This window comes from Streptococcus sp. 27098_8_66, from assembly GCF_041431945.1.
In the GTDB taxonomy this organism is placed as follows: Bacteria; Bacillota; Bacilli; order Lactobacillales; family Streptococcaceae; genus Streptococcus; species Streptococcus dentalis.
This window is the reverse complement of sequence record NZ_JAPVYS010000011.1, coordinates 1-57,671: the sequence shown is the minus strand read 5'-3', so window position 1 is coordinate 57,671 and position 57,671 is coordinate 1. Positions and strand designations below refer to the sequence as shown.

Genomic DNA, 57,671 nt, shown 5'->3' with positions numbered 1-57,671 from the left:
TCGACTAAAGCCGTCGTTGAAGCTAGATCCTGAAAGGCACCGTCTGGCAAATGAAGATAGCCAACCTCACAGGCTGAATTGCTAAAGCCATGAAAGACCTGACCATCGAGCAAGAGGCAACCGCCGATCCCTGTCCCAATTGTCAAGCAAACAGCATTGTTCGATCCTTTTGCATGGCCTGTAGTGACTTCTGCGAGACCGGCACAGTTGACATCATTTTCAATCTCGCAAGGGATCTGAAAGGTCTCTTCGATTTCCTTTTTGAATTGGGTGCCTGCATAGTTGGGAATTTGTGGGCCAGCATAAAAGATTTCTCCCTTATCAGGATCTACCATTCCAGCCGAAGAAATCGCAACCCCTGCCAAAGGATGCTTCTTCAAATAACGGGCTACGATTTCCTTTGTTGTGCTAAGAATGTGAGGTCCTCCTTTTTGGGCCTCCGTTGGCATTTCATGGGTCTCCAGGAGTTGCCCTTTTGCATCGGCTAGACCATACTTGATACTGGTCCCTCCGATATCAATTACAACATATGGATTCATCTAGACCTCCTTTGATCAAAGGAATCTGGCTTTTGTGTCCTGAATGAGTTGAGCAGCACATTGAATCACTTCTTGATCCGCTTCTACTACTGGCGTCAAAGGGGAGCGAACAGATCCCAAGTCCAAACCTTCATTGATGCGCAAAACCGCTTTGATGACCGCATACATATTGCCATGAGCAGACGTCAAGACTCCGATAATGTCATTGATAGCAAACTGCAAGGCACGCGCAGTCTCCAAGTCTTTCTCAGCAATCAGCTGATTGAGCTTCAAGAAGAGTTCTGGCATCGCACCATAGGTACCACCGATCCCTGCATGCGCTCCCATGAGACGGCCACCTAAGAATTGTTCATCTGGGCCATTAAAGACAATGTGCCCGTCGCCTCCTAAAGAAGCAAAGGTTTGAATGTCCTGAACAGGCATCGAAGAATTCTTGACCCCAATCACCCGTGGGTTTTTCAACATTTCCTTGTAAAGGCTCGGTGTCAAAGCAACCCCTGCCAATTGCGGGATATTATAGATGACAAAGTCTGTATTGGGTGCGGCTGCACTGATTTCATTCCAGTAGTGGGCCACACTGTATTCTGGCAAGCGGAAATAGATCGGCGGAATGGCCGCAATGGCATCCACTCCTAGTTCTTCTGCATGTCGTGCCAATTCCACGCTATCCTTGGTGTTGTTGCAGGCTACGTGAGCAATGATGGTCAATTTCCCTTTAGCTACTGCCATCACTTCTTCTAGAATCAGCTTGCGATCGGCCACGCTCTGGTAAATACATTCGCCAGAGGATCCGTTGACATACAAGCCCTGCACACCTTTCGCGATAAAATATTCTACCAGCGCACGTACCCGCTCCGGGCTAATTTCTCCTTGGTCATCATAGCAGGCGTAAAAAGCGGGAATGACTCCTTCATATTTCTTTAAATCTGACATTTTTTCTCCTTTTGTCACTAATAAATTCAATTCATTCTCGGTACTGGGCGAAAATCTTTTCCATTAATCCAACTTGTGCAAAAGCCAAGCTTGAAAAGCCGAACAAGAAAAAGATCATGAGCCCCAATAGGAAAGCTAAAACTGAGCTTGCAAGAGCCATACATAGAAGCAAGAGAGCACTTCCCATGACAAAGAACCAAGGAAAATGTAAGCCTGTCACAATCATGGCTTTTTGCAAACACTCTTTCCAATCCAATTGGTAGCGGGCCGCAATCGGATAAGCAGCCAATAAGATCAACACAAGAAATAGAAAGAGGCCTAAACAAATGGTTTTCAAAGCTTGGAAAGCTAGGGAAGTTTGCCCCCAAAATAAGAATAAATCAAAGAGACAAATACCTGCAACAATCAGTTCTAAACTTCCTAGTTGCAAGCCTATTTTCCAATTGTCCCGAAAAGCCTTCGCATAACTACGAATCACCGGAACTCGACGCTGGTGCTTAATGGCAAATAAGGTCTGATACAAACTAATTTTCGCAATTCCAATCGTGAGAACTGGTAAACAACTTAGCACAAATAAAAGATTAACGGTTACCAAGTCGAGAACCTTCTCACTGATACGCATCACTACATTGTCCGTGTTAAAAACGGTTTTGATCAATCCTGCCCCCTTAGATGACATAGGCACTCCTTTCTAACGTGATTAATCGATCGCAATTTTAAATAGATATTTTTTCACGATATCTTCTTGCCCTGCATAGCCATTGGGTTGGTGAGGCTCCCCTGGAAAGAAAATCGCAAAATTATGATAGCCTAGATGAAGCGGATAAGACTCCTGGCAATGGACAAAACCGATGTCCGATGCTTCGTCAAATGCGAGCGCCTCACCTGTCACACGAGATCCATAACTCGAAAACTCATGCCCTTCTATCAATAAATGCAAATCGGCATATCTTTTGTGGTGTTCAAAGCGATCATTTTTTGCTTTGTTGAGGGTATTTTCTTGAACGACGAGGAAGACCTTATCCCCATCAATATCGTATCTCCCCAATTCAAAAGAATCCTTCCGATGCTCATAGAGAAAGTCAATGGCCTGATCCAGATTGGGGTGGATTCCTTTGTAAAAGGTGATGTTTTTTAAATCATCAAATATCATATTCTCATCCTTTCGATACGTCTCAGCCTAGCAAACCGATCTGTACACAACTATCGTTTGTCCAAGCAGACGGCTTATCCTTTGACCGCTCCCATGGTAATCCCTTGTGTGAAGGATTTTTGGAAGACCAGGAAGACCGTAACGATTGGCACTGCAGCTAGGGCTGCCCCAGCCATGATCAAGCCATAGTTGGTGGCCATTTCGGCCTGCATGGTCGCAACCCCTAGTGAAATGGTCAGATTTTGACGAGAAGTCAGCATTACCAATTGCATAAAGTAGTCGTTCCAGGTGTTGATAAAGGTAAAGATGGCAAGGGCTGCAAATCCCGGCTTGACAATTGGGAAGGCAACGCTCCAGAAAGTCCGCAACTCTCCACAACCATCGATCTTAGCAGACTCTAAGAGTTCTGTTGGGATGTTTTCACTAAATTGCTTCATCAAGAAGACCCCGAATGGCCATCCAACCAATGGTAGAATAACCGCTGCAAGGGTATCATGGATTCCCATAAAGTTAATAATCCGTACCAATGGAACTAAGACAACTTGTTTCGGAAGGGCCATAGCTGCAATGAAGATGGCAAAGAGAATTCGTTGCCCATAGAAGCGTTTCTTAGCCAAGACATAACCTGCCAAGGAAGAGGTCATACACACCAAAAGCATGGTTGCAAGGGAGATGAAGACACTATTCCACAACCATTGTAGGGCTGGGTTTTGTACCATCAACTGCTGGAAGTTTTCCATGGTTGGTGTCTTTGGCCACCATTGAGGTGGGATCATAATGGTGTCTGGCTGAGATTTAAAGGCCCCTGTCAAAATCCAATAAAATGGGAAAATGAACAAGACTGTTAAAAGGAGCAAAATGATCGTTGAAATCACTGTAAAGGCAGTGATGGGTTTCTTTTGTGTTGGTTTCATCTGAGGCTCCTTTCTTTAGTATTCTACGTCGTTTCCAAGGATCTTGAATTGCGCAAAACTGATAATGGCAATCATCACCGCAAGGAAGACACCCATGGTGTTGGCATAACCGTATTCAGAGAGTTTAAAGGCTTTTTCATAGAGGTAGTACATGAGGGTACTCGTTGAGTAGTTAGGACCTCCTGATGTCAACAATTGGATCAAGGCGAAACATTGGAAAGAGTTAATGGTCGTAATGATCGCAATGTACAAGGTTGTTGGCAATAGGCTTGGCCATTTGATTTTCCAGAAAACTTGCAGTTCTGTTGCACCATCCACACGCGCGGCTTCTACAAGTGAATTATCAATATTTCCCATAGCAGCGATGTAGAGGATGATCGGTTGACCAACTGAAGTGGTCAACAAAATAATGATGATGGCCATCAAAGCCCAGTGTTTGTCCCCCAACCAAGAAATGTTTTGGTTGATGACATGTCCAGATTTCAATACAAAGTTCAAAATCCCTGATAGTGGATCATAGATCCATTTCCACACAACCGTTACCGCTACACTCCCTGTAACAACTGGAAGGAAGAAAACGAAACGGTAGAAGGAACGCGCAATCGCATTTTGATGATAGGTCTGAGAAGCTACAAATAAGGAGAACAATACGACGATTGGAACGGATCCAATAACGATGATGACGGTATTGATCAAGGACTTCACAAAGACCTTATCCGCAAACATGCGGGAATAATTTTCTAAACCGACAAACTTAAAGGATGTCATAGAATAGTTGAAGAAACTTGTCACAAAGCCCATAATCATGGGTGCTAGGACAAAGACCGTAAAGAAGATTAAAATGGGTGCTAGGAATGCGTAGGAAACGAGTGTCTCCCTCATTCGGATTTTGTTTACCTTCACAGCAAGGCACCTCCTAGTGTTCTTTTTCTATTTTTTCCTTGATTCCTATGTGGAACGGATGGCACTGCCCCTTCCTACATATGATAATTAGGAGAGCGAAAACACGAAGGCCCCCTCTTTCAATCTACACATGGAGATAAGAAATCGAGGGGGCCTATGCTTTCTTATTTCTATGAAAGGATCATTTGAGTTTCATAGATGATCTATTTTTTCTTGATCGTTTCGTTTGCTTTTTCAGTAAAGGTCTTCAAAGCTGGTTCTGCTTTTTCATCCCCGTTTGAAACAGATTGCAACATTGGGAACCATAGGGTCCGCATTTCTGCAAAACCGTCGATCGTGTTGTAGTATGGTGAGTAGTATTTTGTCCATGTGCTGATGGTTTCCATCCGTTTGTCATCGTACAACTTACCAAATGAACTACGAACTGGGAAGGCACCTGTACGCACAACATCTTTTGGACCCCATTCTTTGTCGTCTGCGATGAACTGTACAAATTTCTTAGCAGCAGCAATTTTCTTTTCATCTTTATTATTGAAGACTGCAAATCCATTGACAAGGTATTCCAATTTTGGCTTACCTGAGTCAGATGGGAATGGCACTTCTACTACTTCGACCTTACTTGCATCCAACAATTTAGCTTGGATACCGTTTTGTGAAGGCGCCCACAAGATAGTGTAAGAAGTTTGACCATTCGCAAAGTTTTGGATGTCTGCTCCACCGTCGAATTGAGATCCGTTCATCATCAAACCGTCTTTAATCCATTTAGACGCCTTGTCCAAACCTTTGACGAATTTAGGATCATCTGTTGTATATTTAGTTACTTTTTCATCTGTAACAGAACCACCGTAAAGGTTGGCAATGAAGGCACGAGTTCCTTGGTCTCCACCTTGACCATTACTGAAGAGGGATCCTGGTGTGTAACCTTTATCTTTTAAGGCTTTCAAGACTTTTTCAAAATCATCAGTTGTCCAGCCTTCTTTGACAAGGTCTAGAACTCCTGCATCTTCCAACATCTTCTTGTTCATCGCCATGTAGAATGGTGCTGAACTGATTGGGTACATGTAGGCAGTGTCGCCAGCTTTACTAGCTTGGATGATATTGTCGTTGTTGACATCTTTTACAAAATCTTCTGTAAAGAGGTCGTTCAAGTCAGCCAATTTACCATTTTTACCGTATTGAATAATCCGGCCTGGAGCGTCAAAGAGCACATCTGGAGCAGTTCCTGCTTCAATAGCCGTTGTGATCTTTTCAGGGCCAGACTTGAAGTCGATGGTTTCTAGTTTAACTTTGATATCTGGATTGGCTTTTTCGAAGGCTTCGATAATAGTTTTTTCATAGGTTCCTACGCCATCATCAGCTTTCTCTTGAGTAAAGACTGGGAAGGCCCACCAAGTGATTTCTGTTTTACCTGAATTTCCACTAGAAGATTCTGTTTTTGAACCTCCGCCAGATCCACAAGCTGCGAGTGCTAGAAGAGCTGCACCAGCTACCAACGAGCACAATACTTTTTTCATTTTCATGTGATTTCTCCTCACAATTTACGGTAAGATTACTCTTACAGGGGGTTATCCTCAATGAGGACGCCTATTCTTGTTCATGTTTCAGATTCGACTACTCTCTATTCGGTCTCCTCCTCCTTCAATCTACTGTTTTGTTTACTCATTTTAAGGCTGCGACGAAGCGCTCTGTAATCTCTTTTGGTCGAGTAATGGCACCACCTACAACGATGCCGCGAACCCCGAGATCATGGATTTTCTTGGCTTGATCCGGATAGTGGATCTTGCCTTCTGCGATGACATCTACTCCTGCTTGGCAGAGACGATGAATCAGTTCAAAATCTGGACCATCAACCTTTGGACTGTAGTCCGTATAGCCCGAAAGGGTCGTTCCGACAAAGTCCACTCCCGCTTCGACAGCTGTCAATCCTTCTTCCAGAGTAGAGATATCAGCCATCAAGAGTTGGTCAGGATATTTCTCTTTGACTTGATGGATAAAGTCACTAATCGAAAGGCCATCATGACGCAGCCGTTTGGTACAATCAAGCGCAATGACTGCGATATCCAAAGCTGCCAGCTCATCGACTTCTTTCATAGTCGCCGTGATAAAGGGTTCTTCAGGTGGGTAATCACGTTTGATAATCCCAATGATCGGTAACTTGGTCACTTCCTTGATTTCCTTGATATCCCGGACACTATTGGCTCGGATTCCGACAGCTCCACCCTGCTCAGCCGCTTTTACTAAGAGAGGAATGACTCCTCCTGCTTCTGTATAGAGCGGTTCATGAGGGAGAGCTTGACAAGAAACAATGATGCCGTCTTTGATTTGTTCAATCAGTTCATCTTTTGTAATCTTTGACATAACTCCTACTCCTTTGATAATAAGGCAACTCGAGTACTTGTAAATTGATTATAATCTATTTTTAAAGCGCTTACAATATTAATCGTGCAATTGGATTATAGTTTCACATTTAGGGGAAAATAAAAAGATCTCTGAAACTAGTTTCAGAGATCTAGGACATGGTGATTCCCTAGGTCATCTTTTGAGTCGCTTTTTCCTTTACGACAAATACAAAGCCGATAGAGCCGACGACGGCTCCAAGCAAGATCCAATAGACCATATCCGATGAAGCCATTGGGCCTGCCAAGAGACCTGCTAGTAAAGAGAGATCGATATACAGTCGGGTATCGCGATAGAAGGTCCAATTGAAATGGTAGCTACCTTCTGGATACTGACGTGTCGATACAGCCGGTTGAAAGACCTGAAGAAGGATCAAAATCCCAACAAAAGCAAGATAAGCCAGGCTAACTACCGAAAGCGGAGCCCGCATCGTCAACGCCACAGCCGCTAAAAGCAAGACCAAGATCCAGAAATGGAAGTCCATCCAGAATTCACGATGATAACAAAACCGTTTCATAAGATCACACCTTTCTCTTTATGTAATCGTTTTCTGTACTTCTATTATAAGACAACAAATTTATTTTGCAAGGAATCATTGGCTTTTGGGGGTTGAAAATAGGACCAGAATATCTCTGGTCCGTCTAAAAAAACTATGAACAAATATTAGTTGCCACTTCATTCACTGATATCATTTTCGATAATCACCTTGAGAGCATGGTTTTCACCCGCATGTTTAAAGACATCATAGGCTTTTTCAACTTCTGAGAGTTTGAAGTGGTGGGTGATGAGCTTAGTCGCATCGATCTTGCCTGATTTCAAGACATTGAGTAACATTTCAGTAGTATTGGCATTGACAAGACCGGTGTTGAGGGTAATGTTCTTGATCCACAAATCATCCAAATTGAAGCTAACCGGTTTTCCGTGGACACCGACATTAGCGATGTGTCCACCGACAGAGATGACGTTTTGGCAGACATCAAAGGTAGCAGGATAGCCCACACATTCCATGGAGATATCGACACCACGACCTTCGGTCACTTCATTGATAAAGGCCTTGATTTCAGCGATATCGCTGGAGCAGATGGTGTGAGTTGCTCCAAATTTCTTAGCCGCTTCAAGACGAGATTCAGACAAGTCCACCATGATAATCGTAGCTGGTGAGAAGAACTGCACAGTCAAGAGAGCTGCAAGACCGATCGGACCAGCTCCAACGATACAGACATTGTCCCCAGGTTTTACATGAGATGGGAGGACCCCGATTTCATAAGAGGTTGGGAGAATATCTGAGAGCATGACCAAGGCTTCGTCATCCACAGTTTCAGGCGCATGATAAAGACTACCATCCGCATGTGGAATGTGGACATACTCTGCTTGGGTTCCGTTGATCAAGTGACCCAAAATCCAACCACCATCTTCACAGTGAGAAGGCAAACTACGTTTACAGTAGTAGCAGGTATTACAAGCTGTGACACAAGAGATGATGACCTTGTCGCCTACCTTGAAGTTATTCACTGCATCGCCGACTTCTTCGACGATCCCGATTCCTTCGTGGCCTAAAATCGTGCCTTCTTTACAAGCTGGCACATCTCCTCCTAGGATGTGAAGGTCTGTCCCACAGATGGTTGTCTTCAAGACACGCACAATGGCATCCGTTGGATTTTTGATCACTGGTTTTGGTTGATCCAGCAGTTGCAGATTGCCTGCAGATACATAAGTTGCAGCTTTCATAAGCGACTCCTTTTTTGTTGGTTTGATAAAACCATTTTATTTTCGTTTCTTTGTGAATATTATAACATACTAAGTAAGCGCTTGCAAGAATTTATGAGCACATTTTTAAAAGTTTTTGAGCAAACAAAAACATTCCTCTTATCTCTACCAGAGGAATGTTTCAATCACCTTGTTCTAATTGTTGGCGCTGCTTGTAGTACTCTTGCTGCTCGCGCTCACGCTCTTCTTCTAAACGCTCTTCATAGCGCTTGAGTTCTGCCTCAAACTCTTCTTGCAAGGCAAATAAACGCTCCAAGCCACTTTGGGCCTCCGCACTTGGCGCTTGAAAATGAAGGGCACTTAGCCAGTCCACTAAATTTTCTGTATGTTGGCGGACATCCATACGCATATCCGCATAATCCCACTCCAACTCGCTAAGTTTCTGGTTGAAGCGGTAATGTCGATCTTCTAGTTGTTCTAATTCACTATTTCCTGAATGGTACATCACATACCTCCTTTAATCGGACTCAATAAAATCGGCTTCTTCACTGATTTCAGTGCTGTTTCTACCGCGTCCGCTGCTCCTCCTGTAAATCCATCTTTCAAATCACTAACGAGGGTCGTTGTAGCAAAAGAGCGCATCTTTTCGGATTGACCGCCCAAGGTTACCTGCAAACTCATCCCTTCCAACATCATCAAGGCTTTTTGCGTTGCAATCAAACTTCTGATCGCAATCCGCTCTTGCTCCTTTTTAATCTCTCGATGGAGCTCCTCAATTCGTTCTCTGTCCTCTCCCAGGATCTCTAACATCTTTTTCTCCTACTTATGAAAAATCAAAGGCCGTCGCTTGTCCCTTGTCCAAGTCCACCAATTGAGCTGAAGCAGCCTCCAGCTGACCTGCCAAATCTGACAAGCGAGTAGAGTAGGCCTTTGCTTGGGCGAGGTTCTCCGCCTCTACCGCTTGGTCCCAACAAGTATCCATGGAGAACTCTCCTAATAGTTGCTCCACTTCTGCATCTGTTAAAAATTGGGCCATGCTGTGGGCCATTTGTGACACCTCAGCGACCTTATGAGAAACCGTCTCCTTGGCCTCTTCCAGCTTATCCTTGACCTCTGCCTCAAAGGCAGTTGCTTGCGCTGAAGCATTCTGCGCTACCGCCAGCACCAATTCCTCGCGCAATTGAATGGTCTGGGTCCCAGACGTGCTCGCTAGTTGCTGATGGAGGCTAGAAATGCTTGGCTTTTCCTGCCCATACATGGAGACCACTGAAGCAGATGATGGCTGATTTTCTGAAGTGGAAGTTTCCCGATCTCGTTGGGGCATTTCAATAATTTTCTGTGCCTGATCTTGTCTTCCTTGCACGTCACCTTCTAACTCCATTTGAGATGGCCTCCTTTCTTGGATTTATTTTTTCGTTTCCTATAACTGAAAAAGGATCATAACCCTTCAGCTACAGGCAGATTCACACACTATAGGGTAACATAAAATAGCTCGGAATGCTATAAAAATAACACAATTTCTGAAAAAAAGTCTAATTTTTTATGAAAAAACGAGTTTTGGACCAAAATAGCAAAAATCCCCCGCTCTTTCGAGTGGGGGTAGCTGATAAACATCAGTTGTTCCTTGGCGTCTTATTTACGACGTCCTGGACGTTCCTTGTAACCATAGTAAGCATCTTCGATGATTTCTTGCATATGGTCTACCATTGGAAGACGTGGGTTAGCTGGTGAACATTGATCTTCATAAGCAAGGAAGGCCAATTCACGAGAATGTTTCTTCCATTCTTTTTCATCGATGCCTTGTGCTTTGAAGTTCATTTCGATACCACAGCGTTCACCGAGTTCGTATACAGCTTTTGCGTAAGCTTCAACGGCTTCTTCTGGAGTAGAGCATGGAAGTCCTAGCATACGAGCGATATCTTGGTATTTTTCATCTGCACGGTAGTAGTTGTACTTAGGCCATGTAGCTGTCTTGGCTGGGCGTGTACCGTTGTAGCGGATAACGTATGGAAGCAAGATGGCATTGGTCCGTCCGTGGATGGTGTGGAATTGCGCACCGATCTTGTGGGCCATTGAGTGAGAAATACCGAGGAAGGCATTGGCGAAGGCCATACCTGCGATGGTTGACGCATTGTGCATCTTTTCGCGTGAATGGAAGTCCGCATTCTTGACTGAGCTTTCCAAGTTTTCAAAGACAAGTTTAATAGCTTGAAGAGCAAGACCATCTGTGAAATCGCTAGCCATTTGTGATACGTAAGCTTCTGTCGCGTGCGTCAAGACGTCCATACCAGTGTCTGCTGCAACAGATCCTGGAACTGTCAATACCAAGGCAGGGTCTACGATGGCAACTGTTGGAGTCAATGAGTAGTCTGCGATTGGGTATTTACGATTGTTGGCTTTATCAGAGATAACGGCAAATGGAGTTACTTCAGATCCTGTACCAGATGTTGTTGGGATCGCAATAAATTTAGTCTTCTTACCAAGCAATGGGAACTTGAAGGCACGTTTACGGATATCCATGAATTTTTGTACCAAGTCACGGAAGTCCACTTCTGGTTGTTCGTAGAAGAGCCACATTACTTTGGCCGCATCCATTGGTGATCCACCACCGAGAGCAATGATCGTATCTGGTTTGAAGGCACGCATGATCTCTGTACCACGTTCAACAGTTGTGATATCTGGATCTGGTTCTACGTCTGCAAAGATTTGGTAAACCACCTTGTTGCGACGAAGGTCAAGCTGTTCGATGATACGATCAAGGAAACCAAGCTCTACCATAGCGTGGTCTGTAACGATCATGACACGTTCAACGTCACGACATTTTTGTAGGTATTCAATTGAATCACGTTCAAAGTATGTTTTTGAAGGAAGTTTCATCCATTGCATGTTATTTCTCCGGCGTCCGACTTTTTTGATATTCAAGAGGTTGATGGCACTAACGTTGTCCCCAACAGAGTTGCGTCCGTAAGAACCACATCCAAGTGTCAATGATGGCAAGAAGGCATTGTAAACATCCCCGATACCACCGAAAGTCGAAGGAGAGTTGCAGATCACACGAATAGCTTTGACCGCTTTACCAAATTCTTTGGTCAATTCTTCATCAGCAGTATGGATGGCTGCTGAGTGACCAAGACCGTTGAATTCAACCATTTGGCGAGCTTTGTTAATTCCGTCTTCACGGCTTTCAGATTTCAAAACAGCGATGACTGGTGACAATTTTTCACGAGTCAACGGTTCTTTTTCACCAACTTCTTTACATTCTGCCGCAAGGATATTGGTTCCTTCTGGTACAGTGAAGCCAGCTTGTTCAGCGATCCATGCTGCTGGTTTCCCAACGATGTCCGCATTCAATTTCGCACCCGCGCAGTTCTTGCTGTTGGCTTTTACGCCGAAGCAGAACTCTTCAAGAAGGGCTTTTTCTTTTTTGTTAACAAAGTAAGTGTGGTAAGATTTGAATTCTTCAACAAACTCATCGTAGATTTCTTTATCGATGATGACCGCTTGTTCAGACGCACAGACCATACCGTTGTCAAATGATTTAGACATGACGATATCGTGTGCTGCTTGGCGGATGTTGGCTGATTTTTCAACGTAAGCAGGCACGTTTCCGGCACCAACCCCAAGAGCTGGTTTTCCACAAGAATAAGCAGCTTTCACCATGGCGTTACCACCGGTCGCAAGGATCGTAGCAACTCCTTCATGGTTCATAAGGGCACTGGTTGCTTCCATAGAAGGTTGCGTGATCCATTGCACACAGTTTTCAGGAGCTCCTGCTTTAATCGCTGCATCGCGGACGATTTGTGCCGCATGAGCAGATGATTCTTGAGCGGATGGGTGGAAGGCAAAGACGATAGGGTTCCGTGTCTTCAAGGAAATCAATGCTTTAAAGATTGCTGTTGAAGTTGGGTTGGTTGTAGGAGTGATCCCGCAGACAACTCCGACAGGCTCAGCAATAAGGGTCAAACCAGTGACGTCATCTTCTGAAATGACACCAACTGTCTTGGTGTGACGCATGTTGTTCACAACGTGTTCACAAGCGAATAAGTTCTTCGTCGCCTTGTCTTCAAAGACCCCACGACCAGTTTCTTCATATGCATGAAGAGCGAGCTCACCGTGTGCGTCAAGAGCAGCTACAGATGCTTTCGCTACAATGTAGTCGACTTGCTCCTGGTTCAATTTGCGCATTTCTTCAAGCGCCACTAGCGCTTTTTGCACCAACTCGTCTACGTGTTTTTCAGCAGCGAGTTTCTTTTCTTCAGGTGAGAGAGTTTTTTTATCAGCCATTTGATGCTTTCCTCCAATGTTTGAAACCCTTATCCTTTTCTAGAACTTTTTCATGCTTTCGGAAATTTTCAAGAATAGTGTAAGAAATTTCGATTTGTTAATTATTTCACAATATAATTGTACTCTATTTTGAGATTTTTGTAAACACTTCCAAGCAACTTTCACAAAGAATTTTTTGAAGTTTGTGAAAGTTTTATCAATTCTATTGCTGCGAAAGCAATTATCTAGCAAAATTGTGAAAAAATAATTAAAAAAATTTTTTCTTCACAAAGAGATGTTTTCAATCGATTTTTGTAAGCGTTTTCTTAATCTTACTAAAAAAAGCAGCTTTTTACAAGTAAAAAGTTGCTTTTTGTTTTATTTTGTTAGAATTTGTTTTGTTTCAGTTTCAGAGAAGCGTTTTTACTTCTTGACTGGACCTTTTTCGGCCTTGTCAAGAGCTTCTTTGACGGTTTGAGCATAGAGTTCTCCACCATTGGTTTCCATATTGAAGTGAACAGAGTCTGTTCCCACCCAAATATTTGGATTTTCAATTGCTACTTGGTACCAGTCCGCAATGGTGATAAAGTCGTATTTCTTGGCTAGTTCCAACTCATAAAGACGCGTTTGAACCGATTCACTGGACTGATCGTTGGCATATCGACCATCATATGGAGTCACAAGGATCAAGCGGCGGCCTTTTGGAAGTTTTTCAACATACTGATCCAGCAACTCTTTGTAGTTGCTCACGGTATTGGTTCCTAGGGCAATGACCACATTTTTTAGGAGAACTTTATTGGAGATATCGGTCTCGAAGACCTTCATTCCATTTTCCAACTGACGGCTCACCACCGCATCGATCTGGATACCAGGGATCGCTTTAGTCAAGTAGTCCTGCGCTCGCAAGTTAACGGAATCACCGATCATGGTCACACCATTTGAGACATTATAGTCTGTTGCAGTAGCATTTTCCACCTGCGTCCGTGTGACTTGCATTTTGCTATCTGCTTGATTGAGGCCACTCACTACCAAACTCTCATCAAAAGCTCCGACGGTTGGTGCAAAGGCAGAGATCCCGATCATCAAGAGAGCCAGAGGAATCATGAGGTAAAAGATTGGCTTGGTCAAAAAGCTGAGATCCATCTTCATGCCAAAGACACGAGGCTCCTTGCCTGCAATGGTTGGCTCCAAAATATAGAAGGAGAGAGCCGTTAAAATCAAGGAAACAATCGTCGTCACAAATGCTGCCATCACATTTCCCAAATGTTGAGAGAAGATGATAAAGAAAGGCCAGTGGAAAAGGTAAACGCCATAACTGGTATCCGCAAGAAAATTGAGGATGACCGGCTCTTTTTTATTCGGAGTCTTCTCATGGAGAATGCGGGCCGAAAGTATCATGGCACCAGCTGCGATTGTCGCCGCTAGAAAGCCGAATAGATAGGTCCACAAGCTATCAAATGGTAAGAAAAGGCTGAGTACAAACAAGAAGGCAAAGCTTCCCCCCAAGACCGATAATGTCTTTTTCATGCTCCACGACTGCACCAGCTTTGTAAAGTTCGGGCTGACATCAGCAATCCCTGTCACCGTTGCTAGACACGATCCCGCAAAGAAGGGGAAGATGTGAGTGAAACTAGAGAAATAGATGGTAGAGAAATTAGCTGTCAGAAAGGCGCGGATGAACATAGACAAGAAGGTAAAGAGAAAGAGCCCGCTGGATGCGAAAAAGAGCATACCTCGGTATTGTCCAACCGTCTTAGCCCACTTAGCTAAGAACCACGCCAAAAGTGCCCAGAGCACATAATAATGCACTTCTAGGGCCAAGCTCCACGTATGAAGGAAGAGATGCGGAATGAAGTTACTTTCGTAACTACCACCCGTTGCCATCTCAAAGAAATTAGTCACAAAACCAAAGACCGCCGCAATCTGAGTCCCAATACCAGCCATATAGTCACGTTGGACCATAAAGGTAAAGGGCATCACGATCAAAACCATAAAGACAAGTGGCGGTACAATCCTATAAAAACGTCGCTTTAAGAAAGCCAGGTAGTCGATTCCTTGCTTACGCGCAAATTCATCAATCAAGAGCGCTGTAATCAAGAATCCTGAGAAGGTGAAGAAAATATCTACTCCAATGAAGCCTCCAGGAAAGGACTTCTGGAAGAAATGGTAGAGCAATACCAATAAAAGTCCTGTGACGCGGACGAGTGAAAACCATTTAATGCGCATTTTGATAAATCCCCTGCTTGAATGTTCCTTTGTATATGACGTTAGCTTCTGTCGTTAAGGTTCCTTTGCCCTCCGGCTGACCATTGACAAACTGTCCTTCATAGGTCCAACCAGCCTTGGACTTAAACTTACCATAACCACTAAAGGAGCCATTGACGAGGTTGCCTGTATAGGTGTCGCCGTTTTTAAAGGTGACGGTTCCCTTGCCATTCATCTTGCCACGGACTAAACTTCCGTCGTAACGGATCGCCCCCTTGTCCAAGGTCAAGACACCCTGGCCTGGAATGGCCGAAAAGAAAACCATCAAAGCAGATAAGACAATCACTACCAAAGCTACTATTTCTAAATTTTTTCGTGTCAGATAGACCTTATAGGTCTCATAAAATTCTTTCATATTCTGTATTCTCTCACATCTCAAACTCTTAGGAGGTGGCTAGCTGGTCTAACCAAATCTTACAGCCAGTCAGGACCCTGCGATAGGTCTCCTCAAAATCACCAGTATACCATGGATCTGGCACACTTTCAGCAGCAAAGAGCTGGATCTTGTGCTCTGTCCCTGCAGGAGCCATTTGCTTCAAATCTGCCACATTGTTTTCGTCCATCCCTAGGATCAAATCAAAGTTGTAAAAATCTTCTTCTTTGATCTGTATGGAAGTCTTAGCTGGGTCATATGGGACCTGGTGTTGTTGAAAGATTTTCTGGGTTCCCCGATGGATGGGATTGCCATGTTCCCAGCTAGAAGTGGCCCGACTTTCAACCTCATACTGATCGGTCAAGTCCTTCATGACGAACTCCGCCATGGGGCTCCGACAAATATTTCCTAAGCAGACAAAGACGATTTTTTTCATGACACCACCTAACTCCTTGTTCGGACTACCCAATCTCCATGAGCCCTTCGCTTTCCACTATGGAAAACCAGCATACTATTACTATTATAACAAAAATGTGACAGAAAAATGACAAAGGGGCTCTATCATTTTAATGAAAAATCAGATTCCTTTTCAAATCTGATCTTTTTCTCTATTTTGGCAAACGAACCTCTAATTGAGGCCATTTGGTCTGCCAATTCTTCTTTTTCATCCGCTCTATATAAACCGCCAAACGCTCTGGGCTGGCTAAAAAATATGGAGTCGGCTCAACGATGAAGTCTTCGATATCCCTTGTCCCATAAGGGAGAAAGAGCTCCAACCGACCATCTTTCCTTAAGCGAACTGCAAGTGCCGTACACTGCTCGGGGTATTTGGAAACCGCATCACAAGCACTGCGATAAGGAGCCGTCCCCGGACTATGCTGGTGCATATAGACTTGATTTTTCACTTCCCAAGCGTACTGGGGATAGGTCTTCTTTAATTCCTGCTCGATCTGCAGAGTATCCTCATAGCTGATCTCAGGGTCATAAAAGACCAGATCCATATCGGTCGTCGCATCAAACCCTGGTTTTCCAGAGAGCCGGTTCCAGATGAAATTTCGCACCGCGCCCGCTGCTAACCAGGCATCTGCTAAGTTGAGATCTCGAATAATGTCCAAGACTTTCATCATCTCCTGATCCGCTTGGATTTGTTCTACTATTGCTTTTCCCGTCAGCATCTTTTTCTAGTCTCCATTGTAGGGATAACCCAGGTGTTCATAGGCCTTGCGGGTCGCCACGCGCCCTGTCCGGGTCCGCATGATAAAGCCTTTTTGAATCAAGTAAGGCTCATACATGTCCTCAACGGTCTCTCGCTCTTCAGCAATATTGACCGATAGAGTCCCAAGCCCGACCGGGCCACCGCCGTACATTTCAATCATGGTACGCAGGATCTTTTGATCGACATAGTCCAATCCTTCATGGTCCACATCCAGCATGGAGAGAGCCTTGTCGGTAATGGTATCGTCAATCAAGCCGTCACCCATAATTTGGGCAAAATCGCGCACCCGTTTCAGCAAGCGGTTGGCAATCCGAGGGGTCCCACGACTACGAAGAGAAAGCTCTTCGGCAGCTTCGTGGGTAATTTCCATCTCAAAGATCTCGGCGGTCCGCTCGACAATCTCTGTCAAATCATCCTGCTCATAGTATTCCATGTGCCCCGTAATCCCAAAGCGAGCGCGCAAGGGATTGGACAGCATACCAGCTCGAGTTGTCGCCCCAATCAAAGTGAAGGGAGGAAGGTCCAGATGGACACTCCGGCTGGTCTCACCAGCACCAATCATGATATCGATGTAAAAATCTTCCATGGCGCTATAGAGCACTTCTTCAACCGACATAGGCAGACGGTGGATCTCATCGATAAAGAGGACATCGCCCGGCTCTAGATCATTAAGAATCGCTACCAAATCACCGGCCTTTTCAATGACAGGACCGGAAGTCTGCTTGAGATTGACGCCCAGTTCATTGGCAATGACAAAAGCCATGGTGGTTTTCCCCAGTCCTGGAGGGCCAAAAAGAAGGACATGATCCAGCGCTTCATCCCGAAGCTTAGCCGCCTCAATAAAGATTTTTAGCTGGTCCTTGACCTTATCTTGACCGATATATTCATGTAAATATTGCGGGCGCAGCGTCCGTTCAACAGCCTCTTCATCACCCATGATTTCATTGTCTAAAATTCTACTCATACAGTCTATTATAGCAAAAAATGCTAATAGAGCCGAGGATAAGCTGACAAATATTTCAAATAAAAACAGAAATAATTTTCCAATAGAAAACGTGCTATTTTGTAGACCGTAGTTTTCACTGCCGTTCGTTAGAAAAAGTTGAACGGTTGCACTCATTGCCAACCTTTCTTTTTATTATACTTCCTTTCTTCTTCCTAATCTCTCCCTCTAAATTTCACTTTATGTTTATTCCATTTAATGATAAAATAAAAGCAACAACTATTTCGGAGGTAAATTTATGTTTACTAAAACAAAGAAGATTCTTTTCGGATTCTTGGCATTCTTTGCAGTGCTCGTTATTGCGGGATGTCAGTCTTCTCCATCGCAGTCTTCTCAAACAAATAAGCCTACTCAAACAAAAGCACCACAAGATCTTACAAAGGATCAACAAGGAACTTGGAAATGGACTGACCAACAAATGACCATTCAAAAAGTATTCCTAGCTTCTAATATCAAAAAGCTTGCCGCTGGACTGATGCTTGATGACTTCGATAAGGTTAAGATGACGATGACCATTAAAGGAAAAACCGTTGAATTGAAGTACCATTTTGATTACAGAGAACTGTATGAGGATCAAGCATTTGCAACAGGAGAGAACAAAACAAATTATGAATCGTATTTAAAAAATAAAACTGCTGAATTTAAGAACTATATTCCAAATTTGAAACATACAAAGATTACTCTTGACGAACCTAATTATGCCTATGATTACTCTCTGACTGGCGAAATCGATACACAGAAACATACTATTACGTTCCCTGAAACACCTGCATTTTTAAGTAGAATTGTAATGGGAACCACGTATAATTCACTTGTCCCCATTACTTATACTTACACCATTGAAGGTAAGCAAATAACACTTTATGCTGAAGGTAAAGACGAACAAAGTCATTTTAGAGTAATGCGTCTTCGTTTCAACTACGCAGGAGACAATCATTAGAAGGAGTGATCAATCATGAACAATATGAAAAAAAGTTCCCTATGGATGTTTTCCCTTCTTGCTCTTCTATTGGTATCAGGATGTGGGCAAAAACAACAGAAACAACAGCAACAACAAACAACCGCTGAGACTACAACAGTTGCAGAAACTACCACAGTAGCACCCACCCCAGTCTCACTCGAAGGAGACTGGAAAGCTGTAGATTTTAGAGATACCGTGGAACGTACTTTCTTATTTTATTATAATGATGCTAATAGTCGATTAAAGGTTACTGAAGCCTTCCAAGATATCGTTCCGACTCTAAAAATTACAGGAACAGATGTAACTTATTCTTATAGTGCTGATATGAATAAGTATATTGATTTTTATGCTGAACAGAATAAAGATAAATATCCTACAAAAGAAGAAGCTACTGCCATCCTTCTAGGCGTAAGAGAAAAGAGATTTGGAAGTTTTAAACATCAAACTGGAACGTTTGATAACGATACAAAAGTGTTAACTGCAACGTTAAATGATGGGGTTTTAAACGAGAAAGCAAAAACGATCGTATTCCCTGAAGTTCCAAACATCTTTGGAGTTCTACCTCTTTATATTAATTCTACAGACGTACCAATTACTTATCACTACGAATTGAATGGTGACATCCTTACAATTTATGCTGAAAAAACATTCGAAGAAACAGGAGCACATCTCGTTTATCCGATGAAATTCAAGAAAATTCAAAACTAATCTACTGCCCCTTTGAGATTTTCTCAAGGGGCTTTTGTGTGCAAAAAAATAAAGAGCTTACACTCTATTAAAATACTTCAGATATCGAAGCATTTAAATAGACTTAAGGAATTTTATCTCACACAATTCTTCTTGAGAATCTCAAATATTGCTCCATATGAACTGAAGATTTTTGCTCATCTCATTTTGAATAATCAGTGAAATTACAGAGCAAAATTGCGATTCACTTGGAAGCCCTTGCAAAACAATAATATTACACGTATAATATAATCGTAAGGTAACAATCTATTTTAAGGAGGTCTAGCGATGATTAGACATTATAAAAAATTATTTTTAGCATTAGTTGCTCTATTCTCAGTCGTCGCACTGGCTTCTTGTTCTCAAAAACAAAGCAAGTCTCAACGTGCCACTCAAACAGAAACACCAAAAGTAGAAACCATTGATGGTGAATGGGAATTAGTCGATACAATCGATGCGTTATCTCAATCTATCGGTGCCTATACCCTCCATGGAATCCACTTTGGACACTTGCTTGAATCTGTTAAAGACTTCAAAATGGACATGAAGATTGAAAACAATACGGCAACTCTCAAATACGACTTTAACATTGACAACTTTATTAAAGCTTTCTACACTGTCACAACAGACGCTAGAGGCAAGACTGAAGAAGAATTCAAAAAAATCGTATATGACGATCATGAAAAGTATGCAAAAAGCTTTGAGAAATACAAAGTCAGCATGAATAAAGATACAGGTGTATTTAGTTACGAAGCAACGGGTTCTATTGATCAAGATGCCAAAACAATGACCTTTGATGAAGGACTTTCAGTAGCAAACTCACTCTTCTTCTCATTTGGTGAAAACCGCGCTTCGCAAAACACATATCACTACGAACTAAAAGATGACATGCTTTACGTAACGATTGACGGAAAAGCGAAAAAGAAGGATCTTCCAGTTCACTATGAACTACACTTCAAACGTAAAGGAAGCACTACTCAAAAAGACCCCGTTCCAATTGAAGGGAAATGGCAAGCCATCGACTTCAGACCAGCTCTTGAACGTAGCTTAGCTTATAAGGACTTTGAAAATGATGATTCGGCTATCAAGCTGATTTATCCTGAAGCATGGAAAAGTTTAAAACCAACGTTGAACATTACAGGTACATCTGTTGAATTCGACTATACTGTATCTCTAGCAGATGGTTTTGGAATGTTCTACGATTACTTAAAACAAAAAGATGCATCTAAAGTGACTCAAACGAAAGACGAATATATAAAAAATCAATTTGCAGGATTATCGACAACTTTAAAAGGAGCTGCTAAAGACTTCCCAAATACAACTTATGAATTTGATAGTGATAATGCTACGATTCATTCTGTATTGAAAAATGGTAAATTAGATACAGCAAACCAAACGATTGTCTTCCCAGAAGCTCCAAATATTCTTCATCTTGCGATTATGTCCATTGGACCTGTCGCTAAAGAAACTACATATAAATACTCTATTGATGGAGATATTTTAACGTTGACGATTGAACAACGGGATGGACAGAATAATCTAAATACGATTATTTCAGCAAAATTCAAAAAAGTGTCTGATACAACGAGCAAGTAGTCATTCCACTGCTCCTTGAGAATTTCTCAAGGAGCTTTTTTTGTGTGCAAAAAAATTAATTTAGGATCTTACGCTCTGTTAAAATACTTCGTTACCTTTGGTTCGGTCAGGAAGGAACGTAGTTCCCCATCTTAATCTTTATTATGGAACGCAGTTTTCGCTCCGCTCAAACTGCATCAATATCTCTAAATTTGGTTGAACTCTCTGAGTTCACCTCATTCAATTTTTTAAAGATCCTAGTTCTCACTAGCGTTCGAACTGCGTCAACGTACCTAAGCTCACTAACGTTTGCTAAGGTACGTAGAAAAAGCCACCGGTTTTGGTGGCTCTTATAGGGAGATTATTATGAAAAAGTTTTAGGAGTTTTATCATTCAAAGTTAGGAGGTCTTTGATGATGGTATTAGTATACGATAGGAAGCTTAAACTTTCCTTATAGTTTTTCTAAAAATTTTTTCGAGAAAAAGAGGAGGTCTCAGGCAAGGATTTCACATCCTTGTTTGGCCACTCCCCTTTCCTCCTTATTTCTTAGCGATAGCATGGTAGCTAGTCTTACTGGTAAAGACTTGACCTGCTTTCAGGACGACTTTCTCAGCTTGGTTACTGTGAATGGCATCTGGCACTGTTTGGAATTCTAGAGCCAATCCATTGTGCTGAACCATTGGTTGTCCTTGCAGACGAACGGTTTCATCTACGAAATTGGCTGAATAAACCACCAAGGCTGGAGCTTCTGACTTGAAGGTCAAGAAACGTCCAGATGGCTGGTGGTAAAGAAAGCCTGCATTTTCATGTCCATCTGGTAGAGCGAAAGGATGGTCTAATCCTTCTACCAGGTGGATTTGCGGATCCGAATCTTTAAAGAGATCCTCCAAGAGCATAGCTTGGTAAAGATGCTGAACAATTGGACTTTCTCTATCCACGGTCTGAAGAGGAACGCCATCTGGATGGATGGGGTAAAGCCCCTGATGATTGATCTGAAAAACATGGTCATTTATCGGCTGAGTGAAGTTGCCTGATAGGTTGAAATAGCTGTGGTTGGTCGGGTTGACCAAGGTGTCTTGATCCGTTTCTACCCGATAGGCAATCTCAAGTTCACCATCTTCCGTTAAACCATAGGTCACCCAGATCTTGAGATTCCCAGGGAAACCGCCGGTCCCATCCGCCCGTTCTGTATAGAGAGTTATTCCTTGATCCGTTACCGACTCCACGCTAAACAAGGCGCTGTCCCAACCAGTCGATCCACTGTGGTTGCAGTTGGCACCGTTATTTGCTTCCAAGTGGTAGGTCTCGCCATTGAGTTCAAAACTGGCCCCCGCAATCCGGCCCGCTACTGGACCAATACTAGCTCCATATTTAGGGCTGTTGCCTACATAGTCCTCAAAGCGATAAAAGCCTAGGATAATATTAGAAAACCGGTCTTCTTTATCAGGTGTCACATATTCTAAAATCGTCGCACCATAGGTCATGACAGACAATTGGTAGCCCTTGTCATTTTCGAGGCGATAAGCACGAACCTCTTGATTCTGCCATTCCCCAAACACGCTTTCTTGATACTGTTTCACAAATCTTCTCCTCTCACTGTTTTTCTCCATTGTATCAGTTTCACAAGAAGAAACACTCCACTTTTTATAGAAAATTAGTGGCTATTCTTTATGAAAAGGATGAATGATCACCCCTTGAACAACCCGATTGACGGTACCAGTCGGTGAAGGTGTGTCTGGGCGATTTTGCACCTTGAGCGAAGTCAAGAGAGAAATCAATTGACCGTAGATAATGTATGGGAAGGCACGGTAGATATCTAGGGAGTCTGCTGATGCTTCCACCAACACTTCCCGTACATGCTCAATCCCTGCAGCTTGATCGGTCAAGAGGACAACTTGACGGGCAATTTGATCTCCGGCTACTTCTCGAACCAAGTCCAGATCATACTGACGGGTGTATGGATCAAGGGATCCAAAGACCAAGACGAGGGTCTGGTCATTGATGAGGGATTTCGGTCCATGACGGAAGCCGACAGGACTCTCATACATGGTTGCGATTTTACCTGCTGTTAATTCCAAAATCTTGAGTTGGGCTTCATGAGCTAGACCAAAGAAAGGTCCTGCCCCCAGATAGATCACGCGCTCGAAGTCTAGATCGACCACTTCCTTGACCTCATGATCTTTCTCCAAGATCTGCTCTGACAGATGAATCAATTCTTCTACCCGTTTTTCTTTGGTTTTTTCCTCACTTGGATCAAAGACCAAGAGAGCTGTCAGGAGCATCGAGGTAAAGCTCGAAGTCATGGCAAAGCCAGCATCATTGGTTTCTTTAGGTTGGAGAAGCAAAAGGTTGCGCTCATCTCCGTGGGCCTGCTGGGCCAGTTTTCCTTCTTCCGCACAAGTAATGGTGATCTGATAGAGTTCATCGACCAAGTCTTGAGCTAACTCAACTGTCGCAACACTTTCAGGCGAGTTGCCGCTTCGTGCAAAGGAAACTAAGACCGTCGGCACTTCTTTTTGGAGATAGGTTTGTGGATGCGCCACGATATCGGTCGTCGCAATGGATTGGAAATTCCAATGCCGTTCATCGTGCACTTCCTGCAAGTAAGGAACCAAAGTATCCCCCACATAGGCTGAGGTCCCAGCCCCTGTCAGGATGACCTTGATATAGGCATGCTCTTGGCCAATCTTATCTAAGAAAGCTTGGATTTCTGCTTTTCTTTCTTGGTACAAGCAAGCCGTTTCTTTCCAAACACTTGGTTGTTGGTAGATCTCACGTGTTGTGATCTCTGCTCCTATCTCCTGCAAGTCTTCTTTTGTATAGTCTAACATAGAACCTGTTGTTCCTTTCTACAATCTAACGTTGATAAATGGGAAAGGAGCCTGAGATGATACTCCCAGACTCCCCTACCAACCTACTCATCTTCATCATCATCAAGGTTTGACAAGAGGTCATTGACCTTGACAATACTTTCTTTTGCACGTTCAGGGTAGTCCCCTTCATTGCCAGTCAGACTGCTATTGATGAATTCGATAACCATCGGAAGATTCATCCCTGCGTATAAGTCAATCGCACGTCCTTCAAGGATCAAGCGGCTCACAGTGTTGCAAGGAGTCCCTCCTAAAAGATCGGCAAATACAATATAGTCTTCTAGACCTTGGACTGTTGCTTCTAATTTAGCAGTAAAGTCTTCTGGTCCTTCTTCTGGTAAGAGTGCAACCGTATGGATGGATTCTTGTGGTCCCATAATCATCTCTGTGCTCGCTTTGAGCTCTTCACAAAAGCGACCATGGCTGACCAATACTAACTCTTTTGCCATACCTTACTCCATTATGCCATTCCAAAGAAGAAGTGGCCAAATGCTGAGAATGCGATTGCTGCAAGGATGATGAGCAAGATAGCTTTTGTAGAGTTCATACCCTTACGTCCAAGCAACCAGTAGATTACACCTGTGATGATAGCTGGTACCAAACGTGGGAAGATAAGGTTGAGCATATCTTGAATTTCAATCGCTTTGTCCCCAATGTGTGGAGTCCAAGAAACTTCAACACCAATCATGCTGGCAATCAAGGCACCAACCATGAAGATACCCAGAACGGCAGCTGCGTCGATCAAAGCTGTCAAGGTACTTTGCATATTGTTGATGAGGTTAACCCCTTCTTTATAGGCAAATTCCAACTGTTTCCAACGGAAAATGTCATAAGCAACTGCCACAGCGATCCACAAGAAGATACCGGCTGGGTTTCCTGCAATAGCCAAAGTTGCTGCGATTGAACCCATAATAGCTGGTACCAATGATCCAAAGATTGAGTCCCCAAGAGGAGCGAATGGTCCCATGAGACCTGTCTTGATCCCGTTCACCGCATCTTTTGATTTGACACCATCTTTTTCTTCCAGAGCAAGGTCAAAACCAGTGATAATGGTGTGGAAGAATGGTGAAGTATTGAAGAATTGCGTATGCAATTTCATCATTTCTTTCAATTCTGGAGTGCCATCACCATACATTTTACGCAACTGAGGTAAAAGCATATAAAGGTAACCAGAAGCCTGCATCCGTTCGTAGTTCCAACCCAATTGGAAGGTGAAGAGGCTACGTTTGTTGATTTGTTTAAAATCTTCTTTTGTTAGTTTGTAATTAGAATTCGTCATCTTCAATTTCCCCGCTTTCTACATTGCTTGCTGGAGCAGCTACGACTGTACGTTGACTGTTTTTGAAGTGTTGTACTGCAAGGAAGATACCGATAATGGCAATACCAATCATAGATACACTCTTGAAGTTGTTAACAAAAGTAATAGCTTGTTCTTTTGGAAGTTTAGCGAACACATCAGAACCAACAATGCTAGACACTGCAGCACCAAGGCTTTGAACATTGCTATAAAGCACTGTCAACATTGCTGTTAAGCCAAAGCCAAGTGCTAAGTAGTGAAGGTTACGACGAACAGGAAGGTAACGAAGCAAGATCGCAAATCCAAGACCTGGAAGCATTTGACCTGCAAGTTTCAGACCGTTTGCCAACCATTGTACATTAGCAAGACCTGTAACAACAGTTTCTACGAAAGAACCACCAAAGGCAAGCGCGAAGAAGACTGGAAGGGCACGAGAAAGAGCCCAAGGAACAGCACCAAGAAGGTAGTTGCGTTCAATTCCTTTATAGTCGTAACGTTCGATCGCAGCATCTACACGGTGAGCGAAGTAAGTTGTAGTCATACGACCAAGAATATCAAAGTAGGTCAACAAAGTTGCTACCGGCACAGCGATTGTAGCAATAGCAATCTCTGGATCAATCCCTTTTGCTACTGAGAAGGCAGTCGCAAGAACGGCACCAGATGTTGCGTCAATACGAGAAGCTCCACCGAAAGTACCTACACCGAGCACTGTCAATTGAAGAGAAGCTCCGATAAATAGACCTGTCTTTAAATCCCCCATGACAAGTCCTGTAATGAAACCAGCAAAGACTGGTGATCCTGCTGATGAAACAATCGTCAACTCATCACAGATTTGATAAGCTGAGTACAAAGTAAGTAGTAAAATTTGCCACCATTGTATCATGACAATTTCCTCCTAAAAATTTTCTTTTTTATTTATAAACTATTTGAGCAACTTCAAGAAGTCTTCAACTGGATCATTTGGAACCATTTGAGCAGTTAGCTTAACTCCTTTTTCAGCTAGCTTGTGGAAAGCTTCCACATCGGCATCCACTACGTTGATCGAACGAGTAACGGGACGAGTCTCGTCTGACTGAGACATGTTCCCTACGTTTAAGGTTTCAAGTGGCACACCTGCTTCTACCAAGCCTAGGAAGCGGTCAGGTTTGCGAGCTACGATGAAGAGACGTTGGCTATCATATTTTCCAGCCAAGATATTTTCCGCAGCCTTTGCGACTGGCAAGATACTAAGCTTAACACCAGGTGGTGTCGCTAGTTTCAAGCCACTTTTTTCAATATCATTTTGAGCGACTTCATCATCGATCACCATGATACGTGAAACATTTAGTTTGGTAGTCCAAAGATTGGCTACCTGCCCGTGGATCAAACGTCCATCGATACGGCATCCTACAATTGTCATAAGTTTTCCCCCTTTACTTCTTTGAATGTAGGTTGTTGAACAAGTTGAAGTGTCTCTTGGTAACGTCCTTCTGTCTCAAAGACGATCAGGCTATTGGCTCCTTCTTTCAGGAAACCATGAGGCACATAAAGTGAAGTGGTTGGTCCGACTTCCCAGAAGCGACCAAGGTTGTGGCCGTTGACAAAGACGACCCCTTTCCCAAATCCTGTCATATCCAGATAAGTGTCAAGGGTGTGGTCCAGCTGAAAATCATATCGGTAAAAGGCTGGAGCACCTGCCTGCCATTCCTTTGAAAAATCGAGCTGACTGAGATCTTGTAAATCCAGTGGGTACTGCTTCCAATGAAGGTGGAAGTGCAAATCCACACAGACACCTGTGCGAATGCCCTTGTGCTGGCTATCAGCCAAGAGCTTGTGCCCGTAGTTGACACGTCCCATATTCTCAAGCAAGATTTTTAAATTCGTAACCGCTTTCTTTTTCCCTTTGATAAAAAGATCTTCACCGATCTCTGTTTGGTATTGTGTTGCTACATGTTGATCATCCAGGTAAATTTGTACCCGATCCCGACCATCAATGATGCGCAGTCTTTCTTCTTCCGCATCCAACTCAAGGTCTGTCTCATATAGGAGATAACCTGTGGTTTGCCCCAACTCTTCCATCTTTTCGGGATAAAGGCTGGTCTCGACTTGAGCCAAATTATCCAGATTCCCAAAAAGACTAGTCTTGGCCGCCAATTGCAAGGTTTGTTCTGGTAAACACTCTTTGATAAGTGGTTCTTGCTGTAGGTATTCCGGATAATAGGTCGCCATCATCTTTTGAATGGCATAATACTTCTCTGTCGGATTGCCCTGCTCATTGAGCAAAGCCCCATAATCATAGGATGTTACCTGTGGCAAATCAAGCGTCCCCCGAGCTGAACAACCATTCATGAAGCCAAAATTGGTTCCGCCATGAAACATGTAGAGATTAATGGAGCCAAGCTCCAAGACCTCATGGACAGCTTCAGCCAACTCCTCTGGGTCCCTTTGAATCACAGGTTCTTTCCAGCGGGTAAACCAGCCATCCCAGAATTCCATACACATCAAGGGCCATCTCTTGCCGTATTCGTCAAAGAATTCTTTCATTTGACCAAAGTTATAGGCTGCTTTGGAACCGAAGTTTCCTGTCACGAAGAGGTCTTCTTCGATCAAGGTTCCTGCTCTTAGCGTTGCTCGCCATGGACCATCTGATGTAAAGAGAGGACAGGTCACGCCTTTTCCCTTCATCAAATCCCGAATGGCACGAAGATAATCCTTATCTTCTCCATAAGAGCCGTACTCATTTTCCACCTGCATCATAAGGATTGGACCACCCCGATCCACTTGGTAGGGTGTCAACAACCCAAGCAAGCGATCATAATAACGATCCACCGCTTCGATAAAGGCTGGATCTGATGAGCGGATTCGCAGGTCTTCTTCTAAGAGCCAAGCTGGCAATCCACCAAATTCCCACTCCGCACAGATAAAGGGCGACGGCCTTACAATCATGTAAAGTCCTAGGGACTGGGCTGTTTGAATGAAACGCTCTAGATCCAATCGGCCACTAAAGTCAAACTGCCCTTTGCGGGGTTCATGCGCATTCCAAGGAACATAGGTCTCAACCGTGTTAAAACCCAAAGCTTTTAGATTATACAAGGAATGATACCAGTCTGCTGGGTCAATACGGAAATAATGGATTGCTCCGGACAAAATCTTAAAGGGTTGACCTTTTAAATAGAAAGCATCGCGAATCTCAAAAACTCCCATAAACGCCCCCCTTTCTTATATGTAACCCTTTTCATTTATTAATATAATAAATTATTTGAAAAATGTCAACACTTTTATAAAAAATATGTTAAAATAGGGTTAAATAAGAGAAATCTAAAGAGAGGTAGCACTATGGCAATTCCAAAGTACCAACACATCAAAGATGATTTGAAGCAGCAAATTATCTCAGGAAAATTTGAAAATGGAGATAAATTTTATACGGAAGCTGAACTCATCAAAATTTATGATGTCAGCTCTATCACCGTTGTCCGTGCTTTGAACGACCTCGCCGCCGATGGCTACATTGTCCGTCAGCAAGGAAAGGGAACCTTTGTTTCTCGTGCTCGAAAACACAAACTGGTAGAATTTTCAGATGTTGAAACCTTCCCAATCCAAAAGGCCAAAGTCAAAGTTCTCTCTATTAAACGTGGAAATACCTTGAGCATCCTAGACAAACTAGGCCTCAACCCAACGCAATTCTATTATAAAATCGAACGGACTCGCCATACAGGGGATGATACCTATATCTTCCACCAAACCTATGTTCCCGAACAATACATCAATCCAAACTATCCAAATTTGGAATACTACAGCTCTATCTATGATCGCTTCAAAGAAGACTACCACATTCATATGAATGACGAGCACTTCGAAGAAGTCAACGAAATCGTCTTTCCTACACCAAGCAAGATTGCTAAGGTATTGAAGATCGACGAAAATTTCCCAACAGTCAAACAAGTGAAGATGACCAAGCTAGAAGCGACTGGCCAAATCCTTGAATACACGGAAACCTATAAACGCGGTGACTACTACAAGATCAAGTTCATCTCCTGTGACCGCGATCACTAAGAACCAAAAAGACTGAGACATCTCGGTCTTTTTTATAGCTCCAGTATAGCATGTTGAAAACGATTTCTAAAGACCTCTTTAAAAATATATATAATTAGTGATAGTTTAGCTATAAAAAGTTTAAAAAGAAGCAGATTCCTCTGCTTCTTTTCATCTATTTTTCAAATTCCCTTTTTCGTTGCGATTAGTCACCCAAACCGATGCGTTCGAAGATTTCATCCACCCGTTTGGTGTAGTAAGTTGGGTTAAAGATTTCGTCGATTTCTTCTTGAGTGAGGCGTGATGTCACTTCTGGATCTGCTTCAAGAAGTGGCTTGAAGTCTACTTGGTTATCCCATGATTGGGCAGTCTTCGGTTGAACAAGGTCGTAAGCTTGCTCACGCGTCATGCCTTTTTCAATCAAAGTCAACATAGCACGTTGGCTGAAGATCAAACCAAATGTAGAGTTCATGTTGCGGATCATGTTTTCTGGGAAGACTGTCAAGTTCTTAACGATGTTTCCGAAACGGTTGAGCATGTAGTCAATCAAGATGGTTGTATCTGGTGCAATGATGCGCTCAGCTGATGAGTGAGAGATGTCACGTTCATGCCAAAGGGCTACGTTTTCATAGGCTGTGACCATGTGACCACGGATAACACGCGCAAGACCTGTCATGTTTTCAGAACCGATTGGGTTCCGTTTGTGAGGCATTGCTGAAGATCCTTTTTGACCTTTAGCAAAGAACTCTTCCACTTCACGTTGTTCTGATTTTTGAAGACCACGAATTTCAGTTGCCATCCGCTCGATAGAAGTTGCGATGCTCGCAAGAACTGCAAAGTACTCAGCGTGAAGGTCACGAGGAAGCACTTGTGTAGAGATTTCTTGAGCACGGATACCCAATTTGTCGCAGACGTATTTTTCAACGAATGGTGGGATGTTGGCAAAGTTACCAACCGCCCCAGAAATCTTACCAGCTTCCACGCCAGCAGCTGCATGCTCAAAACGCTCGATGTTCCGTTTCATTTCGCTGTACCAAGTGGCCAATTTCAAACCAAAAGTTGTAGGTTCAGCGTGCACACCGTGGGTACGACCCATCATGATTGTGAACTTGTGTTCTTTCGCTTTGTCAGCGATGATGTTGAGGAAGTTTTCAAGGTCCTTGCGGATGATGTCGTTAGCTTGTTTGTAGAGGTAACCATAGGCAGTATCGACCACGTCAGTAGAAGTCAAACCATAGTGAACCCACTTACGTTCTTCACCAAGCGTCTCAGAAACCGCACGTGTGAAGGCCACCACATCGTGACGAGTTTGCTGCTCGATTTCCAAAATACGGTCGATGTCAAAGTCCGCTTTTTCACGGATCAAAGCCACATCTTCCTTAGGAATTTCTCCCAATTCAGCCCAGGCTTCATCAGCCAAGATTTCCACCTCAAGCCAAGCACGGTATTTATTTTCTTCAGTCCAAATGTTCGCCATTTCTGGGCGAGAGTAACGTTCGATCATGTTTAATTTTCCTTTCTTTCCAAGGTATTATAATCCCCAAAAACTATGTATATCTGGGTTCCTGTTTTCATAATAAGCTATTATCTTATCTAATTCACTTAATTGAGATTTTAATTTCTTCTTATCTCCATTTCTGAACGGAAGCGGAGAATCAAAATCTTGCCAATCTCGAGACTCAACAGTTCTGTAATAGTAATCAAATAATCCATAAATTACATTTGAACCATTTCCGCCAAAGTAAATATCAATATCGGATAAAGATTTCTCTACAGGTGTATAAAGCGGATAGAAATCTGAAACTCGATTTCTATATTCTAACTTAGCTAAAATAAATAATTTGAAAAAACTTTTCAGTACATTTGAAAAATTGTAGATTACGAATAACTTTGTATCCGTACCAGCTTCACCCAAATAATTTCGTACTTTTGATTGTATAATATCTAAAATATCAAAATAAAATGATAGTATTTTTTCAACTGAATCGAAAATCTCATTCAATCGATAATGAAATTTTTCCGTGTTCCTTTGAAAGCTTTCACCTGTATGAAATCTAAATAAAGAAGTAAGCTCCGTGTCTTTCTGAAATTTACTGTATCGATGAGTTGAATAAAACTCCATCAACTGACTTAAAAACTTGTTTTCCTGTTTTTGTAATTTTTTTTTAATTTTCATGTACTGAATCAGAAGATTATTCAACTGCTCATGATTATGACCATAAAATGCGTTATTAATTTGAGAACTAAATTCCTGCTTCTTATCTCCTTCCAACTGATCATATGCTAAATTTAATATTATTTTTTGAATTCTTTCAATACCAACAGCTATTTGATAATATGATTTAAATATTTTCGATTCTGAATAAGACTGGAAGTATGTAACGTATATCATACTCTCTAACCCATCAAAAAGAAAATCAGCTGCTGTCATAAACTCAGTATTCAGTACTACACTATAATGAAAAAAATCGTCATAAAAAATAGTATCTTCCAAATCTTCCTCCTTACTCAAATTCTTCTTTCCCAATCCACACTGATGGATAGTGATTGAGTGTATTCAAATCCGTATCCAGCGGGACGTCATAGATGGCTAAATAGTTTTCAGGATATTGAGCAGTCAGCTCTTCATACTTAGCTTTCACTTTTTCGTGATCGCTACTAGCATACAAGACTTCGACGACTGCTCCAGTCTTGTCCTTCTCAACAAAGGCGTTGACAATGAGTTGAATCATAAAACCTCCTAAAGCGAAATGCCCTTCATATTTGCTTCCAGAATAGGCATCTTGACACCTAACTCTTGACCAGTCTGATAAACACTTTGACAGCAGTAGAAAATGTCCTGTTTATCATTGTGCAAGGTCATGATTTTTCGGGTCAGCTCATTTTTCGCAAACATGACTTTCATGGCTTTGCCTGCTATCCAAGCAGGAATTTTGTACGGTAAGAGTTCTGCTTTGTAAAATTTCAAATTCACTCCACGCGCTTCTACGACTTTCAAAGCCTCTCGAATGGCCTTGATGGCCAATGACAATTCTGAAGAACTATTCATCAAGTTCAAAGCCAATTCTTCTGGGTTTTCCAGATTCCCCGAACGTGCAGCTGTCGAAGTGACACCTGCATTAATCGCCATGTGAATCCAAATCCACTCGACCATATCATGAGGCACTTCCCACTTCAAATCTGCAGAAGTCAGTAAATCCGTCAAATCAGCATAGTTAGAAATGTGTGCTTTTTGCGCTCCCTCTAGCATTAAATGGTCGAACAAGACACCATCTAAATGGTCCTCTTGCATATGACCACCCGCTGTCGGAAAAGCCAGAATATAGTCGTAATCTCCTGCCCACTCCTGTACCTCTTTTCGAGTATTCCAGAAATTGCAGAAGAAAACGAGAGTGCCTTTGATATTATTTTTTCGCAAGGTTTCCACAGCTTCTTTGACAAACCCATGACGCACACTCAGAAAAATAAAATCATATTCCGAATCAGCTTCCGCCACATGAACCTCATAAGTGTCGTGTTTGTTCTCACCTTTGGAATGATAGCGGCCATCTAGCAGATCAACCGACAACTCCTTCGGAGCAGTGCTTTTCTTACTATCTCTCAGTACATGCTCCACTTGATGGCCTGCTTTTTGAAAGGCATAGGCATAAGTGGTCCCGATGACTCCAAGCCCTAGAATCGCTATTTTCACTTAAAAATCAATCCCTTTCCAGCAGTGGTTATATGGTTTCTCTTGTTTAAACAAAGAGTTGACGATGAGTTGAATCATAAACTGGTCTCCATTTAGCTTTAAAGATTATCATTTTCTGAGTCTTCATGTATAGAAAATTCAAATGAAATTCTCTCAGGATGTTTAGGCAGACCGTAACTATTCAGATAATCCTTAACTTCCTTCACGGAACAAGAATATTCTAAGACTAGCTGATTGCCAGTTCTGTCTAAAATATGAATCCCCTCTCTATCCGCAATCTCTGGAACAATCAAATCGTCCGTATAAGTCAGTGTTACGGTCGTTATTTCATCATCCAGCAATTCATCAAATTCTTCTGTCATTTCAAAAATCAATCCCCTCACCAAACTCCTCAACCTCGTCTGGCACATCACTAAACAAGGTCACATGTCCCATTTTTCGGTTGTGCTTTGCTTCTAGTTTACCATATAAGTGGAGGTGAGCGCTTGGATTTTCTGTCACATATGTTTCAGCAGCTTCGACGTGTTGGCCGAGTACATTGAGCATGACAGCAGGCGCATGGAGGTGAATAGCAGGAAGTGGTGCTCCGAGAACTCCTAGAATATGGGTATCAAACTGTGAAAAGTCGCAAGCTTCGATTGAGTAGTGCCCTGAATTATGTGGGCGTGGCGCAATTTCGTTGACGATGATATCATCAGCTGTCGCAAACATTTCTACACAAAGTGTACCAGACAAGTTCAGTTGTTCTGCGATTCGCACTGCCATGGCCTTGGCTTTTTCAGCTAGACTTTCTGAAATGCGAGCGGGTACAATGGTTTTTGAAAGAATGTTGTTGCGGTGGATATTTTCCTGAACGGGGAAAACCGTCACGTCCTTGCCATTTCCAGACACGATGACCGAAATTTCAAGGTCAAAGTTGACGAACTCTTCTAAAACGCAGTCTGCTGAATCAGCTAACGCATAGGCTTCTTCCAAATCTGTTTCCGAACGAATGACCTTCTGACCGTGGCCATCATAACCACCAGTCGCCGTCTTGAGGACATAGTTTTTCGACAGGTCGATATCTGCCAAGTCTTTGCTAGAAGTTACGACTTTGTAAGGGGCCACAGTGACTTGTGCTTTGTTGGAAAGAAAGTCCTTCTCAAAGATCCGGTTTTGGGAGATGCGAAGCAGGTCGGTCCCTTGAGGAAGCTGGCCTTCTTTGATAACGGCATCCAAACCATCAGCATCCACATTTTCAAATTCATAAGTGAGAACATCACAGCGATCTGCCAACTGACGAAGGGCATCTACGTCGTCGTAAGGGGCCACGATGATTTCCGCCACACGGGAGGCTGGGCAATCAGCTGCTGGATCCAAGGCGATAACCTTGTGTCCCATGTAGATAGCTGAGATCGCCATCATCTGACCGAGCTGGCCACCACCGATGATCCCAATGGTTTTAGTTGAGCTCATTTGTAGACTCCTCTGCAATTTTTCCTTGTTCTTCAGCGAAATCCGCCAAAGCTGTCGCGATAGCCTGGTCCTCTACCGAAAGAAGACGGAGGGCAAAGAGGGCAGCGTTAGTCGCACCTGCTTCACCGATCGCCATGGTTGCGACAGGTACCCCGCCTGGCATCTGAACGATGGAATAAAGTGAATCCACACCGCTAAGGGCACGAGACTTGACGGGTACGCCGATAACTGGAAGGGTTGTTTTAGCAGCAACCATACCTGGCAAGTGAGCAGCGCCACCCGCACCAGCGATAATGACCTTAATGCCACGGCTACGTGCTTCTTCGGCATGTTTGAACATGAGATCTGGTGTGCGGTGTGCGGAAACAACTTTCTTTTCGTAAGCGACACCAAAGTTATCGAGGACTTCAGCGGCTTTTTGCATGGTTGCCCAGTCGGATTTTGAGCCCATGATAATGGAAATTACTGGTTTCATTTATTCTCCTTTTTTGATAATCGTCTATTGTAGTGCGGACGTAAGCAACCGCCTGTAGCGTTCCATTACTGCGACGATTATCCTATACTAGCTCGCTAACGCTCGCAAATTAAGTGACCATTATCTTAGTTTGGCTCGCTTTCGCTCGCCATGACAAAGTTAGTATCTGTTAATCTTTTATTGCCTTGCTACCGATATCCTTTCGGTAGAACAGGCCTTCTGTGTTTTGTTTATCGAGTTCTTTGTAAATAATGTTTTGGCCGTCTTTGACGGTGGCTGCTGTGGTAACCAGCATGTAGACGCGTCCTCCGTTTGAGAGGAGGTCTTGGCCATTTTCAGCAAATTTTGCACCAGCATAGTAAGTGATGATGTCCCCCTCTGTCTTGGCTGGAAGTTTGACACCCTTCTCATAAGCGAGTGGGTAGCCGTTTGAGGCTACAACCACGCCAAGTGTCACACCCTTGTCCGTCCAAGTGATGGCTGGCTCTTTGCCATCCAAAATATCGGTGATATTTTGTGCAAAGTCAGATGTCAAACGAGGCAAGATGATTTGCGTTTCTGGATCTCCAAAGCGTGAGTTGAACTCGATGACTTTCGGTCCATCAGCTGTCAAGATTAGCCCCGCGTAAAGGACACCTAGGTACGGACGCCCTTCTTTAATCATGCCTTCAAGAACTGGTTTGACAATGGTGTCAACCGCTGTGTCAACCACGCTCTGTGGCAAGTGAGGAACTGGCGCATAGGCACCCATTCCACCAGTGTTCGGACCCTTGTCACCATCGTAGGCACGTTTGTGGTCCTGAGCTGTTGGCATGATGTAGAACTTGTCCCCATTGACAAAGGCAAAGAGAGAAAACTCTTCCCCGTCAAGAAATTCCTCGATGACTACACGCGCACCTGAATCACCAAATTTATTGTCCAAAAGCATCTCGTGAGCGGCTTCAACGGCTTGCTCAACGGTCTCCGCAACGACGACACCTTTCCCAAGGGCCAGCCCGTCTGCCTTGACGACGATTGGAGCACCTTTTTCTTCGATGTAGGACTTGGCTTTCTCGAAATCTGAAAATGTGCCATAGGCTGCTGTCGGAACATCGTATTTGACCATGATTTCCTTAGCAAAATCCTTAGACCACTCAAGCTCAGCTGCAGCCTTGGTCGGACCAAAAGCCTTGAGACCAGCTGCAATGAAATCATCTACGATGCCAGCCGCAAGAGCATCATCTGGACCAATGAAGGTCCAAGCAACATCATTCGCTTTTGCGAAGTCAATCAGCTTAGAATGTTCGGAAATTCCGATATTGATCAAATCCAAACCGTCTAATCGCATCCCGTCATTACCAGGAGCCACAAAAACCTGCTCAACGTCTTTAGACTCCAACAATTTCTTGGCAATCGCATGCTCACGACCGCCAGATCCAACAACCAAAAGTTTCATCTCGAACCTCTTTTGCGAATTATTTTATTAAATTATATCATAATCGTTCGTTTTATTCTAATGATTTCAGCAAAAGTCTCCTATTTTCAGTAGAATCCAAACATTTTTTGCTATTTTCTCCTATTTCTCATTTTTTTCCGAATAGTATAGGTGAGACCTACTAATTGACGAAAAGGAGTATTATGCAAACGATCAAAAAATTTGTCGTACTGACTTGTGCGACATGGGGGATGCAAGCCTCTATTGCTCATGCAGATCAAGCGACCAATGCTATCTATGCCGAAAAAGGGCAGTTGATGATTCATCTTGGAAACGTCCCGGATAAGTATCAAAAGATCCAAGTTCCCGTCTGGTCTGACCAAAATGGCCAAGATGACCTGATTTGGTATCCTGTGGAACGCAGTGACAAGGGATTTGACCTACAAGTGCCATTGACCAACCATTCTGATCAAGCCGGACTTTATCATGTCCATGTCTATGGAGTGGAGGCAAATGAACAGCTAACCGGTCTTTACCCTCTCACGACCAGCGTCCAGCAAAAAGACCTCGCCTCCTCCCATCCCAAAATCACGATCACACCTAACTCCTCACAAGAATTTGAGGTAGACCTAAAGTTGTTCGAAGACGTTGACGAGATTGTATTCCCCATCTGGTCAGAAGAAAATGGGCAGGATGATTTAGTCTGGTATCCCGCAAAGAAGATCGCACCTGGACATTTCCAACTGCGCTTTCAGGCTCAAAAACACAAGGGAAGCGGGCTATTTCATCTCCACGTCTACCAGAAAAGCCAGGGACAACTAAAAGGGCTATTCCCCACTACCTTTCAAGTGGAAAAGGCAAAGCCAAAGCTCACTCCACTCGCAACACACCCGGGAAATACCTACCCCATTGGTGAGTGCACCTGGGGAGCCAAAGAATTAGCCCCTTGGGCCCACAACTGGTGGGGAAACGGTGGCATGTGGGCAGCTAGTGCACGCGCTGCTGGATTCCGGACAGGAGACACTCCAGAGGTCGGCGCTATCGCCTGTTGGGACAATGGGGGATATGGCCATGTCGCCTTGGTTACGGACGTCGAACATGACCAAAAAATTCAGATCCAAGAGGCTAACTACAACGGCCATCGCTATATCGACAACTTCCGCGGTTGGTTCGATCCAACCAATCCCATCTGGGGAACCGTCACCTATATCTACCCCGATTAAGGTCTTCATAACCAGCAGAAAGGGAGTGGGAAAGAACTCAGACTATTTAAAAGGAGTTCGTCTTCCCACCCCCGCACAGTTGATTAGGTTATCTTTGGAGCTTAAAAAGCGAAAAAAGATACCAATCAACCACTGCGTCTTGCAGTTATTCCTATCAAACATCAAAGGCTGGACATTTTTTGCCCAGCCTTTTTTGATTAATGTCTAAAATGTCTGACGCCTGTAAAGATCATGGTCAAACCATATTTATCAGCAGCTTCGATTGACTCTTGGTCACGTACTGATCCACCTGGTTGGATGATCGCTTTAATCCCTGCTTTGGCGATTTCTTCCACGTTATCTGCAAATGGGAAGAAGGCATCTGAAGCAAGAACAGCGCCGTCAAGACGGTCTTTAGCCTGATCAATAGCGATACGGACAGATGCCACACGGTTGGTTTGACCTGGGCCAACACCAAGTGTCATGTGGTCATTAGTTACGATGATCCCATTTGATTTGACATACTTGATCGCTTTCCAAGCAAACTCAAGAGCTGTCGCTTCTGTCTCAGTTGGTTGGCGTTTCGTCACCACTTGCCAGTCAGCTGGGCTTTCTTTCACCACGTCTTGGTTTTGAACGAGGAGACCACCAACAACACCGGTGTATTCTGCTTCCACTTCGCTAGCATCTTGAGCGTCAAATGGCAACTCAAGGATACGCAAGTTTTTCTTCTTGGTTGTCAAGATTTCAAGCGCTTCATCTGTATAGCTTGGTGCAATGATGATTTCAAGGAAAACACCGTGCATCTTTTGAGCTGTCGCAGCATCTACCTCACGGTTGAGAACCACGATCCCACCGAAGATGGATACTGGGTCAGACTCATAAGCGTAGTCCCAAGCAGTTTCGATGTCGTCAGCTTGACCAATCCCACATGGGTTCATGTGTTTCAAAGCCACAACAGTTGGACGGTCTTTGAAATCACGGATGATCCGGATAGCCGCATCAGCGTCACGGATATTGTTGAAGGACAATTCTTTCCCGTTCAACTGTTTCGCTGAAGCGATGGAGTAATCCGTTGGCAGAGCTTTTTGGTAGAAGTCTGCGTCTTGTTGAGGATTTTCACCGTAACGCATTGGTTGCTTAAGGTCATACGTCAAAGTGAGTTTTTCAGGTTTTTCTTCACCTACTTGAGCAGTGAAGTATTCTGCGATCAAAGCATCATAGGCTGCCGTATGGCGGAATACTTTAGCTGCCAAACGTTGGCGAGTTTCGTAACTTGTTTCGCCGTTGGCTGCCAATTCGTCCAGAACCACAGCATAGTCAGCAGGATCTACCACAACTGTTACGCTAGCGTGGTTCTTCGCTGCTGAACGAAGCATAGATGGCCCACCAATATCGATATTTTCAACCGCATCCGCGTAAGTCACGTCTGGTTTAAGGATGGTTTCCTTGAATGGGTAAAGGTTGACCACAACAAGGTCAATCAATTCGATATTATTGTCCTTAGCAGCCTCTAGGTGGCTATCGAGGTCACGACGAGCGAGGAGACCACCGTGGATATTTGGGTGGAGAGTCTTCACACGACCGTCCATCATTTCTGGGAAACCAGTCACATCGTCGATAGCAATGGTATCTACCCCAGCATTGTCAAGGGCAACTTTAGTCCCACCTGTCGAGATGATGTCCCAACCGAGTTTTTTGAGTTCTTGGGCAAATTCAACAATACCCGCTTTGTCTGAAACACTAATTAGTGCGCGTTTAGTCATTTTTCTTCCTTTCCTTGTATCAAGAGGTGCCTTCATATCAGTTAAACTAGAGATTGGCGATGATAGTCTGTCAGTTGATTTCCAAGTTCTTGCAACAATCTCTTGACCTCAAGTTTACTTTTTTCACTTTCGTAAACACTTCGCAGTTCGGCATCTGTCGCACCAATCAGGGTCACAAATTCCACTTTTCCATGCAGAGTATCTAGAGGCTTAGCTAAATCATCAGCAGCAGTCAAGAATCCTGTCAAATTAGATTTCTGCTGGGCATCAATCCCTACTGTTTGCTTCGTATAGATGTATTCTTCGGGCAAGACCACTTTACCTGTTTGAAATATATATCTTGCTACATACTGCAGCAAACCACAGCCATTTTTAATTTCTTCTTCGTCGTTAGTTGATTTCTTTAACTTAAAGGTCAATTCAATCCCATAACCACTATATTCAGGATCTTCACATTCTTTTGTATATAGTTCTGACAAACCATAGCTGACAAAATGCCAAAACTCCCCTGCATCGTAAACACTGATGCCATCAAGCGGATCTGGACCACCTAACATATACTTGATAACCGTTCCATAATGGCGAGGATTTGGCTGATCAGGATATAAACGATTAAATTCTTCATCAATCGCATCCCACCCTGGAGCACTGTCATCTGTTTCATCCGATTTAACAACAATCTTATCTTCAATCGGCTTCTCTTTGTCAGAAGATTTCTTCTTAAAAAAATCAAATAGACCCATAAATTCTCCTTAGCTGATGGCCTTTAGTTCTACCGCAAAATCATCTCTGATTTCCTTCTTACTTCCTCTCCACTCCCAAACGTTCCAAGACTTCTGGATAGAGTTTGTACTCTGTTTCGTGGATGCGAGTTTCAAAAGTATCAAGGGTATCCCCTTCAAGGCGTGGCACACGGACTTGTTTGATGACCTTCCCAGTATCAACGCCAGAATCCACCCAGTGAATGGTCACACCGCTCTCAGCAACACCTGCATTCCAAGCATCCTCAATACCATGAGCACCTGGAAATTCCGGAAGATAGGCTGGGTGAATATTGATGATACGGCCTTCATAAGCTGCTAGCAAGGTTGGGCCAACGATTTTCATATAACCCGCCAAACAAACCAAGTCAATCTGGTGTTCATTCAAGAGTTTAACGATAGCTTCTTCATAAGCTACTTTATTGTCAAATTCCTTGAGTTCAAAGGCATGACTAGGCACACCAAGATTCTTAGCACGTTCTAAAACATAGGCATCCCGATGATCTGAAAAAACAAATTCTACTGGAAATTGTTCCGCAATCACCTGAAAGTTTGAGCCGTTGCCAGAGGCAAAAACAGCAATTTTTTTAGCCATTATTTAATCACCACACTTGCGCCATCTTTCTTCACAATACGACCGATTTCATAAACAGGTTCGTCAAGAAGTTCTTTGACACGTTCCACATTTTCTGGTTTCACTGCAAGCATGAGACCAATTCCCATGTTGAAGATTTCAAACATTTCTTCATGTTTGATTTGGCCATATTTTTCAAGGGCTTTGAAAATTGGAAGAACTGGAACTTTGCTTTCGTCAATTTCAGCAGCCAAGTTATCTGAGAACATACGTGGTACATTTTCGATGAAACCACCACCTGTGATGTGGGCAATCCCATTCACCAATTCTTCTTTGATGAGTGGCAAAGCTGCTTTGACGTAGATACGAGTTGGTTCCAAAAGAACGTCTTTAAGTTTTTTGCCTTCCAATTCTGGGAGAACTTCTTCCCCTGTGTAATCTGCAAAAACACGACGCACGAGTGAGTAACCATTTGAGTGGATACCGCTTGAAGCAAGTCCAAGAATCACATCGCCTTCAGCTACTTTTGAACCGTCGATAATTTGAGATTTTTCTGCAACACCGACAGCAAACCCAGCCAAATCATAGTCATCTTCACCATACATACCTGGCATTTCAGCTGTTTCGCCACCGATAAGGGCTGCACCAGCCTGCACACAACCTTCTGCAACACCAGCAACGACTTGCTCTAATTTAGCAGGTTCATTTTTACCAGTTGCGATATAGTCAAGGAAGTAAAGGGGCTCCGCACCTGCAGCGATGATATCGTTAACACACATGGCCACACAGTCTTGACCGATCGTATCGTGTTTGTCGTACTTGATGGCAAGCATCAGCTTAGTACCAACACCATCTGTACCTGAAATCAAAACAGGCTCTTTGACACCTGCTTTTGAAAGATCAAACATGCCACCGAAGCCACCAAGAGCTCCCATAACACCCGCACGCTCTGTACGAGCAACGTGTTTTTTGATCCGTTCAACAACTTCATAACCTGCTTCAACGTCCACACCCGACTGTGCATACGCATTTTTATTTGTCATTTGTTTCATTCCTTTTCTTTTGCACTGCTCTTAATAGAAAGAAGTATGTTCTTTCAAACTTTCCACATAGCGTTCTTCGTAGTCATACAAAGGCGTTGGATATTTTCCATCAAAGTAAGCCACACAAAGACCGCCATTGGGGGCATCTGTATCAATTCCAATAGAATCAATCAAGCCATCGATTGACAAGTATGTCAAGCTATCTGCACCAATGATATCGCGTGTTTCCTCTACTGTATGATTGGCAGCAATCAATTCCTTACGTGTTTGAATATCGATCCCGTAGAAACATGGATAAGCCAGAGCTGGGCTTGCGATTGCCACATGGACTTCTGTAGCCCCTGCTTCTTTCAATAACTTCACAATCCGACGTGATGTTGTCCCACGTACGATAGAATCATCAATCATGACAACGCGTTTGCCTTTCACTACACCGGATACGGCAGAGAGCTTCATCCGAACCCCTTGCTCCCGTAGTTCTTGTGTTGGTTGAATAAAGGTCCGTTGGGTATATTGGTTTTTAATCAAGCCCATTTCATTTGGTAGGCCAGATTCTTCAGCAAATCCCATGGCTGCGCTAAGTGATGAATTAGGTACACCGACCACAATATCTGCTTCATGTTTGAATTCACGTGCCAATTGAGCTCCCATACGTTTACGGGCTGTATGGACATTGACCCCTTGGATATTGGAGTCCGGACGAGCAAAGTAGATATACTCCATTGAGCAAACAGCCAATTGGGTATCTGTGGTATACGTATCGTAAGTGATGCCGTTATCATCGATAATCACGACTTCACCTGGATTCACATCGCGGATCCACTCTGCTCCAACCACTTCAAAGGCACAGGTTTCAGAGGAAACTACGATAGCGCCATTGGCCATTTTCCCAATCGAAAGAGGACGGAAACCATTTGGATCCAAGGCCGCAATTAGCTTATCTTCCAGCATAAGAAGGTAAGCAAATCCACCTTTCACCGTATTCAAGGCTTCTTTCACCTTACCCATGAAGGATGGGTTGTGGCTCCGACGAATCAAGTGGGCCAAGATTTCTGAATCAGAAGTTGAGCTAAAGATCGCTCCGTTATTTTCCAACTCCCGTTTGAGGGACTTGGCATTGGTCAAATTCCCGTTGTGGGCCAGTCCAAACTGGGTATCATGAAAGCGAAAGAGAAAGGGCTGGATGTTATCCACCGAAGCTTCCCCAGCTGTCGCATAGCGAACATGGCCAATCGCTCCCATTCCTGTTAACTTATCCAAGTTAGCAGGATTTCGAAATACTTCTGAGAGAAGCCCCGTGTCACGATACCGTTTTAGTTGACCCGCATCATTGGAAAGGATCCCCGCCCCTTCTTGACCACGGTGTTGAAGACTGTGTAATCCGAAATAAGTCAGTTTTGCAGCATCTGGGTGTCCCCAGATCCCAAAAATACCACATTCTTCATTAAGAGATTTAACTTCGTATGTCATTTTGTATACCTTTTATTTTCCAGTAAAGTATTGAACCGCTGATGCAAAGAGATGTTGGTCTTTATTTCCTGGAATATTTTGGAAGAGACCATCTTCGAAACGTTCTGAGTGACCCATCTTACCAATAATTTGACCGTTCTTACTTGTGATACCTTCGATAGCATTTACAGATCCGTTAGGATTATATTTAGAATCCATGCTTGGTTTACCTTCGAAGTCAACATATTGGGTAAAGATTTGACCATTGTCACGAAGCTCTGCAAATTCCTCAGCTGTCACGACAAATTTACCTTCACCGTGTGATACTGGGATGGCATGAATGTCACCAACTTTCACGCCGGCAAGCCATGGTGAATTCGTGTTGGCAATACGTGTTTCAACCATCTTAGCCACGTGTTGGTTGGCATCATTGTAGAAGAGGGTTGGACTCGTGCTGCTTGCATCTTCAAAGTTACCGTATGGAAGAAGACCTGATTTAACAAGGGCTTGGAATCCATTACAGATACCAATAATCAAACCACCGCGTTCAATGAAGTGATCGATAGCTGCACGCACTTTTTCATTGAGCAAGATGTTCACGATGAATTTAGCTGATCCATCTGGTTCATCGGCTGCTGAGAAGCCACCTGCAAAGAAGATAATGTTGGCTTTTTCGATGTTGTCAACCATGGTGTCAACAGACTTGACAATCGCTTCTTCGTTGAGTGTGACAAATGGTACCAGGTTAACTTTGGCCCCTTCTTTTTCAAAGGCCTTAGCTGAATCGTACTCAGAGTTAGTCCCTGGAAATACTGGGATGTAAACCACTGGTGTATCAACTGTTTCTTTAGCTTTGATCACAGCATCTGATGCCACAGCTGGTACTTCTTCCAACTCAGTTGCTTGTGCAAATTCTGTTGGATAAACTTCTTCCAATTTACCTTGGAAGGCACTGTCAAGTTTGTGTCCATCAAGCGTTACACCGTTGACAGTGAGTGTAAAGTCAGTCACTGTTTGTCCAATCTTGGCAACACCTGCAATTTCTTCAGGCGATGTGAAGACGAATCCACCTAATTGAGCTGTCAAGCCAGTGTCAAGGTTAGCTAATTCGACGTTAGCTCCAATATGGTTCCCAAATGTTGCAAGGGCAAGAGCTTCAACCACACCACCATATTTAACAGCTGATGCAGCTGTCACTTTGTGGTTAGTTTGGATGGCTTCAAATTGAGCAAAGTTAGATTTAATAAGATCAAAGTCAATTTCTTGTGCCAAAGCTTGACCAGGAATATAGTAAATATTTTCACCAGCAGCTTTGAATTCTGGAGAAAGAACCTTACGGCTATCGGCAGTTGTCACCCCAAAAGCAACCAAGGTTGGTGGTACGGTCAATTCTTCAAAGGTACCAGACATAGAGTCTTTCCCACCGATAGATGGCAAACCAAGTTGAATCTGAGCTTCGATTGATCCAAGGAGAGCAGCTACTGGTTGACCAAAACGCTCTGCTTGTTTATCCATCCGCTCGAAATATTCTTGATAAGAGAAACGAGCCTTAGACCAGTTTGCACCAGCAGCAACCAAACGAGCTGTTGCTTCAATGACCGCATAGGCAGCGCCATGATATGGAGACCATTCTGCTACATAAGGGTTGAATCCTTGCGCCATAACAGATGCAGTTGTTGTCACGCCATGTTGGACTGGCAATTTCTGTACAGAAGCTTCCGTTGGTGTGATTTGGTAGCGACCACCAAGTGGGTGATTGACTGTTGAACGACCAACCGAGCTATCAAAGATGGTTTGTAACCCTTTTTGACTGGCATGGTTCAGGTCAGCCAAGACTTCAAGAGTATCCGCTTCAAGGGTTTCAGCAGATGTTTGACGTTCTTCTGGAAGCTTGACATCCTTGTCAACCACCTTAGCATCTACAACCACACGTACACCGTTTGTATCAAGGAAACGACGTTCCAAATCAACGATTGTTTCACCATTCCAGTGCATGACAAGATTTGGTTTTTCAGTTACTGTCGCAACGACAACAGCATCAATATTTTCTTTGTTACATGCTGCAACGAAGGCATCTACATCTTCTGGACGAACCACTACGGCCATCCGTTCCTGAGATTCAGAGATGGCAATTTCTGTACCGTTCAAACCTTGGTATTTCAATGGCACTTTGTCTAGATCAATTTCAAGACCATCTGCCAATTCACCGATCGCCACACAGACACCACCAGCACCAAAATCATTTGATTTCTTGATCAGACGTGTCACATCCCCATTACGGAAAAGACGTTGAATCTTACGTTCTTCGATGGCATTCCCTTTTTGAACCTCAGCACCAGCTGTTTCAACAGATTCAACCGTTTGAACTTTAGAAGAACCTGTCGCACCACCGACACCGTCACGTCCAGTCTTACCACCAAGCAAGATAATCACATCACCTGCTTCAGGTTTTTCACGGACAACATTTTCCTTAGGAGCCGCACCGACAACTGCACCTAGCTCCATACGCTTAGCAACGAAACCTGGGTGGAAGTATTCACGAACATAAGTTGTTGCCAAACCAATTTGGTTCCCATATGAAGAATAACCGTGAGCCGCTGTTTTAGAAATCACTTGTTGTGGCAATTTACCAGCGCGAGTTTCTGAAATTGGAGCTGTAATATCACCAGCACCTGAGATACGCATGGCTTGGTAAACGTAGGAACGCCCTGACAATGGGTCACGAATGGCACCACCGATACAAGTAGCCGCACCACCAAATGGTTCGATTTCCGTTGGGTGGTTGTGCGTTTCGTTCTTGAACATGAGAAGCCATGGTTCTTTCACACCATTGACATCCACTTCAATTTCAACTGAGCAGGCATTGATTTCATCAGACACTTCCATGTCATCCAAACGACCATTGACACGCTCATAACGACCAAAAATAGTCGCCATATCCATCAAGGTTTGAGGTTTTTCGGTACGTCCCAACTCATTACGCATGGCAATATACTTGTCATAAGTCGCTTGCAATTGTTTTTCAAATTTAGAAGCTGAGAAGTCGATGGTTTTCAACTCAGTTTCGAAAGTTGTATGACGGCAGTGGTCAGACCAGTAAGTATCCAAAACCTTCAACTCAGTCTCAGTTGGTACCCGTCCAATAGACTTGAAGTAATCTTGAATGAAGAGAAGGTCATCCACTTCCATGGCCAATCCTTGCTCAGCCTTATACTGTGCAAAATCTTCTGCAGTATAAGTCTCAAAGAAATCCAAGCTTGGAATGGTCTTGTCAGACTCAGAGAAATCCTGTTTCGCAATACCAACAGTGATATCTTTGAAACGAGAATCCACTGGGTTCAAAAGGTAGTTTTTAACAGCTTCCAACTCATTCGCATCAATATCCTTGTTAACCAAGTACAATTGTGCTGTATTCACTGTTACATCATTTGAACTACCCAACAACAGCAAAGCTTCTTGCGAAGATGCTGCACGTTGGTCAAATTGACCAGGCAAACTTTCGATAGCAAAGAAAGCATACTTCTCAAGATCAGCCTTAACCGCAGCTTCATCCAAAACAGTATCGGTCACTTGCTCAGAGAAGATGTGTTTTTCCGCACGCGCAAACAAGTTCTCTGCCAAATCAAAGACATCGTAAACCTGAACAATCCGAAGATCCTTCAACGTTTTCAACTGAAGATTATGCTGCAATTCTTTTACTAAAGAGTCCGATTTCACACGAAAATCAGATTTTTTCTCAACGAAAATACGTTTATCCATTTTATTTCCTTTATTTCTATTCAAATAGGTTATCGAAGACGAAGGTTTTCCATTTCAAAAAGATCACTTCAAACCTTGCAATTTTTCCAATACAACTTCATAAACATCTGTCAAGCTGCCAAGATCACGACGGAGTGAAAAGGTCTAGTAGACCTTTTCAGCCTGAGTCCTTTTACTTGAAAGACGAAGGTTTTCCGTTTCAAAAAAATTACTTCAAGCCCTGTAATTTCTCCAACACAACCTGATATACATCCGTTAAACTGCCCAAATCTCTACGGAAAACATCCTTGTCCATGTGGTGCCCTTCAGCATCCCAAAGGCGGCAATTATCTGGAGAAAATTCATCTGCCAAGATAATCTTGCCATCCTTATCAAAACCAAATTCCAATTTGAAGTCAATCAAGCGAAGACCAATTTGTGCAAACCAATCTTTCAGCAATTCATTGATACGACGCGTTTCTTCCTTGATATAAGCAATTTGTTCATCATTGGCAATATCCAAGAACTTTACATGCTCATCATTGATGAATGGATCATCCAACTCATCGTTCTTGTAGTAAAATTCAACGATTGGAGTTTCCAAGTTCAAACCTTCTTCCACGCCAAACCGTTTTGAGAAAGAACCCGCAGTCACATTACGAAGAACAACTTCCAAAGGAATAATTTTTACTTTCTTGTTGAGTTGTTCTGTGTCAGAAATACGTTCGATAAAGTGCGTTGCTACACCCGTAGCATTCAATTTTTCAAAAATAAGAGACGAAATCTGATTATTTAGCACACCTTTTCCTTTAATAGTCTCCTTACGAGCCCCATTAAGCATGGTTGCCTGGTCCTTATAGACCGACTTAATCACATGTTCGTCCTCAGTAGTATAGATATCCTTAGCTTTTCCAGTATAAATCAGTTGATTGGTCATGACTTTGTTCGCCTTTCGTATTTTATCACCTTCATTCTATCACATACAAAGTGTGTTTTCAATAAAAATCCGTACAATATAAGCAGAATCCGAATAAAAAGGACAGAAAAAAAGACCATCCAGAATAATCTCTGAACGATCCCTTTTTCATTAGTGACCAGCAGTTCGTTTCTCGATATAGTCGGCAACATCCCCTACTGTGTTAAAGTCATCAATAGCCTTGTCTGGAATCTCAATTTGGTATTCATCCTCAAGATTGATAATAAATTCCATCAATTCAACAGAATCCGCCTGTAAATCCTTACGTAAGTCAGATTCCGAAGATACTTGAAAATCTGGTCCCTTGCGGTCTTTAAGAAATTTCTCAATAGTAGCTAAAATTTCGTTTTGTTTACTCATACATTACCCTTCCTTCGACAATTCCTTCACTGATTTTCCAACAACATCTGTCTCTAACATGGTCCGAATCTGACGAATCGTGCTATAGACAGCTTTGGCATCACTCGAACCATGCGTTTTAACAACAGGTGCTTGAAGGCCAAACAAGACCGCTCCTCCAACATCTGAGAAATCCAAGGTTTGCTTCAATGATTTCAAACGGTCCTTGAGCAGAAAAGCTCCCAATTTCGCCTTCCAGTTTCCAGTAGCAATCGCTTGTTTCAGCTGCTTCAAGATTCCAAAAGCCGTTCCTTCCATGGTTTTCAATACAGCATTTCCCGTGAACCCATCCGCCACAACAACATCAGCAACGCCATCCATCAAGTCACGCGCTTCCACATTTCCAACAAAATGAATCGACTCATCCTCAGATAACAATTGGTAAGTTTCCTTGCGCAAAGGATCTCCCTTACTAGCTTCTGTCCCATTGTTCAATAGACCCACGCGTGGTTTTTGAATCCCACGAACATTTTCAGCATAATAGGATCCCATCACAGCATACTGATGCAAGTGCTCTGGTGTATTTTCCGCATTGGCACCCAAGTCTAGCATATCATAGCCACGACCATCAACCGTTGGAAGTGTCGACATCAAGCCAGGGCGTTCCACCCCTTTGATGCGGCCAACGATAAAGAAACCAGCCGCCAATAGCGCACCTGTATTTCCCGCAGATAGCATGGCATCGACCTCACCAGCCTTCACATCCTTGGCAGCTAAGACCATAGAAGCCTGTTTTTTCCGACGAATGGCCCGCGTTGGCTCATCATCTGAATCGATTTTTTCTTCCGTATGCACAATCGATACACGTTCTGTTGCGGTTAAATAATCTTTGATTTTTGCCTCATCGCCATACAAGACAATCTCAATATCATCAAAATCACGAATGGCTTGATTCACACCTTCTACCAAGGCTTGAGGTGCATTATCGCCCCCCATTGCATCTACTGCAATTTTTTTCATGTTTCACCTCCAGATGAATCTTTCATAATCGCTCCCCAATCACTCAAGGAATCGATAAACTTTTTAGCTTTTAAATGGATCCCTACATACTCCTCATACAACTGATCAATTGCCTGACGCAGAGCTGCTTTCATCTCCGCTTGTAGAGAAATCGTCTCTAACTCACTGAATCGTACTGCTTGAAACTGATCCAATAAATAGAGAACATTCGGATGCCAGTGGGCACGTCTCTCATCCTGATCATAATGATCCGGACAAAGGACCCCACTATACCGAAAAGAATAATCAAAAGGAAGTCCAACCCGATGACAGAAACAACATTCATGCAGATTCAAGATAACTCCAAACCGAGATAGAATCTGAATCTCAAAAATATTGGTCAAAACCTCATAATCCAGTCCCTCTTCCATCAAAGACAAGGTCTTTTCTAAAAAAGCAAACAGGGCCGGATCCACCTGATTATCCTGAATGCTTGCATCTGCAAGCGCCAGAACATAGGTCGCATAAGAAAGGGCAAAAAGATCTGCATTGATTTTCTTATAAACCTGCACATCTTGAAAATCATCAATATAACTCAAGCCATCATCATTGATTTTCAGCAACATATCTGCCGTTACCAATGGTTGCAACATGGGATTCAACCGTGATTTTCCCGCATGTTTCACAAAAAACATCCGCTTCCCTGACTTCTCTGTGAAGATTTTGACCAGCTTGTCATCCTCACGAAACTCCCGATTATACAGGACAATTCCCCGGGTCTCAATTGACTCCAGCATGTTCTTCCATATACTCCTTCAAGCGTTTCATAGCTTCCTTGACAACCTCCATGCTGGCTGCATACGACAAACGCACATAGCCTTCACCATATTGACCAAAAGCAGCACCAGGAATAAAAGCGACCGCTTTTTCACGCGCAAAATCCTGCAAGAAAGCAAAGGAATCCTGATTATAACCAGCTGGGATTTTAGCAAAAATATAGAAAGCTCCATCTGGCTTAATCATCTCAAACCCAAGCGCGGACATTTTTTCAATAATATAATCACGACGCTTCACATATTCCTTCTTCATTGGCTCCGCATCATCCCGACCTTCCGTCAAAGCTTCGATCGCAGCATACTGATTCATAGTTCCAGCAGCTGTTACCAAATACTGATGACTCTTGATAAATTGGGCCGTCAATGCTGCTGGGGCAAAGATAAAGCCAAGGCGCCAGCCTGTCATGGCATGAGACTTAGATAAGCCATTAATGACAATAGTCTGCTCAGGAATGAAGGATGCCATAGAGACATGCGCTTCTCCAGTATAAGTCAACTCTGAATAGACTTCATCACAAATCACAAAAACTTCATATTTTTTTAAGACAGCAGCCAATTCCGCCATCTGTTCGCGCGAATAGGTGACACCCGTTGGATTAGCTGGATAATTGAGAATAACAGCCTTCAATTTTTCACCCTGCTCTAGAATCGCCTTTTCCAACTTTTCAGGAGTCAAGACAAAACGATCTGCTGTCGTATCAATTTCGACAATCTCAGCCCCAACCAAATTCACAATGGGTTCATAACCAGGGTAGGCCGGTGCTGGGAGCAGCACCACATCCCCAGGTTCCAAGATTGCTGTCAAGGTTGCAGACAAGGCTTCTGTCGCACCGATCGTCACCAATATCTCATCCTCAGGACGATAGTGAATACCATATTTATCACCCACAAACTGACTCGCTGCCTCACGCAAAGCCAGCAAACCACTCATCCCAGTGTAATGGCTAAAATTCGCATCAATGGCAGCCTTTCCTGCTTCTTTTACATGTTCAGGAGTTGTAAAATCCGGTTCTCCTAACGTCAAACGCAAGACACCAGGAATGGAAGAAATTGATTGATCGAACTGACGAATCAAAGAAACTTCAATCCGATTCAAATTTTTATTAAAACGTTTCGTTAAATCCATAGAACACCTCCAAAAACACTTATATTCATTATACTATAAATAGGACCCCATCGCAAAGGAACAAGCCAGATCCCCATCTTTTGCTTACCACCAAAGAATCTTTCAACAATCCTTCCATACAAAAAAGACTTAGCAATGCTAAGTCTTTCAAGACATTATTGTTGACCACGTGTTGCCACATATGTCAATTGATCTGCATGTTTCGCTACAAAATCCTTCATTTCTGAATCAGGAATTTGACGAAGGTAGAGGTTAGAACGAATGGTTTCATCCTCTTCACGACAAGTTGACAAGACCAAGTATTTATCAGATGCCTTGATCTTAATATTAGGGTTCTTGGTTTGACCATCTTCATAGACCTTCTTCAACTGAGTCGTAAAGTCTTTGTCGTCTTCAAAGCTAGTACGATAGAAAGCAGTTGTTTCAGGGACAATCACCAAGCACATCGCTTCATAATAATACTTGCGCTCAGGTGTCTCAATGACAACATACGGATGTTGATCAAAGTATTCTTGCTTGTCATAGAAGTTGACATCGTTAAACATACGATGATCACCAACCTTACTACCACGAGCATGACCAAATAACCAAGTCAAACGATCACTAAAATCTTTCTTATTATCCGTATCCATAAAGACAGTACCCATATAGGGTTCATTTCCACCATCAAAAGTCTTATCCAAGTATGTTGCATTATCTCCTGTTTGAACGACAGGTTCATCCAACTCTGTACCTGGAGCATAAACATAAGCAATCGCCTCAGGGTTAACAGCAGTTAACTGAGCAAAACGATTCTTTAAATAATCTTTTTCTTCTTGGCTAGGTTCATACTTCACAGTCTGTGATGAAGCACTGGTTGAAGAACCATTTGTTTTCTTAGCCGTATTAGAGGACTTTTCACCAAATGGATTAAAGAACAAAAAACCAGCGACAACCACAATAACTGCTAAAAGAGCGACAAATAGCCCAACAATCTTCCCACCTGAAGATGTTTTTTTTGCAGAACGTTTCATAAAATAAACTCTCCTATTAGATATTTTCTCTAAAAAATAACACTGAGCCCAAGGACTCAGTGATATTTTTATGAGCTAATTAATTAGAAATTATTTAACTGCGCTAGTTTTTGGAAGAGCTTTTTGACCTGCAGCTGCTGGAGCTTTAGCATCTTTTTTAGCATCAGCTTTAGCATCAGCTTTAGCATCAGCTTTAGCATCAGCTTTAGCTGAACCTTCAACTACGAATTCACCTGGTTTACCTGGTACAGGTTTCAATTCTTCACCAGCTGCTTTAAATTTGTCTTTAGTTGAATCAGCATCAACATTGTTAAGACCGTCTTTATTGTATTGAGTAAGACCATCTTTATCGTTTGTGAACATGTCTGCACCTGTAAGTGATGTAGCATTGTCGTCTGCTGAGTAGTGTTGACCAGTGTTATTGGCAAAAACTGGTGTTGCTGCTGCAAATACAGCAAGAGCTGCTACTGATGATAATAAAACTTTTTTCATTGTTTTATCTCCTTTTATAATTTAAAATATTCGTTACTTCGTAACTATGATAAGTATACTAGGATATTCTGCCTCTGTCAAGAGTTTTTTTGTTTTTTTTTAAAAATTTTTTAAGTTTTTTAAAATTTAGTATCTAAAACCACGGTTTAGTTATATTTTTAACTATTGAATGATTGTTAGAGGCATCCTTATTTAACTTAATGACTAGCCAATGCAAGTCATCTTATTTATTTTGAATCATCATTTTTCTATTACTTTATTTCACTACTCCATTTTTAGGCAATTGTTTCTTGGGCAAACGAGGATCCGCCTTTGCTTCTAGTTTTTTAGCTGCTTGAACCAGTTTTTCCCGTTTCTTTTCTTTTTTTAGATTTTGCCACCAGTTTCTGATTTCCATTTGTATTTCCTCCTACACAAAAGAGGCTGTTCCCCAGCCTCCTTATTGTTAACATTTTTTGGCATTTCCGATTTCAAACAGAGGAGAAAGAGGACGATTTTCATGAATGCGAACAATAGCCTCAGCCAGGAGTTTCGCAATCGAAATTTGCTCAATTTTATCAATCAAACGATCCTCCGATAGATAAATCGTATCCAATACCACCAACTTCTTAATGGCTGATTTTTGGATGTTATCCATCGCTGGGCCTGATAAAACAGGGTGAGTGCAGCTCGCATAGACTTCAACAGCACCTGCTTCTGCAAGGGCATCCGCGGCATGACAGATTGTACCAGCTGTATCAATCATATCATCAATCAAAATACAAGTCTTGCCTTCAACACTCCCGATAATATTCATCACTTCACTCGTATTCATCTTATCAACACTTCGACGTTTATCAATAATCGCAATCGGTGTCTTCAAAAATTCAGCTAATTTCCGAGCACGAGTCACCCCACCATGGTCTGGACTGACAACAACATAGTCTTTTCCAATCATCCCGCGACGTTCAAAATAGTCGGCGATCAGAGGCGCACCCATCAAGTGGTCAACAGGAATATCAAAGAAACCTTGAATTTGAGCAGCGTGCAAATCAATTGTCAACAGACGATCAACTCCAGCAACCTCAAGCATATTGGCTACTAACTTAGAAGTAATTGGTTCACGAGCCCGAGCTTTCCGGTCTTGACGAGCATAGCCGTAATACGGCATCACCACATTAATGGATTGCGCACTCGCCCGTTTCAAGGCATCTACCATAATCAAAATTTCCATCAGATTATCGTTAACCGGTGAGCTAGTGGATTGCAAAATATAAACATCTTTCCCACGGATTGATTCTTCAATATTAACCTGAATTTCTCCATCAGAAAATTGACGAACCGTTGACTTTCCAAGCGGTAATCCCATTTCGCGAGACACACGTTGAGCCAATTCTTGATTTGACGACAAAGCAAAGAGCATTAAATCAGAAAATGACATGATTTCCTCCAGTAAAATCTAAAACCATATTGTACAGTCAGCACAAATTTCTCCTGTAATCATTTTATCGCTTTTTAAGCAAATATTCAAATATTAATTTATGGAAATTACAAAATCCAGCTTTACCGACACTATTTCAAAAAAAGAAGCAGAACAAATGTTCTGCTTCAGTATAATTCTTAGTTTGGATAGATATAAGTAACAGTACCTTGTGCTGTTGTTGGGTTAAACCAACCACGGTAGTTACCAATACTACGGATACCATTATAGTTAGACTCAGAGACTTGGATGCTTGTTGTAGATTGAACGGCTGTAACAACTGCTACGTGTCCATATCCACCATCATTCCAACATGCAATAGCACCAACTTGTGGTTGAGATCCTGTACGGAATCCTGCTGCTGCTGCACTTGCCGCCCATTGTCCACCATTACCCCAGTAATCACCTGCCCATGGAGCCAATGTCTTCGCACCCCATGTACATTCACCAACTGGATAAGATGATGCAGATGAACTATAAGTTGGACGAGAAGCAGTTGCTACTGGTGCAGCCGCTGCTTGAGTTTGAACAGCAGGTTGAGCTGCTGCTTGAGTTTGTGCAGCCGCTGGTGTTGCAGCTGGTGTTTGAGCTGCTACCTGAACTTGTGCTTGAAGAGTTGTATTAGCAGAAGCCTTTACAGCTGCTTGTTGTTCTTTTTGTTTTGCACGATAAGCTGCTTCAGCTGCTGCCGCTGCTGCTGCTGCTTTTTCAGCTTCAGCTTTTTGTTGCAACAAAGCATTCTTTTCGTTTTCAGCAGTTGATTTTTCGGCAGCCAAGTTTAATTGTGCGACTTTCAACTCAGCTTCTTTTGTTGACAAAGCTTGCGCATCATCATCTAATTGCTGTTTGTTTGCAATAACAGTATTGATAGCGTCGTTGTTTTCTTTTTGTTTTTGTGCAATATCTTCTTTATCACGTTTTTGCTCTTGCAACATTTTGTTGTTAGCATCTGCAATTTCATTCATAGCAGAAATACGTGAGATAGCTTCTGTCAAAGATCCAGAGCTAACAATCGCATTAATATAGCTTGTTGCAGTACCAGTTGTTTGAGCACTACGTGCTTGATTTGCAAGTGATTCTTGACGAGCAACAATATTTTTTGACAACTCATCGATCTCAGCTGACAATCGTTCAGATTCTTCATTTAAACGATCATTTTCAGCTTGAAGATTTTCTTGTTGTTTTTTAATTTCAGATACTTGACCTTGAATTTGATCTACCTGAACTTGTGCACTTTGTTGTTGTTGATTAATACTATTGATTTTGTTATCTTGAGCAGCAATCTTATCATCTGTCGAGTCGGCTGATACACCAGCTACGACAGCACCTTGTGATAAAGCAACTGTACTCAATAAGATTGTGGCAAATAATTTTTTCTTCATTAGATAAATTTTCCCTTTCTAATAAGACACTAACTAGTATAACAAATTTTTTAAAAATTTATATTACGCTATTGTTACATTTTTATTGCGAGTTTATAAATAAATCTTTTCAAGTAACGGCTGTAATACTATTAAGAGAAGCATATTCAAAATTAAACTTGGGACAATTTGGTAAATAATTAGTGTAATCCAGTTAAATTTTATACCGATAAAAAGAATCAAAAGAAGATTGGTTAAAATCTGAAATAATAGAATCGTTAATAAAAATGTAAAAAAACGAGTCAATCGATTGACCAAAATAATCTGATTACACCGATAAAAAATCACCTGTAATAAAGGGAAAATTAAGAAGGCAATTCCTATAGTGTGTAAAAAATACACATCAAAACAAAAACCAAAAAGGATTCCCCACCAAATACAAGCTATCTCAGAGAAATAGAGGCTCAATAACATAAAACCATATAGAAATAAAAACGAAGTGGGTTCAAGGGAGTTTAAACTAAAACGAGAAACAAGAAAAGAGATTTGCCCATCAACAAATAAAGATAAGAATAAGATTAAAGGTAAAAAATAGTACTTACGTATGACTTTCACACTACTCTCCGATCAATAGTACATAACGATTGACATCTAAATTAGCCTTTGGTTTCACACGAATTTCTTGCCCCAATTGATCAGATGCCTTTTGAGTAGAAGTCACAGTACCAAGAGGTAAGTCACTACTCTTATATTTTCCTAAACCACTTGTTGAAACGAGTGATCCTTTTTTAATTTCAACTGGATCTCCAATTTGCAACAACCGAAACTCACCTGTCTTCTCATCATAACCATATAATAAAGCAAAAATAGATTGTCCTTGACTCTCAATTTTAAACGTCAGGTGTTGTGAAGAAATAGTATCTTCGACTAATAATTTCACTTTACTAGAATTTTTCTCTATACTTTCTACCACACCAATGACGCCACCAGATGAAAGAACAAACATAGAATCAGAAATTCCATCTGAACTACCTTTATCAATAACAAATTCCTGATCCCACGAACCATAATTACGGTCAATAATCTCACTAACGACTTGTTTAGAACCCGATACAGAATTCTTGATTGACATCAAGTCCTTTAATTCTATATTTTCTGATTCCAAACGGCTAAGTTTTGACTGGTCAATATCCTTTTGATAAAGACGTGATTTTAACGAACGGTTTTCATCATTTAATTCAGATAAATTCTTTAAATCTATTGCCTTAGATTCCACAACAACAAATGGTACCGATACGGCCTTATCAACTATAGATAATAGATCAGAAGATTTTAAAACAATCGAAGTTCTAACAGATGGAAAAAGAAATAGAATTCCTGAAACAGTTAAAACAAACACAAAACTAAAAATTTTAAAGAAACGATTCAATAACATAGACGAAACCTTCAAAAATATAAAAAATAGTTTGAGATGACATCTCAAACTTCAAAATTATACGGAGAATGGGGGATTCGAACCCCCGCGCCAGTTACCCGACCTAACGATTTAGCAAACCGTCCTCTTCAGCCTCTTGAGTAATTCTCCAAAATGGGCACGAGTGGACTCGAACCACCGACCTCACGCTTATCAGGCGTGCGCTCTAACCACCTGAGCTACGCGCCCAAGTTAAAAACTTGGTAATGAACTTATGTTCAAAGCGGGTGACGAGAATCGAACTCGCGACAACAGCTTGGAAGGCTGTAGTTTTACCACTAAACTACACCCGCTTATTATTAAAAGAAATGGCGCGAGACGGAATCGAACCGCCGACACATGGAGCTTCAATCCATTGCTCTACCAACTGAGCTACCGAGCCAAATTGCGGGAGCAGGATTTGAACCTACGACCTTCGGGTTATGAGCCCGACGAGCTACCGAGCTGCTCCATCCCGCGTTAATATTAAGGAGGATGTGGGATTCGAACCCACGCACGCTTTTACACGCCTGACGGTTTTCAAGACCGTTCCCTTCAGCCGGACTTGGGTAATCCTCCAAGATAACAATGGACCTTGTAGGACTTGAACCTACGACCACTCGGTTATGAGCCGAGAGCTCTAACCAGCTGAGCTAAAGGTCCAACAAGATCAACAATATAGCGGCGAAGGGGATCGAACCCCCGACCTCCCGGGTATGAACCGGACGCTCTAGCCAGCTGAGCTACACCGCCATAATATCGGGAAGACAGGATTCGAACCTGCGACACCTTGGTCCCAAACCAAGTACTCTACCAAGCTGAGCTACTTCCCGATCTAAAGCTACCGCTTTATGCACCCTAGAGGAGTCGAACCTCTAACCGCCTGATTCGTAGTCAGGTACTCTATCCAGTTGAGCTAAGGGTGCTCTTTCCTATTTAATT

Annotated in this window: 57 protein-coding genes and 10 tRNA genes (1 of these 67 running past the window's edge); 5 read left to right on the top strand and 62 right to left on the bottom strand. The window is 42.7% G+C overall.

The features are described from left to right. The 19 genes from O3642_RS08290 to ruvB all read right to left on the bottom strand — a co-directional run. On the bottom strand, nt 1-539 hold the 5' portion of the coding sequence (locus O3642_RS08290) for an ROK family protein (protein WP_003014031.1). 349 nt of this gene lie to the left of the window's left edge; 539 of the gene's 888 nt are visible here — the first part of the coding sequence; the start codon lies at nt 537-539; its stop codon lies beyond the left edge, outside the window. 15 nt (nt 540-554) lie between these two features. Next, nucleotides 555-1,472 carry a dihydrodipicolinate synthase family protein gene (locus O3642_RS08285; RefSeq protein WP_371605770.1) on the bottom strand — a complete coding sequence of 306 codons (918 nt, stop codon included), beginning with the start codon at nt 1,470-1,472 and terminating at the stop codon, nt 555-557. Nucleotides 1,473-1,503: 31 nt separating this feature from the next. Further along, nucleotides 1,504-2,151: a YesL family protein gene (locus tag O3642_RS08280; RefSeq protein WP_004219519.1), complete on the bottom strand. Its 648-nt coding sequence runs from the start codon at nt 2,149-2,151 to the stop codon at nt 1,504-1,506. 21 nt (nt 2,152-2,172) lie between these two features. Beyond that, the gene (locus tag O3642_RS08275; RefSeq protein WP_247913812.1) at nt 2,173-2,625 is read right to left on the bottom strand and encodes a YhcH/YjgK/YiaL family protein; all 453 of its coding nucleotides are present in this window, start codon (nt 2,623-2,625) and stop codon (nt 2,173-2,175) included. Between the two features lie 74 nt (nt 2,626-2,699). Beyond that, nucleotides 2,700-3,539: a carbohydrate ABC transporter permease gene (locus tag O3642_RS08270; RefSeq protein WP_003002334.1), complete on the bottom strand. Its 840-nt coding sequence runs from the start codon at nt 3,537-3,539 to the stop codon at nt 2,700-2,702. Nucleotides 3,540-3,554: 15 nt separating this feature from the next. Further along, nucleotides 3,555-4,442 (bottom strand): carbohydrate ABC transporter permease, encoded by an 888-nt coding sequence (locus O3642_RS08265; protein ID WP_004219531.1) that lies wholly within the window; start codon nt 4,440-4,442, stop codon nt 3,555-3,557. A 203-nt stretch (nt 4,443-4,645) separates the two neighbouring features. Beyond that, a complete protein-coding gene (locus tag O3642_RS08260; protein ID WP_371605769.1) occupies nt 4,646-5,962 on the bottom strand; it encodes an ABC transporter substrate-binding protein in 1,317 nt (438 codons plus the stop codon). Between the two features lie 139 nt (nt 5,963-6,101). Then, nucleotides 6,102-6,800, bottom strand: a complete 699-nt coding sequence (locus tag O3642_RS08255; RefSeq protein WP_313790601.1) for an N-acetylmannosamine-6-phosphate 2-epimerase — start codon at nt 6,798-6,800, stop codon at nt 6,102-6,104. A 169-nt stretch (nt 6,801-6,969) separates the two neighbouring features. Further along, a complete protein-coding gene (locus O3642_RS08250) occupies nt 6,970-7,356 on the bottom strand; it encodes an ABC transporter permease (protein WP_313790600.1) in 387 nt (128 codons plus the stop codon). A 158-nt stretch (nt 7,357-7,514) separates the two neighbouring features. Then, nucleotides 7,515-8,567, bottom strand: a complete 1,053-nt coding sequence (locus O3642_RS08245; protein ID WP_003015314.1) for a zinc-dependent alcohol dehydrogenase family protein — start codon at nt 8,565-8,567, stop codon at nt 7,515-7,517. Nucleotides 8,568-8,727: 160 nt separating this feature from the next. After that, nucleotides 8,728-9,051: a hypothetical protein gene (locus tag O3642_RS08240; protein WP_003009394.1), complete on the bottom strand. Its 324-nt coding sequence runs from the start codon at nt 9,049-9,051 to the stop codon at nt 8,728-8,730. Beyond that, nucleotides 9,051-9,356: a hypothetical protein gene (locus O3642_RS08235; protein ID WP_003002376.1), complete on the bottom strand. Its 306-nt coding sequence runs from the start codon at nt 9,354-9,356 to the stop codon at nt 9,051-9,053. The genes O3642_RS08240 and O3642_RS08235 overlap by 1 nt, the downstream gene beginning before the upstream one ends. 13 nt (nt 9,357-9,369) lie before the next feature. Beyond that, the gene (locus O3642_RS08230) at nt 9,370-9,927 is read right to left on the bottom strand and encodes a hypothetical protein (RefSeq protein ID WP_313790599.1); all 558 of its coding nucleotides are present in this window, start codon (nt 9,925-9,927) and stop codon (nt 9,370-9,372) included. Nucleotides 9,928-10,178: 251 nt separating this feature from the next. Further along, a complete protein-coding gene (adhE, locus tag O3642_RS08225) occupies nt 10,179-12,830 on the bottom strand; it encodes a bifunctional acetaldehyde-CoA/alcohol dehydrogenase (protein ID WP_070666661.1) in 2,652 nt (883 codons plus the stop codon). 402 nt (nt 12,831-13,232) lie between these two features. Further along, nucleotides 13,233-15,035, bottom strand: coding sequence for an acyltransferase family protein (locus O3642_RS08220; RefSeq protein WP_371605768.1), 1,803 nt, complete (start codon nt 15,033-15,035; stop codon nt 13,233-13,235). Then, nucleotides 15,025-15,429, bottom strand: coding sequence for a hypothetical protein (locus O3642_RS08215; protein ID WP_371605767.1), 405 nt, complete (start codon nt 15,427-15,429; stop codon nt 15,025-15,027). The genes O3642_RS08220 and O3642_RS08215 overlap by 11 nt, the downstream gene beginning before the upstream one ends. 28 nt (nt 15,430-15,457) lie before the next feature. Beyond that, the gene (locus tag O3642_RS08210) at nt 15,458-15,883 is read right to left on the bottom strand and encodes a low molecular weight protein-tyrosine-phosphatase (protein ID WP_371605766.1); all 426 of its coding nucleotides are present in this window, start codon (nt 15,881-15,883) and stop codon (nt 15,458-15,460) included. 172 nt (nt 15,884-16,055) lie between these two features. Beyond that, on the bottom strand, nt 16,056-16,622 hold the full coding sequence (locus tag O3642_RS08205) for a nucleotidyltransferase family protein (RefSeq protein WP_371605765.1): 567 nt from the start codon (nt 16,620-16,622) through the stop codon (nt 16,056-16,058). 6 nt (nt 16,623-16,628) lie between these two features. Further along, a complete protein-coding gene (gene ruvB / locus O3642_RS08200; RefSeq protein WP_045760104.1) occupies nt 16,629-17,627 on the bottom strand; it encodes a Holliday junction branch migration DNA helicase RuvB in 999 nt (332 codons plus the stop codon). Nucleotides 17,628-17,904: 277 nt separating this feature from the next. On the opposite strand from ruvB, the gene O3642_RS08195 reads away from it, so the two are divergent. The 3 genes from O3642_RS08195 to O3642_RS08185 all read left to right on the top strand — a co-directional run bounded on the left by O3642_RS08195 (nt 17,905) and on the right by O3642_RS08185 (nt 20,949). Further along, nucleotides 17,905-18,606, top strand: coding sequence for a hypothetical protein (locus O3642_RS08195; protein WP_371605764.1), 702 nt, complete (start codon nt 17,905-17,907; stop codon nt 18,604-18,606). A 15-nt stretch (nt 18,607-18,621) separates the two neighbouring features. Continuing rightward, nucleotides 18,622-19,335, top strand: coding sequence for a hypothetical protein (locus O3642_RS08190; protein ID WP_371605763.1), 714 nt, complete (start codon nt 18,622-18,624; stop codon nt 19,333-19,335). 306 nt (nt 19,336-19,641) lie between these two features. Further along, nucleotides 19,642-20,949 carry a hypothetical protein gene (locus O3642_RS08185; RefSeq protein WP_371605762.1) on the top strand — a complete coding sequence of 436 codons (1,308 nt, stop codon included), beginning with the start codon at nt 19,642-19,644 and terminating at the stop codon, nt 20,947-20,949. Between the two features lie 519 nt (nt 20,950-21,468). Here the strand turns inward: O3642_RS08185 and O3642_RS08180 are convergent. From O3642_RS08180 to O3642_RS08150, 7 genes are all read right to left on the bottom strand, one after another. Beyond that, nucleotides 21,469-22,509: an aldose epimerase family protein gene (locus tag O3642_RS08180; RefSeq protein ID WP_371605761.1), complete on the bottom strand. Its 1,041-nt coding sequence runs from the start codon at nt 22,507-22,509 to the stop codon at nt 21,469-21,471. Between the two features lie 81 nt (nt 22,510-22,590). Further along, a complete protein-coding gene (locus O3642_RS08175; protein WP_371605760.1) occupies nt 22,591-23,760 on the bottom strand; it encodes an SIS domain-containing protein in 1,170 nt (389 codons plus the stop codon). Between the two features lie 83 nt (nt 23,761-23,843). Further along, nucleotides 23,844-24,248, bottom strand: coding sequence for a PTS sugar transporter subunit IIA (locus O3642_RS08170; protein ID WP_003009328.1), 405 nt, complete (start codon nt 24,246-24,248; stop codon nt 23,844-23,846). An 11-nt stretch (nt 24,249-24,259) separates the two neighbouring features. After that, nucleotides 24,260-25,078: a PTS system mannose/fructose/sorbose family transporter subunit IID gene (locus tag O3642_RS08165; protein ID WP_023920055.1), complete on the bottom strand. Its 819-nt coding sequence runs from the start codon at nt 25,076-25,078 to the stop codon at nt 24,260-24,262. Then, nucleotides 25,065-25,979, bottom strand: a complete 915-nt coding sequence (locus O3642_RS08160; RefSeq protein WP_049483971.1) for a PTS mannose/fructose/sorbose/N-acetylgalactosamine transporter subunit IIC — start codon at nt 25,977-25,979, stop codon at nt 25,065-25,067. The genes O3642_RS08165 and O3642_RS08160 overlap by 14 nt, the downstream gene beginning before the upstream one ends. A 39-nt stretch (nt 25,980-26,018) precedes the next feature. Next, nucleotides 26,019-26,495 carry a PTS system mannose/fructose/N-acetylgalactosamine-transporter subunit IIB gene (locus O3642_RS08155; RefSeq protein ID WP_049515298.1) on the bottom strand — a complete coding sequence of 159 codons (477 nt, stop codon included), beginning with the start codon at nt 26,493-26,495 and terminating at the stop codon, nt 26,019-26,021. Beyond that, nucleotides 26,492-28,279, bottom strand: a complete 1,788-nt coding sequence (locus tag O3642_RS08150; protein ID WP_371605759.1) for a beta-galactosidase family protein — start codon at nt 28,277-28,279, stop codon at nt 26,492-26,494. The genes O3642_RS08155 and O3642_RS08150 overlap by 4 nt, the downstream gene beginning before the upstream one ends. 132 nt (nt 28,280-28,411) lie before the next feature. On the opposite strand from O3642_RS08150, the gene O3642_RS08145 reads away from it, so the two are divergent. Then, nucleotides 28,412-29,128, top strand: a complete 717-nt coding sequence (locus O3642_RS08145) for a GntR family transcriptional regulator (protein ID WP_003002332.1) — start codon at nt 28,412-28,414, stop codon at nt 29,126-29,128. Nucleotides 29,129-29,312: 184 nt separating this feature from the next. Here the strand turns inward: O3642_RS08145 and purB are convergent, their stop codons facing one another. The 8 genes from purB to purD form a co-directional block, all read right to left on the bottom strand. Further along, a complete protein-coding gene (gene purB, locus O3642_RS08140; protein WP_003013885.1) occupies nt 29,313-30,611 on the bottom strand; it encodes an adenylosuccinate lyase in 1,299 nt (432 codons plus the stop codon). 27 nt (nt 30,612-30,638) lie between these two features. Continuing rightward, nucleotides 30,639-31,601, bottom strand: coding sequence for a hypothetical protein (locus O3642_RS08135; protein WP_371605758.1), 963 nt, complete (start codon nt 31,599-31,601; stop codon nt 30,639-30,641). A 10-nt stretch (nt 31,602-31,611) separates the two neighbouring features. After that, nucleotides 31,612-31,839 carry a phosphoribosylaminoimidazole carboxylase gene (locus O3642_RS08130; RefSeq protein WP_371605757.1) on the bottom strand — a complete coding sequence of 76 codons (228 nt, stop codon included), beginning with the start codon at nt 31,837-31,839 and terminating at the stop codon, nt 31,612-31,614. 8 nt (nt 31,840-31,847) lie between these two features. After that, nucleotides 31,848-32,798 carry a ketopantoate reductase family protein gene (locus O3642_RS08125; RefSeq protein WP_371605756.1) on the bottom strand — a complete coding sequence of 317 codons (951 nt, stop codon included), beginning with the start codon at nt 32,796-32,798 and terminating at the stop codon, nt 31,848-31,850. A 98-nt stretch (nt 32,799-32,896) separates the two neighbouring features. Then, nucleotides 32,897-33,160 (bottom strand): hypothetical protein, encoded by a 264-nt coding sequence (locus O3642_RS08120; protein ID WP_003002352.1) that lies wholly within the window; start codon nt 33,158-33,160, stop codon nt 32,897-32,899. A 1-nt stretch (nt 33,161) separates the two neighbouring features. Continuing rightward, nucleotides 33,162-34,253 (bottom strand): 5-(carboxyamino)imidazole ribonucleotide synthase, encoded by a 1,092-nt coding sequence (gene purK / locus O3642_RS08115; RefSeq protein WP_004219451.1) that lies wholly within the window; start codon nt 34,251-34,253, stop codon nt 33,162-33,164. Further along, nucleotides 34,240-34,728, bottom strand: a complete 489-nt coding sequence (gene purE / locus O3642_RS08110) for a 5-(carboxyamino)imidazole ribonucleotide mutase (RefSeq protein ID WP_003015335.1) — start codon at nt 34,726-34,728, stop codon at nt 34,240-34,242. Before purE ends, purK begins: the two co-directional genes overlap by 14 nt. A 169-nt stretch (nt 34,729-34,897) precedes the next feature. Next, nucleotides 34,898-36,163, bottom strand: a complete 1,266-nt coding sequence (gene purD / locus O3642_RS08105) for a phosphoribosylamine--glycine ligase (RefSeq protein ID WP_155127669.1) — start codon at nt 36,161-36,163, stop codon at nt 34,898-34,900. A 182-nt stretch (nt 36,164-36,345) separates the two neighbouring features. Between purD and O3642_RS08100 the strand changes: the two genes are divergently transcribed. Then, on the top strand, nt 36,346-37,365 hold the full coding sequence (locus O3642_RS08100; protein ID WP_155127672.1) for a GBS Bsp-like repeat-containing protein: 1,020 nt from the start codon (nt 36,346-36,348) through the stop codon (nt 37,363-37,365). A 197-nt stretch (nt 37,366-37,562) separates the two neighbouring features. Here the strand turns inward: O3642_RS08100 and purH are convergent, their stop codons facing one another. The 28 genes from purH to O3642_RS07960 all read right to left on the bottom strand — a co-directional run bounded on the left by purH (nt 37,563) and on the right by O3642_RS07960 (nt 57,655). Beyond that, nucleotides 37,563-39,110, bottom strand: coding sequence for a bifunctional phosphoribosylaminoimidazolecarboxamide formyltransferase/IMP cyclohydrolase (purH, locus tag O3642_RS08095; protein WP_155127675.1), 1,548 nt, complete (start codon nt 39,108-39,110; stop codon nt 37,563-37,565). Between the two features lie 41 nt (nt 39,111-39,151). Beyond that, nucleotides 39,152-39,853, bottom strand: coding sequence for a suppressor of fused domain protein (locus tag O3642_RS08090; protein WP_371605755.1), 702 nt, complete (start codon nt 39,851-39,853; stop codon nt 39,152-39,154). 58 nt (nt 39,854-39,911) lie between these two features. Beyond that, nucleotides 39,912-40,466 (bottom strand): phosphoribosylglycinamide formyltransferase, encoded by a 555-nt coding sequence (gene purN, locus O3642_RS08085; RefSeq protein ID WP_371605754.1) that lies wholly within the window; start codon nt 40,464-40,466, stop codon nt 39,912-39,914. Further along, nucleotides 40,466-41,488, bottom strand: a complete 1,023-nt coding sequence (gene purM / locus O3642_RS08080; protein ID WP_371605780.1) for a phosphoribosylformylglycinamidine cyclo-ligase — start codon at nt 41,486-41,488, stop codon at nt 40,466-40,468. Before purM ends, purN begins: the two co-directional genes overlap by 1 nt. Before the next feature lie 30 nt (nt 41,489-41,518). After that, the gene (gene purF, locus O3642_RS08075; protein WP_371605753.1) at nt 41,519-42,958 is read right to left on the bottom strand and encodes an amidophosphoribosyltransferase; all 1,440 of its coding nucleotides are present in this window, start codon (nt 42,956-42,958) and stop codon (nt 41,519-41,521) included. Nucleotides 42,959-42,970: 12 nt separating this feature from the next. After that, nucleotides 42,971-46,696, bottom strand: coding sequence for a phosphoribosylformylglycinamidine synthase (locus tag O3642_RS08070; protein WP_371605752.1), 3,726 nt, complete (start codon nt 46,694-46,696; stop codon nt 42,971-42,973). 208 nt (nt 46,697-46,904) lie between these two features. Further along, on the bottom strand, nt 46,905-47,612 hold the full coding sequence (purC, locus tag O3642_RS08065; RefSeq protein ID WP_371605751.1) for a phosphoribosylaminoimidazolesuccinocarboxamide synthase: 708 nt from the start codon (nt 47,610-47,612) through the stop codon (nt 46,905-46,907). A 150-nt stretch (nt 47,613-47,762) separates the two neighbouring features. Next, nucleotides 47,763-48,011, bottom strand: a complete 249-nt coding sequence (locus O3642_RS08060) for a phosphopantetheine-binding protein (protein ID WP_004219479.1) — start codon at nt 48,009-48,011, stop codon at nt 47,763-47,765. A 3-nt stretch (nt 48,012-48,014) separates the two neighbouring features. Then, the gene (plsX, locus tag O3642_RS08055) at nt 48,015-49,010 is read right to left on the bottom strand and encodes a phosphate acyltransferase PlsX (protein ID WP_003009280.1); all 996 of its coding nucleotides are present in this window, start codon (nt 49,008-49,010) and stop codon (nt 48,015-48,017) included. Then, nucleotides 49,007-49,786 (bottom strand): DNA repair protein RecO, encoded by a 780-nt coding sequence (recO, locus tag O3642_RS08050; protein ID WP_045760082.1) that lies wholly within the window; start codon nt 49,784-49,786, stop codon nt 49,007-49,009. Before recO ends, plsX begins: the two co-directional genes overlap by 4 nt. Beyond that, nucleotides 49,770-50,951 (bottom strand): pyridoxal phosphate-dependent aminotransferase, encoded by a 1,182-nt coding sequence (locus tag O3642_RS08045; RefSeq protein ID WP_371605750.1) that lies wholly within the window; start codon nt 50,949-50,951, stop codon nt 49,770-49,772. The genes recO and O3642_RS08045 overlap by 17 nt, the downstream gene beginning before the upstream one ends. 155 nt (nt 50,952-51,106) lie before the next feature. After that, nucleotides 51,107-51,964 (bottom strand): class B sortase, LPKTxAVK-specific, encoded by an 858-nt coding sequence (srtB, locus tag O3642_RS08040; RefSeq protein WP_371605749.1) that lies wholly within the window; start codon nt 51,962-51,964, stop codon nt 51,107-51,109. Nucleotides 51,965-52,054: 90 nt separating this feature from the next. Further along, nucleotides 52,055-52,456: an LPKTxAVK-anchored surface protein gene (locus O3642_RS08035; RefSeq protein WP_371605748.1), complete on the bottom strand. Its 402-nt coding sequence runs from the start codon at nt 52,454-52,456 to the stop codon at nt 52,055-52,057. 256 nt (nt 52,457-52,712) lie between these two features. Beyond that, nucleotides 52,713-52,853, bottom strand: coding sequence for a hypothetical protein (locus O3642_RS08030; RefSeq protein WP_003002401.1), 141 nt, complete (start codon nt 52,851-52,853; stop codon nt 52,713-52,715). Nucleotides 52,854-52,901: 48 nt separating this feature from the next. Next, a complete protein-coding gene (locus tag O3642_RS08025; protein WP_003002322.1) occupies nt 52,902-53,876 on the bottom strand; it encodes a ribose-phosphate diphosphokinase in 975 nt (324 codons plus the stop codon). A 179-nt stretch (nt 53,877-54,055) separates the two neighbouring features. Further along, nucleotides 54,056-55,297, bottom strand: a complete 1,242-nt coding sequence (gene pcsB, locus O3642_RS08020; RefSeq protein WP_371605747.1) for a peptidoglycan hydrolase PcsB — start codon at nt 55,295-55,297, stop codon at nt 54,056-54,058. A gap of 93 nt (nt 55,298-55,390) precedes the next feature. Continuing rightward, on the bottom strand, nt 55,391-55,891 hold the full coding sequence (gene mreD, locus O3642_RS08015; RefSeq protein WP_371605746.1) for a rod shape-determining protein MreD: 501 nt from the start codon (nt 55,889-55,891) through the stop codon (nt 55,391-55,393). Nucleotide 55,892: 1 nt separating this feature from the next. Continuing rightward, the gene (mreC, locus tag O3642_RS08010; RefSeq protein WP_371605745.1) at nt 55,893-56,711 is read right to left on the bottom strand and encodes a rod shape-determining protein MreC; all 819 of its coding nucleotides are present in this window, start codon (nt 56,709-56,711) and stop codon (nt 55,893-55,895) included. Between the two features lie 62 nt (nt 56,712-56,773). Beyond that, nucleotides 56,774-56,861, bottom strand: a tRNA-Ser gene (locus O3642_RS08005). A 4-nt stretch (nt 56,862-56,865) separates the two neighbouring features. Then, nucleotides 56,866-56,939, bottom strand: a tRNA-Ile gene (locus tag O3642_RS08000). Nucleotides 56,940-56,972: 33 nt separating this feature from the next. Next, nucleotides 56,973-57,043 (bottom strand) — tRNA-Gly (locus tag O3642_RS07995). Between the two features lie 16 nt (nt 57,044-57,059). Beyond that, nucleotides 57,060-57,132: transfer RNA gene (locus O3642_RS07990), tRNA-Phe, on the bottom strand. A gap of 3 nt (nt 57,133-57,135) precedes the next feature. Next, nucleotides 57,136-57,209, bottom strand: a tRNA-Met gene (locus tag O3642_RS07985). A gap of 9 nt (nt 57,210-57,218) precedes the next feature. Continuing rightward, nucleotides 57,219-57,308 (bottom strand) — tRNA-Ser (locus tag O3642_RS07980). Nucleotides 57,309-57,318: 10 nt separating this feature from the next. Next, nucleotides 57,319-57,392 (bottom strand) — tRNA-Ile (locus O3642_RS07975). 16 nt (nt 57,393-57,408) lie between these two features. After that, nucleotides 57,409-57,482, bottom strand: a tRNA-Met gene (locus O3642_RS07970). A 6-nt stretch (nt 57,483-57,488) separates the two neighbouring features. Beyond that, nucleotides 57,489-57,562: transfer RNA gene (locus O3642_RS07965), tRNA-Pro, on the bottom strand. Nucleotides 57,563-57,581: 19 nt separating this feature from the next. After that, nucleotides 57,582-57,655, bottom strand: a tRNA-Arg gene (locus O3642_RS07960). Between the last annotated feature and the right edge of the window lie 16 nt (nt 57,656-57,671).

Bases quoted from the DNA above. Each gene is read 5' to 3' on its own strand.
- O3642_RS08160 (WP_049483971.1), bottom strand. From the start codon at position 25,979: ATGATACAATGGTGGCAAATTTTACTACTTACTTTGTACTCAGCTTAT.
- O3642_RS08260 (WP_371605769.1), bottom strand. From the start codon at position 5,962: ATGAAAATGAAAAAAGTATTGTGCTCGTTGGTAGCTGGTGCAGCTCTT.
- O3642_RS08280 (WP_004219519.1), bottom strand. From the start codon at position 2,151: ATGTCATCTAAGGGGGCAGGATTGATCAAAACCGTTTTTAACACGGAC.
- purC (WP_371605751.1), bottom strand. From the start codon at position 47,612: ATGACCAATCAACTGATTTATACTGGAAAAGCTAAGGATATCTATACT.
- O3642_RS08250 (WP_313790600.1), bottom strand. From the start codon at position 7,356: ATGAAACGGTTTTGTTATCATCGTGAATTCTGGATGGACTTCCATTTC.
- O3642_RS08100 (WP_155127672.1), top strand. From the start codon at position 36,346: ATGCAAACGATCAAAAAATTTGTCGTACTGACTTGTGCGACATGGGGG.
- O3642_RS08270 (WP_003002334.1), bottom strand. From the start codon at position 3,539: ATGAAACCAACACAAAAGAAACCCATCACTGCCTTTACAGTGATTTCA.
- O3642_RS08220 (WP_371605768.1), bottom strand. From the start codon at position 15,035: ATGCGCATTAAATGGTTTTCACTCGTCCGCGTCACAGGACTTTTATTG.
- purF (WP_371605753.1), bottom strand. From the start codon at position 42,958: ATGACATACGAAGTTAAATCTCTTAATGAAGAATGTGGTATTTTTGGG.
- recO (WP_045760082.1), bottom strand. From the start codon at position 49,786: ATGCTGGAGTCAATTGAGACCCGGGGAATTGTCCTGTATAATCGGGAG.
- purE (WP_003015335.1), bottom strand. From the start codon at position 34,728: ATGAAACCAGTAATTTCCATTATCATGGGCTCAAAATCCGACTGGGCA.
- purN (WP_371605754.1), bottom strand. From the start codon at position 40,466: ATGGCTAAAAAAATTGCTGTTTTTGCCTCTGGCAACGGCTCAAACTTT.
- O3642_RS08030 (WP_003002401.1), bottom strand. From the start codon at position 52,853: ATGGAAATCAGAAACTGGTGGCAAAATCTAAAAAAAGAAAAGAAACGG.
- O3642_RS08025 (WP_003002322.1), bottom strand. From the start codon at position 53,876: ATGTCATTTTCTGATTTAATGCTCTTTGCTTTGTCGTCAAATCAAGAA.
- O3642_RS08285 (WP_371605770.1), bottom strand. From the start codon at position 1,472: ATGTCAGATTTAAAGAAATATGAAGGAGTCATTCCCGCTTTTTACGCC.
- ruvB (WP_045760104.1), bottom strand. From the start codon at position 17,627: ATGAGTAGAATTTTAGACAATGAAATCATGGGTGATGAAGAGGCTGTT.
- O3642_RS08185 (WP_371605762.1), top strand. From the start codon at position 19,642: ATGATTAGACATTATAAAAAATTATTTTTAGCATTAGTTGCTCTATTC.
- O3642_RS08275 (WP_247913812.1), bottom strand. From the start codon at position 2,625: ATGATATTTGATGATTTAAAAAACATCACCTTTTACAAAGGAATCCAC.
- O3642_RS08165 (WP_023920055.1), bottom strand. From the start codon at position 25,078: ATGACGAATTCTAATTACAAACTAACAAAAGAAGATTTTAAACAAATC.
- purB (WP_003013885.1), bottom strand. From the start codon at position 30,611: ATGATCGAACGTTACTCTCGCCCAGAAATGGCGAACATTTGGACTGAA.
- O3642_RS08045 (WP_371605750.1), bottom strand. From the start codon at position 50,951: ATGGATTTAACGAAACGTTTTAATAAAAATTTGAATCGGATTGAAGTT.
- O3642_RS08235 (WP_003002376.1), bottom strand. From the start codon at position 9,356: ATGTTAGAGATCCTGGGAGAGGACAGAGAACGAATTGAGGAGCTCCAT.
- O3642_RS08070 (WP_371605752.1), bottom strand. From the start codon at position 46,696: ATGGATAAACGTATTTTCGTTGAGAAAAAATCTGATTTTCGTGTGAAA.
- O3642_RS08215 (WP_371605767.1), bottom strand. From the start codon at position 15,429: ATGAAAGAATTTTATGAGACCTATAAGGTCTATCTGACACGAAAAAAT.
- O3642_RS08205 (WP_371605765.1), bottom strand. From the start codon at position 16,622: ATGCTGACGGGAAAAGCAATAGTAGAACAAATCCAAGCGGATCAGGAG.
- O3642_RS08190 (WP_371605763.1), top strand. From the start codon at position 18,622: ATGAACAATATGAAAAAAAGTTCCCTATGGATGTTTTCCCTTCTTGCT.
- O3642_RS08195 (WP_371605764.1), top strand. From the start codon at position 17,905: ATGTTTACTAAAACAAAGAAGATTCTTTTCGGATTCTTGGCATTCTTT.
- O3642_RS08255 (WP_313790601.1), bottom strand. From the start codon at position 6,800: ATGTCAAAGATTACAAAAGATGAACTGATTGAACAAATCAAAGACGGC.
- O3642_RS08035 (WP_371605748.1), bottom strand. From the start codon at position 52,456: ATGAAAAAAGTTTTATTATCATCAGTAGCAGCTCTTGCTGTATTTGCA.
- O3642_RS08145 (WP_003002332.1), top strand. From the start codon at position 28,412: ATGGCAATTCCAAAGTACCAACACATCAAAGATGATTTGAAGCAGCAA.
- plsX (WP_003009280.1), bottom strand. From the start codon at position 49,010: ATGAAAAAAATTGCAGTAGATGCAATGGGGGGCGATAATGCACCTCAA.
- O3642_RS08210 (WP_371605766.1), bottom strand. From the start codon at position 15,883: ATGAAAAAAATCGTCTTTGTCTGCTTAGGAAATATTTGTCGGAGCCCC.
- purK (WP_004219451.1), bottom strand. From the start codon at position 34,253: ATGAGCTCAACTAAAACCATTGGGATCATCGGTGGTGGCCAGCTCGGT.
- O3642_RS08130 (WP_371605757.1), bottom strand. From the start codon at position 31,839: ATGATTCAACTCATTGTCAACGCCTTTGTTGAGAAGGACAAGACTGGA.
- O3642_RS08230 (WP_313790599.1), bottom strand. From the start codon at position 9,927: ATGGAGTTAGAAGGTGACGTGCAAGGAAGACAAGATCAGGCACAGAAA.
- O3642_RS08120 (WP_003002352.1), bottom strand. From the start codon at position 33,160: ATGACAGAAGAATTTGATGAATTGCTGGATGATGAAATAACGACCGTA.
- O3642_RS08170 (WP_003009328.1), bottom strand. From the start codon at position 24,248: ATGGCAAAAGAGTTAGTATTGGTCAGCCATGGTCGCTTTTGTGAAGAG.
- purH (WP_155127675.1), bottom strand. From the start codon at position 39,110: ATGACTAAACGCGCACTAATTAGTGTTTCAGACAAAGCGGGTATTGTT.
- mreC (WP_371605745.1), bottom strand. From the start codon at position 56,711: ATGTTATTGAATCGTTTCTTTAAAATTTTTAGTTTTGTGTTTGTTTTA.
- O3642_RS08175 (WP_371605760.1), bottom strand. From the start codon at position 23,760: ATGTTAGACTATACAAAAGAAGACTTGCAGGAGATAGGAGCAGAGATC.
- srtB (WP_371605749.1), bottom strand. From the start codon at position 51,964: ATGAAACGTTCTGCAAAAAAAACATCTTCAGGTGGGAAGATTGTTGGG.
- pcsB (WP_371605747.1), bottom strand. From the start codon at position 55,297: ATGAAGAAAAAATTATTTGCCACAATCTTATTGAGTACAGTTGCTTTA.
- O3642_RS08090 (WP_371605755.1), bottom strand. From the start codon at position 39,853: ATGGGTCTATTTGATTTTTTTAAGAAGAAATCTTCTGACAAAGAGAAG.
- O3642_RS08155 (WP_049515298.1), bottom strand. From the start codon at position 26,495: ATGACAATTGTAGGATGCCGTATCGATGGACGTTTGATCCACGGGCAG.
- O3642_RS08240 (WP_003009394.1), bottom strand. From the start codon at position 9,051: ATGTACCATTCAGGAAATAGTGAATTAGAACAACTAGAAGATCGACAT.
- purM (WP_371605780.1), bottom strand. From the start codon at position 41,488: ATGACAAATAAAAATGCGTATGCACAGTCGGGTGTGGACGTTGAAGCA.
- adhE (WP_070666661.1), bottom strand. From the start codon at position 12,830: ATGGCTGATAAAAAAACTCTCTCACCTGAAGAAAAGAAACTCGCTGCT.
- O3642_RS08060 (WP_004219479.1), bottom strand. From the start codon at position 48,011: ATGAGTAAACAAAACGAAATTTTAGCTACTATTGAGAAATTTCTTAAA.
- O3642_RS08150 (WP_371605759.1), bottom strand. From the start codon at position 28,279: ATGGGAGTTTTTGAGATTCGCGATGCTTTCTATTTAAAAGGTCAACCC.
- purD (WP_155127669.1), bottom strand. From the start codon at position 36,163: ATGAAACTTTTGGTTGTTGGATCTGGCGGTCGTGAGCATGCGATTGCC.
- O3642_RS08245 (WP_003015314.1), bottom strand. From the start codon at position 8,567: ATGAAAGCTGCAACTTATGTATCTGCAGGCAATCTGCAACTGCTGGAT.